General features: G+C 70.7%; 56 protein-coding genes (2 of these 56 only partly in view). 17 read left to right on the forward strand and 39 right to left on the reverse strand.

The window, feature by feature from the left end:
* On the reverse strand, positions 1-667 hold the start of the coding sequence (locus QSK18_RS14805) for a GAF domain-containing SpoIIE family protein phosphatase (RefSeq protein ID WP_285619631.1). The gene continues 947 nt to the left of window position 1, outside the view; only the first 667 of its 1,614 coding nucleotides appear in the window; its start codon is at positions 665-667; its stop codon lies off the left edge, out of view.
* Between the two features lie 109 nt (positions 668-776).
* Between QSK18_RS14805 and QSK18_RS14810 the strand changes: the two genes are divergently transcribed.
* Together QSK18_RS14810 and QSK18_RS14815 are read left to right on the forward strand one after the other, a co-directional pair.
* Entirely contained in the window at positions 777-1,211 is a 435-nt protein-coding gene (locus QSK18_RS14810) for an STAS domain-containing protein (RefSeq protein WP_232811774.1), read from the forward strand.
* Between the two features lie 59 nt (positions 1,212-1,270).
* Positions 1,271-1,858 (forward strand): ATP-binding protein, encoded by a 588-nt coding sequence (locus QSK18_RS14815; protein ID WP_232811773.1) that lies wholly within the window; start codon positions 1,271-1,273, stop codon positions 1,856-1,858.
* Between the two features lie 13 nt (positions 1,859-1,871).
* Here QSK18_RS14815 and QSK18_RS14820 read toward each other — a convergent pair whose 3' ends face one another.
* The 5 genes from QSK18_RS14820 to QSK18_RS14840 all read right to left on the reverse strand — a co-directional run bounded on the left by QSK18_RS14820 (position 1,872) and on the right by QSK18_RS14840 (position 8,254).
* Positions 1,872-2,240, reverse strand: a complete 369-nt coding sequence (locus tag QSK18_RS14820) for a hypothetical protein (protein WP_232811772.1) — start codon at positions 2,238-2,240, stop codon at positions 1,872-1,874.
* 315 nt (positions 2,241-2,555) lie between these two features.
* On the reverse strand, positions 2,556-3,632 hold the full coding sequence (locus QSK18_RS14825; RefSeq protein WP_285619636.1) for an NADH:flavin oxidoreductase/NADH oxidase: 1,077 nt from the start codon (positions 3,630-3,632) through the stop codon (positions 2,556-2,558).
* 80 nt (positions 3,633-3,712) lie between these two features.
* Entirely contained in the window at positions 3,713-5,335 is a 1,623-nt protein-coding gene (locus QSK18_RS14830) for a methyl-accepting chemotaxis protein (protein WP_232811770.1), read from the reverse strand.
* A 168-nt stretch (positions 5,336-5,503) separates the two neighbouring features.
* A complete protein-coding gene (locus QSK18_RS14835; protein WP_285619639.1) occupies positions 5,504-6,553 on the reverse strand; it encodes a YihY/virulence factor BrkB family protein in 1,050 nt (349 codons plus the stop codon).
* Between the two features lie 150 nt (positions 6,554-6,703).
* Entirely contained in the window at positions 6,704-8,254 is a 1,551-nt protein-coding gene (locus tag QSK18_RS14840; protein WP_285619641.1) for an MFS transporter, read from the reverse strand.
* 125 nt (positions 8,255-8,379) lie between these two features.
* Here QSK18_RS14840 and QSK18_RS14845 point away from each other — a divergent pair, with 125 nt between their 5' ends.
* Positions 8,380-9,057 (forward strand): TetR/AcrR family transcriptional regulator, encoded by a 678-nt coding sequence (locus tag QSK18_RS14845; protein ID WP_285619643.1) that lies wholly within the window; start codon positions 8,380-8,382, stop codon positions 9,055-9,057.
* 33 nt (positions 9,058-9,090) lie between these two features.
* Here the strand turns inward: QSK18_RS14845 and QSK18_RS14850 are convergent, their stop codons facing one another.
* Entirely contained in the window at positions 9,091-9,678 is a 588-nt protein-coding gene (locus QSK18_RS14850) for a DUF3618 domain-containing protein (protein ID WP_285619645.1), read from the reverse strand.
* Positions 9,675-10,121, reverse strand: a complete 447-nt coding sequence (locus QSK18_RS14855; RefSeq protein WP_232811765.1) for a phage holin family protein — start codon at positions 10,119-10,121, stop codon at positions 9,675-9,677. Before QSK18_RS14855 ends, QSK18_RS14850 begins: the two co-directional genes overlap by 4 nt.
* 187 nt (positions 10,122-10,308) lie before the next feature.
* Here QSK18_RS14855 and QSK18_RS14860 point away from each other — a divergent pair, with 187 nt between their 5' ends.
* On the forward strand, positions 10,309-10,923 hold the full coding sequence (locus QSK18_RS14860) for a DUF2238 domain-containing protein (RefSeq protein WP_232811764.1): 615 nt from the start codon (positions 10,309-10,311) through the stop codon (positions 10,921-10,923).
* Between the two features lies 1 nt (position 10,924).
* Here QSK18_RS14860 and QSK18_RS14865 read toward each other — a convergent pair whose 3' ends face one another.
* Positions 10,925-11,365, reverse strand: a complete 441-nt coding sequence (locus tag QSK18_RS14865) for an SRPBCC family protein (protein ID WP_285619648.1) — start codon at positions 11,363-11,365, stop codon at positions 10,925-10,927.
* 169 nt (positions 11,366-11,534) lie between these two features.
* Between QSK18_RS14865 and QSK18_RS14870 the strand changes: the two genes are divergently transcribed.
* A complete protein-coding gene (locus tag QSK18_RS14870; protein ID WP_285619649.1) occupies positions 11,535-12,374 on the forward strand; it encodes a glucose 1-dehydrogenase in 840 nt (279 codons plus the stop codon).
* A 45-nt stretch (positions 12,375-12,419) separates the two neighbouring features.
* Here the strand turns inward: QSK18_RS14870 and QSK18_RS14875 are convergent, their stop codons facing one another.
* The 12 genes from QSK18_RS14875 to QSK18_RS14930 form a co-directional block, all read right to left on the reverse strand.
* On the reverse strand, positions 12,420-13,808 hold the full coding sequence (locus QSK18_RS14875; protein WP_285619650.1) for a GAF and ANTAR domain-containing protein: 1,389 nt from the start codon (positions 13,806-13,808) through the stop codon (positions 12,420-12,422).
* A gap of 142 nt (positions 13,809-13,950) precedes the next feature.
* On the reverse strand, positions 13,951-15,861 hold the full coding sequence (locus QSK18_RS14880) for a CheR family methyltransferase (protein ID WP_285619654.1): 1,911 nt from the start codon (positions 15,859-15,861) through the stop codon (positions 13,951-13,953).
* Positions 15,858-16,886: a chemotaxis protein CheB gene (locus QSK18_RS14885; RefSeq protein ID WP_285619656.1), complete on the reverse strand. Its 1,029-nt coding sequence runs from the start codon at positions 16,884-16,886 to the stop codon at positions 15,858-15,860. The genes QSK18_RS14880 and QSK18_RS14885 overlap by 4 nt, the downstream gene beginning before the upstream one ends.
* 64 nt (positions 16,887-16,950) lie before the next feature.
* Positions 16,951-18,273 carry an ANTAR domain-containing protein gene (locus QSK18_RS14890; protein ID WP_285619658.1) on the reverse strand — a complete coding sequence of 441 codons (1,323 nt, stop codon included), beginning with the start codon at positions 18,271-18,273 and terminating at the stop codon, positions 16,951-16,953.
* Positions 18,274-18,389: 116 nt separating this feature from the next.
* A complete protein-coding gene (locus QSK18_RS14895) occupies positions 18,390-18,629 on the reverse strand; it encodes a hypothetical protein (RefSeq protein ID WP_285619660.1) in 240 nt (79 codons plus the stop codon).
* A gap of 141 nt (positions 18,630-18,770) precedes the next feature.
* The gene (locus tag QSK18_RS14900; protein ID WP_285619662.1) at positions 18,771-19,184 is read right to left on the reverse strand and encodes a ChaB family protein; all 414 of its coding nucleotides are present in this window, start codon (positions 19,182-19,184) and stop codon (positions 18,771-18,773) included.
* Between the two features lie 3 nt (positions 19,185-19,187).
* Positions 19,188-20,009, reverse strand: coding sequence for an SDR family NAD(P)-dependent oxidoreductase (locus QSK18_RS14905; protein WP_285619664.1), 822 nt, complete (start codon positions 20,007-20,009; stop codon positions 19,188-19,190).
* Positions 20,010-20,033: 24 nt separating this feature from the next.
* Positions 20,034-20,882 carry an SDR family oxidoreductase gene (locus tag QSK18_RS14910; RefSeq protein ID WP_352396560.1) on the reverse strand — a complete coding sequence of 283 codons (849 nt, stop codon included), beginning with the start codon at positions 20,880-20,882 and terminating at the stop codon, positions 20,034-20,036.
* A 74-nt stretch (positions 20,883-20,956) separates the two neighbouring features.
* Positions 20,957-22,141, reverse strand: a complete 1,185-nt coding sequence (locus tag QSK18_RS14915; RefSeq protein ID WP_285619668.1) for a cytochrome P450 — start codon at positions 22,139-22,141, stop codon at positions 20,957-20,959.
* A gap of 27 nt (positions 22,142-22,168) precedes the next feature.
* Positions 22,169-24,280 (reverse strand): catalase, encoded by a 2,112-nt coding sequence (locus QSK18_RS14920; RefSeq protein ID WP_285619670.1) that lies wholly within the window; start codon positions 24,278-24,280, stop codon positions 22,169-22,171.
* Between the two features lie 47 nt (positions 24,281-24,327).
* Positions 24,328-25,512, reverse strand: coding sequence for a zinc-dependent alcohol dehydrogenase (locus QSK18_RS14925; RefSeq protein ID WP_352396540.1), 1,185 nt, complete (start codon positions 25,510-25,512; stop codon positions 24,328-24,330).
* A gap of 128 nt (positions 25,513-25,640) precedes the next feature.
* Positions 25,641-26,666 carry an NAD-dependent epimerase/dehydratase family protein gene (locus tag QSK18_RS14930; protein WP_285619672.1) on the reverse strand — a complete coding sequence of 342 codons (1,026 nt, stop codon included), beginning with the start codon at positions 26,664-26,666 and terminating at the stop codon, positions 25,641-25,643.
* A 218-nt stretch (positions 26,667-26,884) separates the two neighbouring features.
* Between QSK18_RS14930 and manD the strand changes: the two genes are divergently transcribed.
* The gene (gene manD, locus QSK18_RS14935; protein ID WP_232811753.1) at positions 26,885-28,114 is read left to right on the forward strand and encodes a D-mannonate dehydratase ManD; all 1,230 of its coding nucleotides are present in this window, start codon (positions 26,885-26,887) and stop codon (positions 28,112-28,114) included.
* A gap of 3 nt (positions 28,115-28,117) precedes the next feature.
* Here the strand turns inward: manD and phoU are convergent, their stop codons facing one another.
* Positions 28,118-28,831: a phosphate signaling complex protein PhoU gene (gene phoU, locus QSK18_RS14940; RefSeq protein ID WP_232811752.1), complete on the reverse strand. Its 714-nt coding sequence runs from the start codon at positions 28,829-28,831 to the stop codon at positions 28,118-28,120.
* 231 nt (positions 28,832-29,062) lie between these two features.
* On the opposite strand from phoU, the gene cls reads away from it, so the two are divergent.
* Together cls and QSK18_RS14950 are read left to right on the forward strand one after the other, a co-directional pair.
* Positions 29,063-30,514, forward strand: a complete 1,452-nt coding sequence (cls, locus tag QSK18_RS14945; RefSeq protein ID WP_232811751.1) for a cardiolipin synthase — start codon at positions 29,063-29,065, stop codon at positions 30,512-30,514.
* A 152-nt stretch (positions 30,515-30,666) separates the two neighbouring features.
* On the forward strand, positions 30,667-31,821 hold the full coding sequence (locus QSK18_RS14950; RefSeq protein ID WP_285619675.1) for a GGDEF domain-containing protein: 1,155 nt from the start codon (positions 30,667-30,669) through the stop codon (positions 31,819-31,821).
* On the opposite strand, the gene QSK18_RS14955 is transcribed toward QSK18_RS14950, so the two are convergent.
* From QSK18_RS14955 to QSK18_RS14980, 6 genes are all read right to left on the reverse strand, one after another.
* The gene (locus QSK18_RS14955) at positions 31,801-32,355 is read right to left on the reverse strand and encodes a hypothetical protein (protein WP_232811749.1); all 555 of its coding nucleotides are present in this window, start codon (positions 32,353-32,355) and stop codon (positions 31,801-31,803) included. The genes QSK18_RS14950 and QSK18_RS14955 overlap by 21 nt on opposite strands.
* Positions 32,352-33,473 carry a hypothetical protein gene (locus QSK18_RS14960; protein ID WP_285619680.1) on the reverse strand — a complete coding sequence of 374 codons (1,122 nt, stop codon included), beginning with the start codon at positions 33,471-33,473 and terminating at the stop codon, positions 32,352-32,354. Before QSK18_RS14960 ends, QSK18_RS14955 begins: the two co-directional genes overlap by 4 nt.
* 59 nt (positions 33,474-33,532) lie before the next feature.
* Positions 33,533-33,925, reverse strand: coding sequence for a hypothetical protein (locus QSK18_RS14965; protein WP_232811747.1), 393 nt, complete (start codon positions 33,923-33,925; stop codon positions 33,533-33,535).
* A 168-nt stretch (positions 33,926-34,093) separates the two neighbouring features.
* Complete coding sequence (locus QSK18_RS14970) at positions 34,094-34,441, reverse strand: MmcQ/YjbR family DNA-binding protein (RefSeq protein WP_232811746.1); 348 nt, start codon at positions 34,439-34,441, stop codon at positions 34,094-34,096.
* Positions 34,442-34,801: 360 nt separating this feature from the next.
* The gene (locus QSK18_RS14975) at positions 34,802-35,014 is read right to left on the reverse strand and encodes a DUF397 domain-containing protein (RefSeq protein WP_285619684.1); all 213 of its coding nucleotides are present in this window, start codon (positions 35,012-35,014) and stop codon (positions 34,802-34,804) included.
* A complete protein-coding gene (locus QSK18_RS14980; protein WP_232811744.1) occupies positions 35,011-35,850 on the reverse strand; it encodes a helix-turn-helix domain-containing protein in 840 nt (279 codons plus the stop codon). Before QSK18_RS14980 ends, QSK18_RS14975 begins: the two co-directional genes overlap by 4 nt.
* A gap of 310 nt (positions 35,851-36,160) precedes the next feature.
* Here QSK18_RS14980 and QSK18_RS14985 point away from each other — a divergent pair, with 310 nt between their 5' ends.
* Positions 36,161-36,448: a hypothetical protein gene (locus QSK18_RS14985; RefSeq protein ID WP_232811743.1), complete on the forward strand. Its 288-nt coding sequence runs from the start codon at positions 36,161-36,163 to the stop codon at positions 36,446-36,448.
* A complete protein-coding gene (locus tag QSK18_RS14990; RefSeq protein ID WP_232811742.1) occupies positions 36,445-36,804 on the forward strand; it encodes a hypothetical protein in 360 nt (119 codons plus the stop codon). Before QSK18_RS14985 ends, QSK18_RS14990 begins: the two co-directional genes overlap by 4 nt.
* Before the next feature lie 153 nt (positions 36,805-36,957).
* Here QSK18_RS14990 and QSK18_RS14995 read toward each other — a convergent pair whose 3' ends face one another.
* Positions 36,958-37,260 (reverse strand): hypothetical protein, encoded by a 303-nt coding sequence (locus QSK18_RS14995; protein WP_232811741.1) that lies wholly within the window; start codon positions 37,258-37,260, stop codon positions 36,958-36,960.
* 322 nt (positions 37,261-37,582) lie between these two features.
* Here QSK18_RS14995 and QSK18_RS15000 point away from each other — a divergent pair, with 322 nt between their 5' ends.
* Positions 37,583-38,194 (forward strand): dihydrofolate reductase family protein, encoded by a 612-nt coding sequence (locus QSK18_RS15000; protein ID WP_285619688.1) that lies wholly within the window; start codon positions 37,583-37,585, stop codon positions 38,192-38,194.
* A 5-nt stretch (positions 38,195-38,199) separates the two neighbouring features.
* Here QSK18_RS15000 and mftG read toward each other — a convergent pair whose 3' ends face one another.
* The gene (mftG, locus tag QSK18_RS15005; protein WP_285619689.1) at positions 38,200-39,729 is read right to left on the reverse strand and encodes a mycofactocin dehydrogenase MftG; all 1,530 of its coding nucleotides are present in this window, start codon (positions 39,727-39,729) and stop codon (positions 38,200-38,202) included.
* Between the two features lie 77 nt (positions 39,730-39,806).
* Between mftG and QSK18_RS15010 the strand changes: the two genes are divergently transcribed.
* A complete protein-coding gene (locus QSK18_RS15010) occupies positions 39,807-40,367 on the forward strand; it encodes a dihydrofolate reductase family protein (RefSeq protein ID WP_285619691.1) in 561 nt (186 codons plus the stop codon).
* A gap of 13 nt (positions 40,368-40,380) precedes the next feature.
* Here QSK18_RS15010 and QSK18_RS15015 read toward each other — a convergent pair whose 3' ends face one another.
* Positions 40,381-41,748 (reverse strand): MFS transporter, encoded by a 1,368-nt coding sequence (locus QSK18_RS15015; protein WP_285619693.1) that lies wholly within the window; start codon positions 41,746-41,748, stop codon positions 40,381-40,383.
* 442 nt (positions 41,749-42,190) lie between these two features.
* Between QSK18_RS15015 and QSK18_RS15020 the strand changes: the two genes are divergently transcribed.
* The 3 genes from QSK18_RS15020 to QSK18_RS15030 are packed head-to-tail and all read left to right on the forward strand — an operon-like array spanning position 42,191 to position 44,617.
* Positions 42,191-43,459 (forward strand): GlnX family signal transduction membrane protein, encoded by a 1,269-nt coding sequence (locus QSK18_RS15020; RefSeq protein ID WP_232811736.1) that lies wholly within the window; start codon positions 42,191-42,193, stop codon positions 43,457-43,459.
* 56 nt (positions 43,460-43,515) lie between these two features.
* Positions 43,516-44,109 carry a TIGR03086 family metal-binding protein gene (locus QSK18_RS15025; RefSeq protein WP_285619695.1) on the forward strand — a complete coding sequence of 198 codons (594 nt, stop codon included), beginning with the start codon at positions 43,516-43,518 and terminating at the stop codon, positions 44,107-44,109.
* A 40-nt stretch (positions 44,110-44,149) separates the two neighbouring features.
* Positions 44,150-44,617, forward strand: a complete 468-nt coding sequence (locus tag QSK18_RS15030; protein ID WP_285619701.1) for a group II truncated hemoglobin — start codon at positions 44,150-44,152, stop codon at positions 44,615-44,617.
* A gap of 3 nt (positions 44,618-44,620) precedes the next feature.
* Here the strand turns inward: QSK18_RS15030 and QSK18_RS15035 are convergent, their stop codons facing one another.
* From QSK18_RS15035 to dhaK, 8 genes are all read right to left on the reverse strand, one after another.
* Entirely contained in the window at positions 44,621-45,415 is a 795-nt protein-coding gene (locus QSK18_RS15035) for an MBL fold metallo-hydrolase (protein WP_285619706.1), read from the reverse strand.
* Between the two features lie 60 nt (positions 45,416-45,475).
* The gene (locus QSK18_RS15040) at positions 45,476-46,936 is read right to left on the reverse strand and encodes an aminotransferase class I/II-fold pyridoxal phosphate-dependent enzyme (RefSeq protein WP_285619709.1); all 1,461 of its coding nucleotides are present in this window, start codon (positions 46,934-46,936) and stop codon (positions 45,476-45,478) included.
* 54 nt (positions 46,937-46,990) lie between these two features.
* On the reverse strand, positions 46,991-47,302 hold the full coding sequence (locus QSK18_RS15045; protein ID WP_232811731.1) for a DUF3349 domain-containing protein: 312 nt from the start codon (positions 47,300-47,302) through the stop codon (positions 46,991-46,993).
* Positions 47,303-47,305: 3 nt separating this feature from the next.
* Positions 47,306-47,617 (reverse strand): hypothetical protein, encoded by a 312-nt coding sequence (locus tag QSK18_RS15050; protein ID WP_232811730.1) that lies wholly within the window; start codon positions 47,615-47,617, stop codon positions 47,306-47,308.
* Between the two features lie 13 nt (positions 47,618-47,630).
* Entirely contained in the window at positions 47,631-48,842 is a 1,212-nt protein-coding gene (locus QSK18_RS15055) for an inorganic phosphate transporter (RefSeq protein WP_232811729.1), read from the reverse strand.
* 117 nt (positions 48,843-48,959) lie between these two features.
* Positions 48,960-51,428 carry a phosphoenolpyruvate--protein phosphotransferase gene (gene ptsP, locus QSK18_RS15060; protein ID WP_285619713.1) on the reverse strand — a complete coding sequence of 823 codons (2,469 nt, stop codon included), beginning with the start codon at positions 51,426-51,428 and terminating at the stop codon, positions 48,960-48,962.
* Between the two features lie 4 nt (positions 51,429-51,432).
* Positions 51,433-52,089 (reverse strand): dihydroxyacetone kinase subunit DhaL, encoded by a 657-nt coding sequence (dhaL, locus tag QSK18_RS15065; RefSeq protein WP_232811727.1) that lies wholly within the window; start codon positions 52,087-52,089, stop codon positions 51,433-51,435.
* A complete protein-coding gene (dhaK, locus tag QSK18_RS15070; RefSeq protein WP_232811726.1) occupies positions 52,090-53,100 on the reverse strand; it encodes a dihydroxyacetone kinase subunit DhaK in 1,011 nt (336 codons plus the stop codon). It abuts the gene before it with no gap.
* A gap of 203 nt (positions 53,101-53,303) precedes the next feature.
* Between dhaK and QSK18_RS15075 the strand changes: the two genes are divergently transcribed.
* On the forward strand, positions 53,304-54,122 hold the full coding sequence (locus QSK18_RS15075; RefSeq protein ID WP_285619716.1) for a mycofactocin-coupled SDR family oxidoreductase: 819 nt from the start codon (positions 53,304-53,306) through the stop codon (positions 54,120-54,122).
* 15 nt (positions 54,123-54,137) lie between these two features.
* A protein-coding gene (locus tag QSK18_RS15080; RefSeq protein ID WP_285619717.1) for an MFS transporter crosses the window boundary here: on the forward strand, positions 54,138-55,158 show its 5' portion. Its footprint extends 188 nt past the window's final position; only the first 1,021 of its 1,209 coding nucleotides appear in the window; it begins with the start codon at positions 54,138-54,140; its stop codon lies beyond the right edge, outside the window.

The following is a 55,158-nucleotide window of genomic DNA, read 5'->3' on the forward strand; positions in this document are numbered from 1 at the left end:
GGTCCTCAGCAGGGGCCTCGCCGAGCACGATCTGGGTCGTCTCGACGCCCAGGTTCTCGGCCGCTACCTGCTCCACCACCTTCACCACGCTGGCCACGGTGGTGGTCACGGCGAGTGCCTCGGACAGGGCCAGCAACAGCCGGGCCTGCTGCTCCGACTCCAGGGTGGCCACGGTGACCAGCTCGGACCGGTGCTGGGCCAGGCGGGCCTGTTCGCCGCGCTGCTCGGCGTCCGCCCACGCAGTCTCGGCCCGCTGCTGCTGGGCCGCCGCCTCGGCGTGGGAACGGCGCAGGCTCAGTTCGGCCGAGCAGGCCGCGGCCAGCCCGGTGAGGACGTGGATGTCCCGCTCGGTCCAGGCCCGGGGGGCGGCGTCGAGGGCGCAGAGGGCACCGACTGTGAGCGTGCCGTCCTGCACCGGGACAGCCAGCCCGGCGGCGATGTGGGATCCGTCCGAGAACGCCCGCTGCCGCGTGAGCTCGTGTCGGCCGAGGTCGTTCACCACCACCGGCTCACCCGTCTGGACCGCCCGCCGGGCCAGCCAGACCCCGGCCGTATCGGGCGGGAACTGATCATCGGCGGTCCGGAAGACCAGGGCTGCGGTTACGTCGAGGGTGTCGCGGACCAGGGGGCCGAAGCGGTCGGCGGTGGGGTCCGGGACCTCAACCATGGCACGGCCGGGGTCGACGATGGACGTGGAGTTGCACGCCCACAGTATGGGCGGTAACGGCATTCGGGTCGTAGTGCGACCTCGGCCCTTGCTTCCTAGAGTGAGGTGGATGGACACGGCTGACAACGGCACTTCGGACCGGGAGCCGGCACGACACCTTCGACTTGTGCGGGAGGAGTCCGGAGTGCGGCCCGACCCCCGGCCCGGTGGAGACGTCTCGGTCTACGACGAGGACGGCACCGTGGTCGTGCTCCTGCGCGGGGTGATCGACATCAGCGTGGTCGGTGAGCTCGAGGAGGCCGGCCGGCACGCGGTCGACCAGCAGTCGCCGATCCTGGTCGACGTCCGGCACGTGGAGATGATCGACTCGGTCGGGATCTCGTTCCTGGTGCGGATCGCCGCCTCCGTGCGCTCCCAGGGCGGCACCACCGAGCTGTGCGGCCCGGCGCCGGTGGTCGAGGAGATGCTCGCCGTGGCCGGGGCGGCCCCGCTGTTCCAGTGGGTGGAGGGCCGAGTGAGCCCGGGCGGCCAGGAGACGCCCTGAGCGCTGCCTCCGGCTGGCTCACCGGGCGGTCGGTCGAGCCGTCCCCTAGTGTCGGGAGCATGAGGCCGGACCCCGGGAGGGGCGAGGTCTTCCGCGTCCCGCCCGGCCGAGCCCGACGCCCCTACCAATCAGGGAGCGTCGACATCCCGATCCTGGTGCGCAATCGACCGCCCGACTTGATCCGTCAGCAGCTCGGGGCCTGGCCCCTGAACGGCCTCACCGGTATGGCGGCGGTGCGGGAGTCCCTCCTCGCGCGGTGCCACCGGGAGGTCCCGCTGCCTCTGCCCGCCGGATCCCCGGTGATGGCCGAGGTGGCCCGCCGGGTCGAGCTGGTTTTCAGTGAACTGGCCGGCAACGCGGTCCGGCACGGCCGGCCGCCGATATCCGTGCAACTGGCCTGCACCGCCGACGCCTGGCTGCTCAGCGTGAGTGACGCGGCGCCGGAGCAGGAGCTCCGAGTGGGGAGACTGGCCGGCGACGAGCCCGGGGGGCGTGGGCTGGCGCTGGTGCTGACCATGGCCGCCCAGGCCGGCTGGTACGTGCACGAGGGCCGCAAGACGGTCTGGGCCGAGGTGCCCGACCAGCCTCCCGGCCGCCTGCTCGAGCAGCTACGGGACGTAGGCTCGCGCGCGGCGACCGGGGACTGAGACGAAGCCCGGCTCAGATCTGGATGGTGCGCTCCAGGTTGGCCAGCTTGTGCCGGGCCAGGGCCAGGTTGGCCCGCTGCTTGTCCAGGGCCAGGTAGAGGAACAGGCCGGCCCCGGACTGGCCGGTGATCAGCCGGATCAGGTGGTACTGGGTGGTCAGCGTGATCAGGATGTCCTGGATGCCGTCACGCATCCCCAGCGACTCCATCGTGCGCAGCTCCGAACGCACCACCTCGGTGTTGCCGGCGGCGGCGACCTCGAGGTCCAGCACGGCCCCGCCGGCCTGGCCCAGGGTCATCCCGCTGGTGTAGTCGACCAGGGCGACGCCGATGGCGCCGTCGATCTGCATGGCTTCCTTGAGGACGGTGTCCAGGTTGCTCACGGTGTCTTTCCTTCCGGCCACGAGGGCTGAATCTGTGGAACGAGGAGCGTTGGCGCCGGTGGCGGGGCACTGAGCTTCGGCTCCGCGTCTCAACTTCCTTGTCGGCGCCCGGAGCCCCCGACTGTTGTCGTCCTCAGGACCCTCAGTGGTCCTATCGGGCGACAACTACCCAGAGCAAGCTGATCCCGGCCGCTGTGGCGGACAACACCGTCTATTTCCTGCGTTCCTGCACTACGCAGCGGCATGGTCACGCTCCGCCGGTCTGCGTCGATCACTCCTCGTGATCGCGGATGATCAAGGACTCACCCGTTCGGGCTAGTGCTGCTCTCGGGGGAACCGGCCGCGCTCGTACTGCGGCGGCCAGGTCACGTCGTCACCCAGTTCGTGCGCCGCCCGGTGCGCCCAGCTGGGATCACGCAGCAGCACCCGGCCGAGCAGGACGGCGTCGGCGGAGCCCTCGGCGAGGACCTGCTCGGCCTGCTTCGGCTCGGTGATCAGCCCGACCGCGGCCGTGGGCAGACCGCTGACCTCCTTCACCCGCCGGGCGAAGGGCACCTGGTAGCCGGGGCCGAGGGTGATCTTCTGGTCCGGGTGGTTGCCGCCGCTGGAGACGTCGACGAGGTCGACGCCGTGCTCCTTCAGCGTGGCGGACACCTGGGCCACCTCCTCGACGTCCAGACCGTCGGGCACCCAGTCGGTGGCGCTGACCCGGACCAGCAGCGGGGTGGCGTCGGGGATCACCGCCCGGACGGCGTCGACCACCTCGACCAGCAGCCGCGAGCGCCCGGCGAGGTCGCCGCCGTAGGCGTCGGTGCGCAGGTTGCTCACCGGCGAGAGGAACTGGTGCAGCAGGTACCCGTGGGCGGCGTGCACCTCCAGCACCTGGAAGCCGGCCGCGATCGCCCGCTGCGCCGCCTCGGCCCAGGCCTGCACCAGGCCGGGCAGGTCGGACGCGGGGATCTCGACGGGAACGTCGTAACGGCCGAAGGCGGCGGCGGAGGGGGCGACGGTCTTCCAGCCGCCCTCGTCGGCCGGCACCGAGCCCTTGCCCCGGAAGGGCGCGTAGGTGGACGCCTTACGGCCGGCGTGGGCCAGCTGGATCGCCGTGACCGCGCCCTGGGACCGGACGAAGCGGTTGATCCGCTCGTAGTCCGCGGCCTGCTCGTCGTTCCAGATCCCGGCGTCCTGCGGGGAGATCCGGCCCTCCGGCACCACCGCGGTCGCTTCCTGCATCACCAGCCCGGCGCCACCGCGGGCGAAGCTGCCCAGGTGCACCAGGTGCCAGTCGTTGGGCCGGCCCTGCTCGCTGGAGTACATGCACATCGGTGAGACCCAGGCGCGGTTGCGGACGGTGACGCCGCGCAGGGTGAACGGAGAGAAGAGAAGGCTCATGACGGGAAGAACCCGGTCGCGGGGAAGGGACTTCCCCGCGCCGGGTGTGAACTAGGCCCGCCTCGGACTCAGACTCGGGTTCAGAGCCGGAAGCGCCCGACCAGCTGGTTCAGGCCGTTGGCGACCTGGGCCAGGTCGGAGGCCGCCCGCTCGGCGTCGGCGATGCCGGCGCTGGAGGACTGCGAGGCGTGCGAGACGGCGTTGATGTCCGTGGCGATCCGCGAGGCGGCGGTGGCCGTCTCGTCGATGCTGCGGGCGATCTCCGAGGTGACCGCGGTCTGCTCCTCGACCGCCGAGGCGATCGTGGTCTGGTAGGAGTTCACGTCCTCGATGGTGCGGGTGATCCGCTCGATCGCCTCGACCGCGTCCCGGGTGTCGGCCTGGATCGCCTCGACCCGGCGGCCGATGTCCTCGGTGGCCCGGGCGGTCTCCTGGGCCAGCTGCTTGACCTCTTCGGCGACCACGGCGAAGCCCTTGCCGGCCTCGCCGGCGCGGGCGGCCTCGATGGTGGCGTTCAGGGCCAGCAGGTTGGTCTGCTCGGCGATCGAGGTGATCACCTTGACCACGTTGCCGATCTCCTCGCTGGAGCTGCCCAGCTTGCCCACGGTGGCGGTGGCGGTGGCAGCCTCGGTGGCCGCGCCGGCCGCGACCCGCACGGCCTCGGCTGAGGAGTTGGCGATCTCCCGGATGCTGGCGCTCATCTCCTCGGTGCCGGCCGCGACGGTCTGCACGTTGCCCGAGACCTCCTGCGAGGTCACGCTCAGGCTGTTGGCCTGCGACGTGGTCTCCTGCGCGTTCGCCGCCACCTGGCTGGAGATGGCCGTGAGTTCCTCGGAGCTGCCGGTCAGCGTGCTGGAACTGGTACGGATGTCCTCCATCGCGGCGTGCAGCGAGTCGCTCGCCCGGTTCAGCGCACCGGCCATCTCGCCCACCTCGTCGTTGGCGGTGACCGGCACCCGGCGGGTGAGGTCGCCGTCGGCCAGGGCGACCAGACCGTCGCGGACCCGGCCGACGGTGGAGGAGATCATCCGGGCCAGCCACCAGCCGAACCCGACCATCAGGAGCACGCCGACCGCGACGATCGTCCAGGAGCGCATGATCTCGGAGCGGGCCGAGTCCTTGGCCTCCTGAGCGCTGGCCGCCATGTCGGCCAGCGCGTTGTCGGCCAGTTCGTTCAGGCCGTCGCGCACCTTGTCGGAGACCGTGGCGAACTCGCCGGTGACGATCTGGCCCAGCTGGCGGTACTCCCGGCCGGTCAGGTCGTCGCGCTGGGTCAGCGGGGCGATCTGGGCGGTGTAGATCTGCTCCAGGGCGCTCAGGTTCTCGCGCTCGGTCGCGATCGTGGCCTGGTCGGCCTCGTCCAGGCCGGTGGCCTCGAGCGCGTCGAACTTGGCCGCCACCCCGGCTGCGCCGGTGCTCACGGCCTCGAGCGCGGCCTGGCCGGCGGTGCCGTCGGCCAGACCGCTGAGCAGGATGTCGCGGCGCAGCCCGGCGAACTCGGCGCGGGCCTGCAGGGCGATCTCCACCCGCTTGGCCTGGACCTGCACGATCTCGTCGGTGGCCTGCTCGACCGAGCTCACCGCGCGTTGTCCCAGCACCCCGATCCCGACACTGAGCAGGGCGGCGACGATGATCAGACTGAAGATCTTCTTCAGCAGCGAGAGGTTGCCGAAGAAGGCGGCGGGGGACTTCGCGGCGGGCATGGACATCCTTTTCGGAGGGGCTGTCGCGGTCTGCCGGCGCACTTCTTGCGACGTGCTCACGCAACCAGCGTCTGGCTTCCTCTGCCCATCGTCGAGAAGCCACGCAGGGTTAGCCCGGAGTGACCCGCTCACCCGGACGGTGCAGCCGCCCTCACCCAGCGCTGACCGTCACGCGCTGCCGGAGTCGCCCCCACGGTCGGGACGCAGGTGCCGGCGCGACCCTTCCACCTCGGCCAGTTCGTCCTCGTCCAGCTTGCGGGTGTCCCGCAGCGGCACGTAGGGCTCGGCCCCTTCGGGCAGGCCGTCCTGCTCGGCCCGGGCCCGCTCCAGCTCGGCGTTGAACTCCGCGCCCAGCAGGATGGCCAGGTTCGAGATCCACATCCAGATCAGGAAGATGATGATTCCGGCGAAGGTGCCGTAGGTGGCGTCGTAGCTGGAGAAGTTGGCCACGTAGAAGCCGAACCCGGCCGAGGCGACCAGCCACAGCACCACCGCGAGCATGCCGCCCGGGGTGACCCACTTGAAGCCATGCTTGGCGTTCGGCGAGGCCCAGTACAGGATCGCGAGCACCAGCATCATGATCAGCACCAGTACCGGCCACTTGACGATGCTCCAGGCGGTGACCGCGGCGTCGCCCAGGCCGAGCAGATCGCCGGCCTGCTGGGCGAGCGGGCCGGTGAAGACCACCATCAGGGCCGCGACGATGAGCAGCACCAGCAGCACCAGCGTGGTCAGGATCCGGGTGGGCAGGGTCTTCCAGATCGGCCGGCCCTCGGGGATGTCGTAGACCACGTTGGAGGCGCGCATGAATGCGGCGACGTAGCCGGAGGCCGACCACAGGGCGGTGGCCAGACCCAGGACGAAGGCGAAGCTGGCCGAGGCGGGCTTGTCGCCGACCTGGAGCAGGATGCTGTCGAGGGTTCCGCTGAAACTGCCGGGCAACACCGGCTTGATGTTGTCCCGCATCTCCTTGATGGTGTCGGGACCGGCGAAGCCGAGCAGCGAGATCAGCACCACCAGGGCCGGGAACAGCGCCTGGATGCCGTAGTACGTGAGGGCGGCGGCGGAGTCGGAGAGGTTGTCCTCCGAGAACTCCTTGCCTGCGCCTTTCAGTACTTTCAGCCAGGACTTCTTGGGCAGTTCGGTGGGCGACTCAGCCGGGTTCTCGTCCGGTAGCTGGTCGCTTTCTTCCGGGTTTCGTCGCTTGGTTCCCCACATGGGCTCATGGTGGCGCCCCCGGCGGGGGCCCGCCGGTCGAGAGGGCACCCGGTGAAAACCCCCATAAGTGCTGTTCAGAACCAAAAACGGACGGGTGTGGGCCCCTCTTCGGGGCCCGCACCCGTCCGTTGCCGGTTCAGTTCGGTCCGATCACATGTGCACAGCGACGTTCTCGTTGTCGGCGGCCAGGGCCGCGGTGACGGAACGGCTGGGGTACAGCGCGAAGGCCAGTGCCGCGGTGACGGCGAAGAACACCGCCGACCAGACGAAGACCGCGTCGTACGAGGCCAACTGGGCCTGTGCGGCCAGCGCCGGGGTGACCCCGCCGGCGGCGTTGGTGGTCAGGTAGTCGGTGGCCGCCGAGGCCGCGACGCTGCTCAGCAGCGCCACCCCGATCGAACCGCCCACCTGCTGCGAGGTGTTCACGGTGGCCGAGGCCACGCCCGCCTGGTGGGCCTCCACGCCGATCGTGGAGGAGCCCATCGCGACGGCGAAGATGCAGCCCAGGCCCAGGCCGGTGAGCACCAGGCCGGGCAGCAGCGCGGTGACGTAGCTGCTGTCCAGGCCGAAACCGGTGAACAGGAGCATGCCGGCGGCGGCCAGCAGCGAGCCGACGCCCACCTGCATCTTCGAGCCGATCTTCGTCTGGAAGGCCGGCGTGCCGTTGAACTGGGCGCTGACACCGATCGCGAACACCATCGGCAGGAAGGCGAAACCGGACTGGATCGGCGAGTATCCGAGCACCTGCTGCACGTAGAAGGTGACGAACAGGAACACCGCGAACATGCCGATCGCGGAGGTCAGCATGACCAGGTAGGAGGTGCCGCGGACCCGGTCGAGCAGGATGTGCATGGGCAGCAGCGGGTGCGCGACCAGACGCTCGGCCACCGCGAAGCCGATCACCAGCAGCACGCCGGCGACCAGGCTGACCACGGTCAGGGTGTCGCCCCAGCCCTCGGTCTCGGACCGGGCGAAACCGTAGACCACGAAGAAGATTCCGGCCACGGCCAGGATCGAGCCGGCCCAGTCGAAGGCCGGGCGGCCGCCCTCGCGCTCGTTGGCCGGCAGCAGACGCAGGCCGCCGACCAGGGCGATGACGGCGAAGAGCACGTTCACGTACAGGCACCAGCGCCAGGACAGGTACTCGGTCAGGGCGCCGCCCAGCAGCAGGCCGATGGCTGCGCCGGAACCGGCCACCGCGCCGAAGATGCCGAACGCCTTGCCCCGGTCCGCGGAACCGGCGAAGGTGATGGTGAGCATGGCCAGTGCGGCCGGGGCCAGCAGTGCGCCGAAGGCACCCTGGGCGGCGCGGGCCGCGATCAGGACCTCGATGCTCGGGGCCCAGCCGCCCACGGCCGACGCGGCGGCGAAACCGACCAGCCCGACCAGGAATCCGAGCTTGTTGCCGAACATGTCGTTCAGCCGGCCGCCGATCAGCAGCAGGCTGCCGAAGGCCAGCGAGTAGGCGGTGACCACCCACTGCCGCTGTGCGTCGTCGAAGCTCAGGTCGGTCTGTGCGGCCGGCAGGGCGATGTTCACGATGGTCGCGTCGAGCACGACCATCAGCTGGGCGATGGAGATCAGGCCGAGCACCAGCCACTGGGCGCGGGTGGCGCCGCGGTGGCCGGAACTCGGGGTGGGGGAGTGCTCGCCGTTGAGCGCTGTCGTGTGCGGAGCCGCTGCGGGAGAGCGGTCGGACATGGGGTGGCCTTTCCGGCGGATCGGCCCCGCGCGGAGTCAGGTTGCGCGGGGTTGAGGCGGAATAGATGTTCCGGGGTTGCCACCACTGTAGCGGAATAGTTGTTCCGCGTTGGTACCCTCGTCGGGTGAACAGTTCCTCCGCGGGCGGCAACGACAGCGGAACCCCTGTCGGCGGGGCCGAGGCGAATGAGAGCGTCACCGAGCGCATCCTCGAGGCGGCCTCGGAAGTCTTCGCCGCCGACGGCCTGCACGCCACCCTGGCCGACGTGGCCGCTCGCGCGGGGGTGGGGGTGGCCACCGTGTACCGGCGCTTCCCCAACAAGGACGAGCTGATCCTGGCGCTGTTCCAGCGTCGTTTCGAGGAGGCGCTGGAGCAGGTGCGGCTGGCCGTGGAGGCACCTGACCCGTGGGAGGGGTTCGTCGCGTTCTTCGAGGGCGGCGTGCGCCGGTTCTCCGGCGACCGGGGTTTTCGCGACTTCGTGATCGGCAGCTACTCCGAGAGCGTCGGCTGGTCGCGGGGCACCTCACCCGACCGGGTGGAGGTCATGGTGCACCAGCAGCACGTCCGGATGGGCGAGTACCTCGACCGCATGCTGGCCCGGTGCCAGGAGGCCGGGGTGATCCGCGACGACCTGGTGGCGAGCGACCTGTTCGCCCTGACCATGGCCGCGGTGAGCAGCATCGACTTCGCCGCCCACAAGAGCGGACCGGACATCTACCAGCGGGTGATCGGCGTCATCCTCGACGGGCTGCGCCCGGCCCGGAGCGCGCCGACGCCCCTGCCCGTGATCAGCCGGGGCTGACGGGCAGGGGCGTGATGGTGCCGGGGCGACGGGTCAGCGGTTGCGGCGCCGGAGCCAGACCAGGACGGCGGTGAGCAGACCGGCCAGACCGCCGAGCGCGGGCAGCAGCCAGGGCTTGTCCTGACGCTGCTCCTGGGTCTTCACCTTGGCCTGCTCGGTGACCACCTTGGCCTGGGCCGCGACGTGCTGGGCCTGCTCGGTGGCGACGGTGCGGGCGGTGCCGGTGGCGACCTTGGCCCGTTCGGCCACGTGCTGGGCCTGCTCGGTGGCGACGGTGCGGGCGGTGCCGGTGGCGACCTTGGCCCGTTCGGCCACGTGCTGGGCCTGCTCGGTGGCGACGGTGCGGGCGGTGCCGGTGGCGACCTTGGCCCGCTCGGCCACCTGCTGCGCCTGCTCCGTGGCGGTGCTCTTGGCCGCCATCGCGTGCACCTTGGCGCTCTCCTGGAGGTCACGGGCGCGGGCCTTCGCGGTCTCCTGCACCTCGTGCACCTTCTCGGTCGCCCGGCCCTTGACGTCGGCCTTCGCGGCCAGCGCCTCGACCGTCTCGGCGAGCTCGTCGCGGGTGTGGTCGATCTCGGCGCGCAGCTGCTCGGTGTCCGAGGTGTCCTTCGCGTCGCTCATCGGTGGGCACTCTCCTTGACGGCCTCGACGTCGTGCTTCGTGCTGTTCACGGCCTGGGTCGGGACCGGCGGGGTGGCCTGCTTGATCTGCTTGCGCCCGACCATCGCCATGACCCCGGCGACGAGGAGCAGGACGGCGGCCACGATCAGCGCGGAGGCCCAGGCCGGAAGCACCTCGGCCAGGCCCAGGACGGCCGCGGCGACCAGGACGCCGACCCCGAACAGGGCGACCAGGCCGGCGCCGCCGAAGGCGCCCACGCCGACCCCGGCGTGCTTGGCCTTCTCGGCCAGCTCGGCCTTGGCCAGCTCGACCTCCTGCCGGGCCAGCTGGGGCACCAGCCGGGTGAGGTCCTGCACCAGCTCCGGGGTCGACTTCTCGTGACCCGTGGGTACCGGGCCAGGAGCGGCCGCCGGGCTCGGCGGCCTTTCGTTCGTCACGCTCATGGCTTCTCCAAGGTCGGCCTTGCGGTTCCCCTCGAATCTAGGTCTGACCAGCGCGACCGCATCCCGAGCGGACACCGCTGGAGCAGCACCCGGGCCGGCGGTGCGACGAAAGTGCACGATGTCGGGCCGTGCGGATGCGACCTTGGGCGGAGGCCGGGCCGCCCAAGATCACGGAATACTTCCCGTCATGAGCGAACCCGTGATCACCCGCCCGGCCCGGTCCTGGCCGGTCGCCGCCGTAGCCTGTGTCGTCCTGCTGGTGCTGACGGTGGGGCAGCTGCTGGTGGCCACGTTCTTCGCCTCGGGGCTGGAACAGTTCGAGGGCAAGGGTTTCGGGGCCCGGCTGGTGCTGTACCCGGCGATGATGCTGGCCGTGCCGGTGATCTGGTGGTTCGTGACCACCCGGCGGCAGGACCCGCCGTGGGCGGCCTTCGCCTGGATCATGCTGCCCTACCTGATCGACGTCACCGGCAACACGCTCGACCTGTACGACTCGCTGGTCTGGTGGGACGACGCCAACCACTTCGTCAACTGGATGTTCCTGGGGCTCGGGACCGGGCTGCTGATCACCCGGGGGGAGCGCGGAAGGGCGCGCCCGGGCTGGGAGATCGTGCTGCTGGTGGCCGGGGTGGGCGCGATCATGGCGATCTTCTGGGAGGTCGGCGAGTACTACGCGTTCATCCGGGGCGGTACCGAGCTGGACACCGCCTACACCGACACCCTGGGCGACGAGGTGCTGGGCACCCTGGGGGCGATGACCGCGGGGGCGATCACCGCCTGGCGCACCTCCCGCCGCCTCTGAGTCAGCGCGTCTTGCGTCCCTCACTGATCAGCTGGAGCCGGCGCAGGCTCTCGGTGTTGCGCGGGGCGATGCTGACCTGCCGCACCGGCTTGGGAACCAGCTTGCCCGGACCGGCCGTGGCGTCCTCCTGCATGTGCACCAGGCAGCCGCCGTCGGCCTCCTCCAGTTCGAGGAAGACGGTGGCCTCACCCATCGGCCAGCCGCGGGCCTTGAGCACCAACCGGTGGTCCGGCACGCAGTCCAGGACCGAGGTGCTGTCGTCGATCACGGCCGGCCACACCCCGAAGGAGTGATGGATCCGCGAGCCGACCGCCGGCCAGTTCGCGTCGACCGACCGGATGCGCGAGGCGCCAACCACCCAGCCGGAATAGAGCCACCCGTCGGACAGGACGGAGAAAACGTCTTGCGGGGAAGCTTTCACGAGCCGCTGGACCTCGATCATTGGGCCATTCCACCGGTCGCGGTCGCGGCGGGCAACCGCAGACCACCCCGAGTGGCAGGCCTGTCGGCCTGGGCAAGACTGATGGATGCCCGGCCCGCCTTCTGCGGAGCCGGCCTCGCGGTGAGCAGAACCCGCGCGGCGCACGCCTCATCCGACACCAGGAGGCTCCATGGCCCCCAAGGCCCAGCAACAGGACGTCCCCGGCACCACCGCAGCGATGGATCCGGTGCCCGACCACGGCGAGAAGAGCTACCGCGGCTCCGGCCGCCTGGAAGGCAAGATCGCCGTGATCACCGGTGGCGACAGCGGTATCGGCCGCGCCGTGGCCATCGCCTACGCCCGGGAGGGTGCCGACGTCGTCGTCTCGTACCTCAACGAGCACGAGGACGCCGAGGACACCGCGAAGTGGGTGCGGGAGGCCGGGCGCAAGGTCGTGCTGATTCCCGGTGACGTGTCCGAGCCGGCCCACTGCCGGTCGATCGTCGAGAAGACCGTGGCCGAGTTCGGCCGGATCGACGTGCTCGTGAGCAACGCCGCCTACCAGGCGGTCTACGACACGATCGAGGACGTGAGCGACGAGGAGTGGGACCGCACCATCGCCACCAACCTCAGCGCCTACTTCCACCTGGCCAAGGCTGCAGTGCCGCACATGCCGGCCGGTGGCAGCATCATCGGCTCGTCTTCGGTCAACTCCGACACCCCCAACCCCGGGCTGATGCCCTACGCGGCCACCAAGGGCGCCATCGCCAACATGTCCGCGGGCCTGGCCGGCCTACTCGCCGAGAAGGGCATCCGGGTGAACAGCGTTGCCCCGGGCCCGATCTGGACGCCGCTGATTCCGGCCACCATGCCGCCGGAGAAGGTGGAGAGCTTCGGCAAGGACACGCCGCTGGGCCGACCCGGGCAACCCGCCGAGGTGGCTCCGGTGTACGTGATGCTGGCCTCGGACGAGTCCAGCTACGTCTCGGCAGCCCGCATCGCAGTCACCGGCGGCAAGCCGGTCCTGTAGACGCGATCGGCCTGGTGGCGAGGTCCCGCCACCAGGCCGGCCGGTTCAGAACAGCTGGATGTCTTCCGGGTCCTGCCCGGTGGTGACCACGGCCTCGGCGATCTCACGCACCTTCACGTTGCGGTGCTGAGACGCCTTCACCATACGCTGGAAGGCCTCGTCGGGCAGGATCCGGTGGCGTTCCACCAGGACCCCGACCGCTTCGCCGATGTGCTGGCGCGACTTCATGGCGAACCGCAGGTGCTCTTCGCGTTCCAGCCGGGACAGCGCTATCGCCGCCTGCACCGCGACCAGCGCGGCCAGGTTCCGGGCGGCCGGGCCGAAGGCGCTGCTCTGCCCGGAGTACACGCTGAGCACGCCCAGGGGGTGCTCGCCGTAGGTCAGCGGAACTGCCATGACGCGCCGGATGTCGGCCCGGGCGGCGACGGTGCTCAGCAACGGCCACTGGCTCTGCTGGTCGGTGAGGGTGGCCGCCACCACGTGGTGCCCGGCCTCGGCCTGCACCGCGGGGCCCTGGGCCGGGCGGTGCTCGGCCGACAGTTGGGCCCGCTCGCAGGCGAGGGCCGCATCGTCGCTGCCGGCGGCCACGGTCAGTTCACCGCCGCGTTTCAGCATGACCGCTGCGCGCTGCGCCCCGGGGATGATCGCGATCGCCCCCTCGAGCACACCGGCCAGCACATCGGCCCGCTCGGTGCACCCGGCCAGTTGCCCGGCCATCGCGGCCAGGGACTCGGCCAGGGCGAACGAGACGTGCCCCCGCGGGTCCGCCAATGGGCTGATCGGGTCGGCCCCCTCGCCCTCGGCCGCGAGGTCGTCCCCGTCGAGGGCATTGCTGATCACCCGCAGCCGGGGCTCCGCGGCCGGTGTCGGGTCGCTCAGATCGGTGCGCAGTTCCCACCGCAGAACCGGCGCCCCGGTGCGCATCTCGGTGGCGGTGGTGACCGCGACGATCACCGCGCGCAGCTCGCCTCCGGGTAGACGCAGTACGCCCTGGTCGGCCGCGCTGGTATCCTGCCGGGACCTCACGCTGCGCTGCAGCCTACCGATCATCGTCCGGATGCGGGCCCGGTCGGCGGTCTGGAACCAGGTGGCGATCGGCCGTGCGCCCTGCTCGGGGCGTCGGTGGATCAGGTCGTCGAGACTCGCGTTGGTACGCAGGATCACGCCGTTCAGGTCGGTGATGACACCGGGGTGCGGCGACGAACGGAAGTAGGCGTCGTTCTCCGTCGCCCCGGCCGACAGGCGGCGGCGGGCGTCGCGCATCTCTTCCTGCTGGACCTGGAGCTCCTCGGCAGCCAGGAGCAGCTGCTGGGCGAGGTCGCGGGTCTCGTGCTCCCCCTCGTGGGCCAGGTGTTGGAGGGTCTGCCGACGGTGGTTCAGCTGAACCAGGAAGTTGTCTATCTGGGAAGTGGTGGGGACAGGTGTGGCAGACATCATCGGTCATCCTCCCGATACCGAGAGGGCACCATGTACCGGCCGTGGCTAGACAGGCGACAGCACGCTCATCGCCACGCTATGGCAGACCGGCGGGTCAGTCCAGCGCAGTACGCCGCAACGGCCACATCCGGGACACCGCTCACTCCGGCAGGCTCATCACGATCAGTGCGCCGGCCGTCTGGTCGTTGTGCTGGTGCAACGGGCTCACGGTCACGGTGACCCGGACCCCGCGTCCCCGCCGGTTGACCGCGTCCACCGTGACCGAGGCCTGTTCACCCCCGCCCTCACCGCTACCGTCGCCGGCCAGGACCTGCCTGATCAACGGGCGCAGGCGCTCCATCGGCAGGCCGATGTCGAGGTTCAGCAGGTGCTGCCCGACGGCCTCCTCCTGACGCACCCCCCACAGCTCCTCGGCCCTGGAGTTCCAGACCTGCACCTGCAGGTCGCGGTTCACCACGGTGATGCCGGCCTGCAGGGCGGTCAGCACCATCTCCATGAAGCCGTTCAGCCGGGACACCTCGTCGGTGCGTTCCCGCAGTTCGGTGTTGCTGAACTGGAGTTCGTCGTTCATCGACTGCAGTTCCTCGTTCATCGTCTCGAGCTCTTCGTTGGTCGACTGCAGCTCCTCGTTGGTGGTCTCGAGTTCCTCCACCGTCGACTGCAGCTCCTCGTTGGTGGTCTCGAGCTCCTCGTTGGTCGACTGCAGCTCTTCGTAGGCGGTCTCCAGCTGGCGGTGCGCGTACTCCAGCTCGCCCTGCAGCTGCCGGTACCGCGACACGTCGGTGAAGTAGATGCTGGTGCCCAGGAGCTGGCCGTCGCGATCCAGCAGCGGTGCGATCTGGATGTCGAGCCACAGCGAGGTGGCGCCCCGGGTCCACTCCACGTCGCGCACCCAGACCGGCCGGCGGTCGCTCACCGCCTGGTCGATGTGCGAGCGCAGTTCCACCGGCCGGTAGGACAGCTCGAGATCCTGCAGCGCACGGCCGATCTCGCGCGAGGTCAGGCCGAACATCGTGTTGGCGCGCTGGTTGCTGAGAAGGAGCCGGCCCTCCAGATCGAGCAGGATCTGCGCCACCGGGCTCGAGGTCAGTGCCTCCTGGCGGATCTTTCCCTGGTAGTCGCCGGTCGCGGGCTGGCCGTAGCCGGCCGTGGAGCCGATCAGCAGCCCGCGCTCGGTGCGGGGGTTGTTCGCCACCACCTTGCGGAAGAACCGCCGCTTGAGGTCGATCGGGGCGAACAACGACGAGTGGGTGAGCAGCATCTCGGCCTTGCCGAGGAAGAGCACCCCGGTGTCCTCCAGGGCGAAGTGCAGCCGCCGGACGATGCTCGACTGGGTCTCGGCGTTGAAGTACATCAGGGTGTTGCGGCACAGCAGCAGGTCGATGTGTGAGATCGGGGCGTCCTGCAGCAGGTCGTTGCGGCCGAAGATGACCGAGCGGCGCAGGTCCTTGCTGAAGGTGTAGCGCTGGCCGGAGTTCTCGAAGTACTTCTCCACCAGCTCGCGCGGCACGTTGCGCAGTTGCCGTTCGCTGAAGGTGGCGGTGCGGGCCTCGGCCAGGGCCTCCTCGTCCACGTCGGTGGCGTAGATCTTGACCTGGTCCCGCACCCGTTGCACCCCCAGCTCCTCGGCCAGGCTGATGGCCAGGCTGTAGGCCTCCTCCCCGGTGGCGCAGCCGGCGCTCCAGATCCGGATCGGGGCCCCGCCCTTGTGCTCGATCAGCTGGGGCAGGATCTCGTTGCGCAGCTGGGTCCAGGCCTCGGCGTCCCGGAAGAAGCTGGTGACGTTGATCAGGATGGTGTTGAACAGGTTGGTGAACTCGTCCGGGTTGAGCTCCAGGTAGTCCTGGTAGTCGGCGTAGGTGCTGATCTGGGCGCTCTGCATCTGGTGGTCGACCCGGCGCATCAGGCTGGTGCGCTTGTAACCGGTGAAGTCGAACCGGCGGGCCTCCTTGAGATGCTGCAGCAGCAGCTCGAACTCCGGGTCCACGTTCCTTGCGGCCCTCGTGCTCTCGGGATCGGCGCCGACGGGGCACCCGTCGTCGGTGCTCATGCGCTCTCGGCTGCCTCCGCCGGGGATCCGTCCCCGTCGTCGCTGCGTTCCAGCAGCATCCGCCGGATCAGCCCGGCGGCCGACCGGGACTCGGTGGCCTGATCGTTGAACCGGGCGGCGGCCAGAGGCTGGTCGCGCTGGGTAGCGCGCTCACCCATGTCGGCCGCGAGCGAGGACTTCTCCTCCAGCGTGCGCAACGCCATCCACAAGGCACCCTCCAGCGCCGCGTCGGTCTGGGCCAGGAGACTCTGCACCGACCAGGCGTGACCCACCCGGCAGCGGTAGCGCAGGTAACCGTTCTCGTCGATCTCGAAGAGCGGGCCGTGGCAGTCCGGGCAGGACAGCCCGGCCGCGACGCCCGGTCGCTGGTGTGCGTCGATCGCCTCCGGGTCCATCCGGGAGACGGCGATCTCCTGCTCCAGCAGGTGGTGGTCCGGCCCGGGCACGCTCTGGGGCACCTCCACGCCGATCAGTTCCATCAGCGCTGCGGGCAGGTCGGCGACCGGCAGGACCACGTCCGGTGTCACCGCCGCGATGGCACTACGGGGCATGCTCGGCTGCGAGGCGTCCCGCGGATCCTGCACCACGGCGACACCGCCCTCGTTGCGGACCGAGACCAGGCCGGCGGACCCGTCGTCCAGGGCACCGGACAGCACGACCCCGATCACCCGCGGGCCCAGCGCCCGGGCCGCCGACCGGAACAGCACGTCGACAGCGGGCCGGTGGCCGTTCTCCCGTGGCCCCCGGGTCAGGATCGCCCGGTCGTCCACCACCAGCAGGTGGTGATCGGGGCGGGCCACGATCACCGTGCCCCGGGCCAGGGGCGTCTCGCCCTGAGCGGCCACCACCCGCAGTGCGGTGACCCGGTCCAGGATGGTGGCCAGGGCGTTCACCCCGGAGGGCGGGGTGTGCAGGACCACCAGGACGCAGGCAGGCAGGTCGGCCGGCAGCGGGGACAGCAGTTTCGTGATCGCCTCGACCCCGCCGGCGCTCGCTCCGACGACAACCACGTCTCGCTGAGCCACGTGGCCAACCTCCGTCGGATCGTGATCGGTTCCCGTTGGCTCGAGAGCTGATCAAGTGACCCTATTACACCGGCGGACGGCCCTGGACCGCATCTGCGACCAGCTCGGTGGCCAGCTCCCGGATCTTGCGGTTGCTGTCGTTGCTCATCCGGACCAGCACCGCGAACGCCTCCTCGGCCGAGCACCGGCGGCTCAGCATGATCATGCCCTTGGCCTGGTCGATGACGGCCCGGGAGGCGAGCGCCTGGCGCAGCTGTTCCTGCCCGGACCGCATCTGCTCGATCGTCCGGCTGTCCCGGACCAGGGTGGCGGCGGCCTGGGCGAAGGGCGCCAGCTGTTCGAGGGCCGGTTCGGCGAGGGTGTGCCCCACGTCGCCGTACAGCATCAGGACACCGATGGGCTGCTCCTGAAGGACCAGTGGCAGGGCGAGCCAGGACCCCGAGCTCACCGCCTCACCGACCCCCCGGGCCAGGTCGGGCCAGCGCTGGTCGCCCAGGGCATCGACGGTCGACACCGGTGAGCCGGTGGCGTAGGCCTCGAACATCGGGCCGGTGCTGCTCATGTACTGCAGCCCGTCGCCGGCCTGGGCCAGGGGCGAGGTGGAGACGATGCCGGCCGGATCGGCCGGATCGCCCAGGAGAAGGGACGCGGCTGCGACGGCCGGAGCCGCCTGCACCGCCAGTTCGGCCACCCGGCGCAGCAGCGTGGTCAGATCGGTGTCGCCGACTCCCAGCCGGGCCAGCTCCACCAGCGTCTCCTGATAGGCCGGACCGGCCGGGCCCGGGGTGAGGACCGGCTGGAGGACCCAGCGGACCTGGACCGGCCCGTCCTCGGGCCGGGCGCGGGTGGCGATCACCGCGCAGGGCACCGGGGCGCCCCCACTCGGGAGCAGGCTCAGCGAGGCGTGGGTGGTGTCCGTCTCGTGCGTGACCCGGTGCAGCAGGTCGCGGGCGGCGCGGCGCTCGTCGGGGGCGAAGGAGCTGAAAACCGTTTCGGTATCTCGCAGTTCGTGGACGGTCGCTTGCAGGAGTTCCTCGGCGGCCGGGTTGGCCTCCAGCACCTCACCGGTCGGTGAGGTGGTGAGCACCGCGACCGGCAGACCGTCGATCACCTGCCGGGTGAGGGCCCGGCCCCGGGCCCGGGCCCGGGCCGCGGTGTCCAGTTCGGCGAGCTGGACCGTCAGCTCCTCCTCGGCCACCGCAAGATCGGCGGCGACCTGGTTCAGGGCCTCGGCGGACGGCGGCCAGCTCTGGGTGGCGGCCGGAGTCTGCAGGGTCTGCTGGGCCGAGCGGAGCATGAGCAGAGCCTCGTTCGGCGGCCGGCCCGGCGCGTGGGTGGAGACCACGGCCGGCTGGTCCTTCTCGTCGAGCATCCGGTTCTGCGACATCACTTCGGGCCTCCCGCTTCCGTGCTCGGTCGCCGCCCGGCCGAGGGGAGGGGGGCGGTCCCCGGTCTGGTCTCTGCCGCGATCAAGGATGCCACCGCCCGCGTCGCGGTGCAGGCTCATGGCCCGGCCGGGAGGTCGGCCAGCCGCTGGCTCGCGAGCCGGTAGAGCAGCTCCGGCACGGCTTCCGGAGAGCACGGATCCAGGGAGTGCAGACATGTCGCGCACGTCGCCCGCACCAGGTCGGCGGGGTGGGCGGCGAACTCGACCTCGAGCCGGCGGCAGACCTCGGCGACGCGGACGGTCCGAACGGCGCCGAGACCGGCGCGGCCACCGGCGAGAACGGGGAAGGATGCCATGAAACGGTCCTCAGAGGGCCGGTTCCCGGGTTGGTCGCTGGTTTCGACGCCCAGAACCGCACGTCCTTGTCTACCCGTGACGCGCGCCGGTGTGGATCCGGTCGGCCGAAGATCGTCTGATCGTAGGAGAAGGCTCGCTGGTCAGCTGCGTCGGGCCCGCTCGTTCGCATTCTGGATGGCGTGGACCAGTTCGTCCTTGGACATCTTCGAGCGCCCGGTGACGTCGAGCCGCCGGGCCACCTCGAGCAGGTGCTTCTTGGTGGCGTTGGCGTTCACCCCGCCCGCGGTCGGGCGGTCGCTGTCCCGTCCGCCCTCGGCCCGGGCGTCGGAGGGCCCCTTCTCCTCCTTCGGCTCCCAGCGGTCGCCGACCCTTTCGTGGGTGTGCTTCAGGGCGGCGTAGGCCACCTGGTGGGCACGCCGCTCGTCACCCTCGTACTCCTCGATCGCCGAGTCGTACGTCTTGGTGAAGGTGCGCTGCGCCTTGTCGTCGGAATGCTGCAAGGTGGAGGGCAGCTCGCTCTGCTTCGGGCGGCCGCCCCGGGTGGTCTTGGGCATCGTTCAGCTTCCTTCCTTGTCCGGGTGCCCCGGTGCGGAACCCGGCCGGCTGAGGATCTGGTGGGCCGCGGCCTTCACCCGCTCGGGCAGGAACCGCTCGGCGGTGACCAGCACCTGGTTGACCACCGACCCGGCGACGACCTGGTCCTTCCCGGCCATCAGGGCCTCGTAGGCCTGCCGGGCCACCTCTTGCGGATCGTCCTTGGGGCCCGCGCCCAGCCGGGTGTCGCCCATCTCGGCCCGGTCGAAGAAGCTGGTCGCCACCGGCCCGGGCAGCAGGACGGTGACGCTCACGCCGCTGTCTTTCAGTTCGGTGCGCAGGCCCTGGGCGAAGGAGTGGCCGAACGCCTTGGAGGCGGCGTACACGGCCTCGTAGGGCCCGGGCTGGGTGGCTGCGACCGACGAGGTGATCAGCACCTTCCCGGCGCCCTGCCCGACCAGGTCGGGCAGCACCCGCCGGGCCAGGTGCACCAGCGAGGTGACGTTGACCGCCACCAGGTCGAGCTCCTGGGTCAGGCTCGGTGCGGTGCCCGGGCCGGAGCCCTCGGCGAACGGCCCGCTCGCCCCGACGCCGGCGTTCAGGGCCAGCGCGTCGATCGGCCCGGCCGCCCGGATCCGGGCGTACAGATCCTCGATCTCGTCGTACTGCCGCAGGTCGGCGCGCACCGCGGTGACCCGGGCCCCGAGAGCCTCCAGATCGGCCTGCGCGGGGCCCAGGTCCTCGTTCGCGGTGATCAGCAGGTCGAACTCGTGCAGCGCGAACTGTCGCGCCAGGTGGAACCCGATCCCGGTGGAGGCACCGGTGACGACGGCCAGTCTGCGCATGGTCTCGACCTTCCGCGAAAGGGCTTACGGGGTGGGCATGCCGCCGGTGACGGTGAGCGTCTCGCCGACGGTGTAGCTGGACTCGGCCGACGCCAGGTAGACGTACGCGGGAGCGAGTTCGGCGGGCTGCCCCGGGCGGCCCAGCGGGGTCTGCTGCCCGAACTCCGGCAGCGCCTGCGGCGGCTGCCCTCCAGCTGCCTGCAACGGCGTCCAGATCGGGCCCGGGGCAACCACGTTCACCCGGATACCCCGCGGCGCCAGCTGCTGGGCCAGCGCCTTGCTGAAGGTGTTGATCGCGGCCTTGGTGGTGGCGTAGTCGACCAGGGTGGGCGAGGGGCTGTAGGCCTGCACCGAGCTGGTGTTGATGATCGAGGAACCGGCCGGCAGGTGCGGCAGCGCCTCCTGGATCACCCAGAACATGGCGTGGATGTTCGTCCGCATGGTCTGGTCGAAGCTCTCGGAGGTGATGTCCTCCAGCCGCTCGGCGGTCTGCTGTCGCCCGGCCACGTTGACCACCAGATCCAGCCCGCCCAGCTCCTTCGCCGCGGTGTGCACCAGGGCGCGGGCGTACTTCTCGTCGGCAATGTCTCCCGGCGCCAGCACCGCCTTACGCCCGGCCGCGCGCACCAGTTCGGCCACCTCGTCGGCGTCGGGCTGCTCGTCGGGCAGGTAAGAAAGCACCACGTCGGCACCCTCGCGGGCGTAGGCGATCGCCACCGCCCGGCCGATCCCCGAATCTGCCCCGGTGATCAGCGCCTTACGCCCGCTCAGCCGGCCGGTGCCACGGTAGGACTGCTCCCCGTGGTCGGCCTTCGGGCTCAGCTTCTGGTCCAGCCCGGGACCCTCCTGGTACTGCTCCTCGGGCTGCCGCATCTGGTACTGCTCGGCCGGATTGGCGAAGGTGTACTGATCGTTGCTCAAAGAAATCCCTTTCCCAACAGCGTCTTTCAAGAAAAATTATGGACGGCGAACCCGCTGCTCACCCTGGCCGGCAGCCGGTTCGACCGGATGCCGAGATCCTGGGCAGGCACGTCGTAGGTGCTGGCCGCCAGCCGCATGGCCAGCGCCTCCAGCACGCCCACGACGATGCGCTCCCCAGGGCAGCGGTGACCGGTCTCCGGGGAACCCGCACCCTGCGGTACGAGATCCCAGGCTCCGGGTGGGTTCTCGAGGAAGCGCTCAGGCCGGAAATCCTGAGGCTGCGGCCAGAGCTCCTCGTCGTGGTTCTGCCCGTAGAGGTCGGGAAGCACGGTTGTACCCCGCCGGATCGGGGCGCCTCGCCACTCGGTGTCGGTGGCGGCCCGGCCTCCGACGAACGGGGCGAAGGGGTAGTAGCGGCGCACCTCGTGGCTGAACGCGGTGGCGAAGGCGGTGTCACCAGAGGCGAGGCGTTCTCGGTGCTGCGGCCAGAAGTGCAGGGCGTGGGCCGCGTAGGTGACGAACCAGCAGATCGCCACGGTCGGTCGCAGCACGTTGAGCAGTTCCACCGCGGCGGTGCGCTCGGGCAGTAGCCTGCCGTCGGCGTCGCGGTGTTCCGAGATGATCTGCAGGGCAGATCCTTCCGGCGCTTCGAGGGCACCGCTACGAACGTCACTCACGACGTTGGCCAGCCACTTCTCCCGGCGGTAGCGGGCCGCCCGCGCCCGCCAGTGCCGCCGGCCGGCCGAACCGAACCCGTCCACCAGAGAGACCAGATCGTCTCGGAGACCGTCGATCTCGCTGTCGGGCACGTCCAGCCCGGCCCACCCGGTGACGGCCCGGGTGAGGACCCGGGCCGAGGCGTCGAAGATCACGACCTCCTCGGCCCGGGCCCACCGTGGACGCTCGGCCTCCCACGCCTTCATCACCGCGACCGTCAGCCCGGCCACCGCCTCCGGCGGCATGAGCAGTCCGGTGAACATCGCCTTGCGGTGCCGGTGGGCGTCTCCGTCGAGCGTGTGCACGGCGCCGTGGCCGAATAACGTGGAAAGGATCGGCTCGGGGACGGCGCCGGCGCGGCGGATGTTCTTCTCGTCGTAGAAGAACTGCAGCCCGTCGGTACCCCTGACCCCGGTGAAGCGTAGGCCGGCCAGCCGGCCCCGACCCGGGCGCCAGAGGTAACCGTCGCGCAGAAGGCGCGGGAGAGCGTCCATTGTTCTTACTGACCCTTCATCGAACCCTCATCGAACGGGTGCCACCTCGTCGGCCATCACCGCGGCGGTGCGCTCCCAGACCCGGTGCAGGCCGAGGGTGGCGATCAGTTCGGTGGTGAAGGCCTTGTCGGCCGAGGAGGCCTGCAGCACGCCCGGGCCGTCGGCCGGGATGCCGGAACCGGTGAGCACCTCGACGGCGTCGCCCCAGGCCCCGACCGCCTTGGCGTGCCGGTACATCTCCTGCAGCAGGATCACCGTCTTGATGTCCGGCTCGTGCCCGGTGCCGCCGGCCACCACCACGGCGTCGAACTCGATCGAGCGGGCGGTGAGCACGGTGCGCTGCACCACCTCCTTGTTCCGGCCCTTGCCGATGAACCCGCCGTGCGGAGCGATGACCAGCAGTTCGGCGCCCTGCTTGAGCAGCGCCTTGCGCAGCGAGCGGATACCGGCGATGTCCGAGTCCGAGTCGGCGATCACGCCGATCTTGCGGCCGGCGATCGGCCCGGGCACGGCGACCACCTGCGACAGGGCGGGGGAGAGGACGACCTCGCCGACCGCCTCGACGCCCTTCGGCACGGGCAGGCCCAGCCCCTCGGCCACCTGCTCGCACAGTCCGCCGTCGACCCGGGCCAGGACCAGCAGTTCGCGTTCCTTCACCGACTGCTCATAGCACTTGCCCAGCTCGAAGGTGAAGGCCTCGACGATGTGCTGCTGCTCCAGCGTGGTCAGGCTGCGGTAGAACATCGCCGCCTGGGTGAAGTGGTCGTCGAACGAGACCGGGTTGGCCCGCACCGCGTTGCCCTCGATCCGGCGCGGGGTCTGCACGTAGCCTTGCTCCGGATCGACCTCGGGCAGCCCGCCGTCGAGGCTGTTCGGCCGGTACGGGGCGACCCCGGTGTGGATGGCGGTCTGGTGCATGCCGTCGCGCAGCATGTCGTTGACCGGGACGTGCGGCCGGTTGATCGGCAGCTGGCTGAAGTTCGGCCCGCCCAGCCGGGTGAGCTGGGTGTCCAAGTAGGAGAACATCCGGGCCTGCATCAGCGGGTCGTTGGTGACCTCGATGCCCGGCACCAGGTTGCCGGTGTGGAAGGCGACCTGCTCGGTCTCGGCGAAGTAGTTGGTCGGATTCCGGTTCAGGGTGAGCCGGCCGAGCTTCTGCACCGGGACCAGTTCCTCGGGCACGATCTTGGTGGGGTCGAGCAGGTCGATGCCCTCGAAGGTCTCGGTGCCGTCGTCGGGCATCACCTGCACGCCCAGCTCCCACTCGGGGAAGGCACCGGCCTCGATCGCGTCGGCCAGGTCGCGGCGGTGGAAGTCGGGGTCGACCCCCGCGGCGATCTGCGCCTCCTCCCACACCAGCGAGTGGACGCCGGCCACCGGCTTCCAGTGGAACTTGACCAGGTGGGTGTTGCCCTTGCGGTCGACCAGCCGGAAGGTGTGGACGCCGAAACCCTCCATGGTGCGGTAGGAACGCGGGATGCCCCGGTCGCTCATGTTCCAGAAGGTGTGGTGGGTGGCCTCGGTGTGCAGGGAGACGAAGTCCCAGAACGTGTCGTGGGCCGACTGGGCCTGCGGGATCTCCCGGTCCGGGTGCGGCTTGCCGGCGTGGATGATGTCCGGGAACTTGATCCCGTCCTGGATGAAGAACACCGGCATGTTGTTGCCGACCAGGTCGAAGTTGCCCTCGTCGGTGTAGAACTTGGTGGCGAAACCCCGGGTGTCGCGCACCGTGTCGGCCGAGCCGCGCGAGCCCAGGACGGTGGAGAACCGCACGAAAACCGGAGTCTCGTGACCCTTCTCGGCCAGGAACCGGGCCTTGGTCACGCTCGCGCCGGTGCCGTAGGAGACGAACACGCCGTGCGCGGCCGCCCCGCGGGCGTGGACCACCCGTTCCGGGATCCGCTCGTGGTCGAAGTGCGTGATCTTCTCGCGGAAGTGGAAGTCCTCCATCAGCGTCGGGCCGCGCTCGCCGGCCTTCAGCGAATGGTCGGTGTCGGGCAGCCGCAGCCCCTGGGCGGTGGTGAGGTGGTCACCCGACTGGGCCCGGGGGTCGACCGTGTCCTCGCGCTCGCCGGTGCCGGCCCCGGTCGGCGAGACCGCCTCGGGTGCGCTCTGGTCGGGCTTGCGTCGAGTGGGCATGCGATCTCCTGTGCTGGTTGAAGAGATTCGTTGTTCTCTCGGATCTCTCAGGGCTGGAAGACGACCTTGACCATGCCGTCCTGCTTCTTCTGGAACTGCGCGTAGGCACTGGGGGCCTCGTCCAGCGGCAGCGTGTGGGTGGCGAAACCCTCGACCCCGAACGGGTCGCCGGCCTGCAGCACAGGCAGGATCTCGGGCACCCAGCGCCAGACGTTGGCCTGGCCCATGCGCAGCTGGATCTGCTTGTCGAACATGGTCATCATCGGCAGCGGGTCGGCCTCGCCGCCGTAGACCCCGCTGAGCGAGACCGTGCCGCCGCGGCGTACCAGGTCGATGGCCAGGTGCAGGGCGTGCAGCTTGTCGATCCCGGCGGTCTGCATCAGCTTGCGGGCGATCGGGCTGGGCAGGAAGCCGACGGCCTTGTGGGCCACCCCGGCGCCGGGCGAGCCGTGAGCCTCCATGCCGACCGCGTCGACCACCGAGTCCGGGCCGCGGCCGTTGGTGAGCTCGCGGATCACCTCGGTGACGTCGTTCTCGTGCTGGCGCAGGTCGATGGTCTGCACCCCGCGGGCCGCGCTGCGGGCCAGCCGGTCCGGCTCGAGGTCCACGCCGATCACCTGGCCGGCGCCCTGGTGCATGGCCACCCGGGTGGCCATGTCACCGATCGGCCCCAGGCCCAGGACCACCAGCGAGCCGCCCTGGGGGACGTTCGCGTACTGCACGGCCTGCCAGGCGGTGGGCAGCACGTCGGACAGGAACAGCCAGCGCGTGTCCGGGCCCTCGTCGGGCACCTTGATCGGCAGCGTGTCGCCGAACGGCACCCGCAGGTACTCGGCCTGACCGCCGGGCACCTGGCCGTAGAGCTTGGTGTACCCGAAAAGCGAGGCACCCATGCCCTGTTCACGGTTCTGGGTGGTCTCGCACTGGGACTGCAGACCCTGGCCGCACATGAAACAGGTGCCGCAGGAGATGTTGAACGGGACCACCACGCGGTCGCCCGGCTTCAGTTTCGTCACCTGCGGGCCGACCTCGGCCACCACGCCCATCGGCTCGTGGCCGAGGATGTCGCCCGGGTCGAGGAAGGGCCCGAGCGGGTTGTACAGGTGCAGGTCCGAACCGCACAGGCCGGTCGAGGTGATCTTCACGATCACGTCGGTCGGGTCCTGGATCACCGGGTCGGGGACGGTCTCGACGCGAATGTCTTCTTTACCCTGCCAGGTCACAGCTTTCAACGCAGGCTCCGATCACACTGGTACAAGTCGGATCCGCGGTGTTCTCCACGGACCGGCCGAATCCGGCCGGTGGGGCACTCGCCTGCGACTCTGCCAGATACCGATCCGTATGCCAGTCGAAGCCGTTCTCAGTAGTTCGCCGACCTGTCCGTGCGCCGTGAACCCAGTGGTGGGAAACGGGAATCACCCTTTCGTCCGCGCAGGGCCAGCAGCAGTTCGTCCAGTGCTTCCACGGCCGTGTACCGCGGTCGCCATCCGAGTTCCCGCAGTTTCGCCGTGGACATGACCGGTACGCCGGCGGCCAGGTCGATCCAGCCCGGCTCGGTCGGCTGCAGTCGCAGCCTCCAGGTCAGGTCGGCGAGCCCGCGGAGGACGGCCAGGGGCAGTCCGGTGCGTCGTCCCCCCAGGGCGTGGGCCAGGTCGGCGGGATGCAGCACCGGTTCGGCGGCCACGTTGAAGGCGCCGCCGGCCCGGGTGCGCAGCAGCGTGTGCACCGCAGTGGCCACGTCGTCGGCGTGCACCGCCTGGATCACCAGTTCTCCGGGCAGCGGCACCACCGGCGGGCGCACCCGGCGCACCAGCCCGGTCGGTACCAGCGGGCCCAGGAAGATCCGGGCGATCTCACCGGCGGCCGCGGCCTGGAACACCAGGGCCGGGCGCACCCGGGTGAGCGTGGTGCCCGGATGGTCCCGCTCGAACTGGTCCATCAGCCGCTCGACGGCGGCCTTGTGCCGGCCGTACACCGAGCTGGGCACACCTTCGGTGGGCCACTCCTCGCCGACCTCGCGGTCTTTGGGTCCGGCCGAGTAGGCCCCCACCGAGGAGACCACGACGAGATGGGGCACCTGGGCGGTGGCCGCGGCGGTGAGCACGTGGTCGGCGCCGATCACGTTGGTCAGGCGCTGGGTGGCCTCGTCGTGACCGGGCTGGATCTTCCAGGCCAGGTGCACCACCGCGTCGGCGCCGAGGAAGGTCTGCACCAGGTCCTCGCGGGCGGCCGGGTCGGACAGGTCGAGAGGCTGCCACTGCACACCCGCGGGTGGCCCGGCCGGGGCCCGGCGCGAGACACCGATGATCTCGTGGTCGTTGCCGGTCAGCTCCCGCAGCAGGGCCGAGCCCAGGTTGCCGCTCGCCCCGGTGATGACGATCCGCATGCTCATCCTTCGGTTGTTCTCCGGCGGTCAGGGGCGACGTTGCCTGGGATGCGGCCGCCCCGCCGCTCGAGGTGGCCCTCGGACGGCGATCGAGAACCTGCACCTCGTCGCCCCTTCCGGGTAGGGGGGCGTCCGACCCGGAAGCCCTTGTCAAGATCCGCCGGTCCTGCCTAGCGTCTGTGTCACGCACTCGATGAAGCGTGATCCGAAGGAGAACCGTGCAACTGGTCAAGGCCGATGTCGTCGTCACGAGTCCCGACCGCAATTTCGTCACCCTCCGGCTGGAGACCGCCGACGGGGTGGTGGGTCTGGGCGACGGCACCCTGAACGGCCGGGAACTGGCCGTGGTCGCCTACCTCGAGGAACACGTGGTGCCGCTGCTGATCGGGCGCGATGCCTCGCGGATCGAGGACACCTGGCAGTTCCTGTACCGCAGTGCGTACTGGCGGCGGGGCCCGGTGACGATGGCGGCGATCGCCGCGGTGGACACCGCGTTGTGGGACATCAAGGCCAAGGCGGCCGGGATGCCGTTGTACCAGTTGCTGGGTGGGGCCTCGCGGAACGGGTTGCTGGCCTACGGGCACGCCTCGGGCAAGGAGCTGCCGGAGCTGTTCGACAGCATTCGCGCCCACCAGGAGCAGGGTTACAAGGCGATCCGGGTGCAGACCGGGGTGCCGGGCCTGAAGTCGATCTACGGCATCGCCTCGAACGCCACCTACGACGGTGGTCGTTACGACCACGAACCGGCCCAGCGTGGTGACCTGCCGGCCGAGGAGGACTGGGACACCCGCAGCTACCTGCGGCACGTGCCCACGGTGTTCGAGGCGGTGCGCAACGAGTTCGGGCCGGAACTGCCGCTGCTGCACGACTCGCACCACCGGCTCACCCCGATCCAGGCGGCCAAGCTGGGCAAGTCGCTGGAGCCGTACGACCTGTTCTGGCTGGAGGACGTGACCCCGGCCGAGAACCAGGAGGCGCTGCGGCTGGTGCGTCAGCACACCACCACGCCGCTGGCGATCGGGGAGATCTTCAACTCGGTGTGGGACTACCAGCTGATCATCCGGGAGCAGCTGATCGACTACGTGCGCAGCGCGGTCACCCACACCGGGGGGATCACGCACCTGAAGAAGGTGCTCGACTACGCGAGCCAGTACCAGATCAAGTCGGGTATGCACGGCCCGACCGACATCTCACCGGTCGGGCTGGCGGCGCAGATGCATCTGGGCCTGGCGATCCACAACTTCGGGATCCAGGAGTACATGCAGCACGGCGCGCGCACGAACGAGGTGTTCGAGCAGTCGTTCACGTTCACCGACGGGCTGCTGCACCCGGGGCAGCAGCCCGGCCTGGGGGTGGAGCTCAACCTGGCCGAGGCGGCGAAACACGAGTACCAGCGCGCCTATCTGCCGTTCAACCGGCTGGCCGACGGCACGGTGCACGACTGGTAGGAGTCAGCTGGGCAGGGACAGGGCCGGGCCCCGGGAGCGGATGACCACCCGGGGCCGGGGTTCCCGGTGGACCCCGGTCACGATGAAGTGCACCTGGTGGGCGATCGTGACGGTGTGGTCGCCGTACCGCTCGTAGAACCGGTTCAGCAGGGTCAGGTCGACGGCCGACTCGATCCCGTGCGTGCTCTCCCACTCGGGGGCGACCAGCATGGCCAGCAGGGCGCGGTGCAGCCGGTCCATCTCGTCGTCCACCGCGATGATCTCGTCGACCACCGAGACGTCCCGGTCGACCAGCAGGGTGTGGGTCAGGCCGATGCCCTGGGCGGCCACCCGGCCCATCGCGACCACCTGCTCGTGCGAGGTGCCGGGGGCCACGCACCGGGGGTAGCGGCGCCGGGCCAGCTTGGCCACGTGCCGGGCCAGGGCGGCCATCCGCTCCAGGTCGGCCCCCACCCGCAGGGCGGCCAGCATCCGGCGCAGGTCGGTGGCGACCGGGTTGCGCCGGGCCATCGAGTACAGCAGCCGGTGCTCCAGTTCCAGGTGCAGGGCGGTGATCTCCTGGTCGGCGTCGATCGCCTGCTGGGCCACGGCCACGTCGCAGCGGGTGAGGGCCTCGGTGGCGCGGCGCATGGCCAGGTCGGCGTGCTCGCACAACTGCAGGAGCAGTTCGTCGACACGTCGCAGGTCGGTCTCGATGGTGTTGCGTTCGCCGGTCATGTTCCAGGGCTCCCCGGGTGTGCGGTCAGGTCACCTTGGCCGGCGTTTCGACCCATGACCCGCTCCGGGCAGGTCATGATGATCGCAACCATCCGAGCTGCCATCGGCTCATTGTCGCAGATCATGGCGAAACGATAATCATCGATCGGCAGGCGGAATCGACCGTCGCCGACCGTGAATCTCCTGGCCACCGCGAGTTCACGACCGGTCCGGGGCCTACGCTCTGCCCTCATGGCATGGGAACAGGTGGTGACCACGGCGTTCCTGGTGGGCGAGTACGCGATCAAGTTCGTCGCCGTCGGGACCGTGCCGGAGAACCGCCGTCCGGCGTCGTCGTCGGCCTGGCTCCTGCTGATCCTCTTCCTGCCGCTGGTCGGCTTCCCGCTGTACTGGCTGATCGGCAGCCCGTACGTGAGCGGCCGCCGCTACAAGATCCAGGCCCAGGCCAACCACATCCTGGCCGAGCGCACCGCGCACCTCCCGCTGCACCCGCCCGGCGTGCCGCCCTCACCGGCCCTGGCCGGTCTGCTGCACCAGAACCGGGTTCTCACCGGTCTGCCCTGCGTCGAGGGCCGGCCCGAGGCGTTGCACGACGACCCGCGCGCCACCTTCACCGCGATGGCCGAGGCGGTGGACCGGGCCCAGCACTACGTGAACGTCGAGTTCTACATCATGAGCTGGGACGAGGAGACCGACCGTTTCTTCGGCGCCCTGGCCCGGGCGGTCGGGCGGGGTGTACCGGTGCGCCTGCTGCTGGACCACCTCGGTTCGCGAAGGTACCCGCACTGGAAGGAGTTCCGGCAGCGGCTGACCGCCGCCGGGATCGACTGGCACCTGATGATGCCGATCAACCCGCTGCAGCGCCGCTGGCGCCGCCCGGACCTGCGCAATCACCGCAAGCTGCTGGTCGTCGACGGTGAGGTGGCGTTCGTCGGCTCGCACAACCTGATCGCCCCGCACTACGGCAGCGACCACAACCGCCAGATCGGCCGGGCCTGGCGCGACCTGTCGCTGGAGGTGCGCGGCGACGTGGTGCTGGCGGTCGAGGCGGTGTTCGCCACCGACTGGTACATCGAGACCGGCCACATCGTCGAACCCCGGCGCCCGGTGCTGCTCGGGGAGGAGAACGCCGAGAGCGCGATGCAGATCGTGCCCTCCGGCCCGGGTTTCCCGACCGAGCCCAACCTGCGGCTGTTCGTCAGCCTGATCCACCTGGCGGCCGAGCGGGTGGCGATCACCAGCCCGTACTTCGTGCCCGACGAGTCGCTGCTGGCGGCCATCACCACCGCCGCCTACCGCGGGGTGCGGGTGGAGCTGTTCGTGGGTGAGCAGGCCGACCAGTTCCTGGTCGGGCACGCCCAGCGCTCCTACTACCGGGCGCTGCTGGAGGCCGGGGTGCACATCCACCTCTACCCGGCGCCGGCCGTGCTGCACGCCAAGTACCTGACGGTGGACGACGAGGTGGCGGTGATCGGCTCGTCCAACATGGACTTCCGCTCGTTCGCGCTCACCTACGAGGTGATGCTGCTGGGCTACGGCGGTGACCTGGTCAAGCGCCTGCAGGCCAACGACGAGCTCTACCGCTCGGTCTCGCGCGAGCTGACTCTGGAGGAGTGGCTGCGCGAGCCGTGGCGCCGGCGGTACCTGGACAACGTGTGCCGGCTGACCGCGGCCCTGATGTAGGCCGCCCGGTACGTCCACCCCACGATCAGTGACACGGGCCACAAGTTCTGTCCGTTCCGGCCGTTTGGGTTGGGCCAATTGGGTGATTACGCCCGGGACGCTGGGTGACTGCGCCGATACTTAGGAGTTAACACCCAGCCCTGGAAAGGCTTATGCCGCTCAACCAGCCGATCCTGCGCCCGGCCCCCGCGCCGGCGTCAGCCCGGAGCCTGCCGGCGGCCGCCCTCGTGGTGGCGGCGGAGCTCGCCGTGACCGCCGCCACCTGGCTGGTGCTGTGGCGGCTGGACCTGGGCCACGGGTCGCTGCCGACGGTGCTGCTGGCCTGGGGCACCTGCTTCGTCCTCTACACCGCCCCGGTGCAGGACCGGCTGGCACGCCGGCTCGGAGGCGGCGGGCACTCGGTCAACCTGGTGCTGATCGCCGTCGCCGTGTGGTTCGCGCTGACCACCACCGAGCTGCCGAGCATCTACCCGGTGGTGATCGGGGCCCTGGCGATGGAGACCGCCCAGCGGGACTCCTCCACCCGGACCGCACTGGTCGGCCTGGCGCTGATGTTCGGCGGCGCCGGCGCCACCCAGTTCGCCGTGCACCAGGGCTGGATCGGCAGCCTGATCGCCCCGGTCGCCTCCGACCACCTGGCCGTGGTGATGCTGGCGGTGGGCGGCGTGGTGGCGGTGCGCGGGGTGGTCAACGCCCGCAACTCGGCCTCCACCCGCCTCGCCCTGGCCCAGGAACAGCGACTGCGGCACGCCGAACTGCACTACGCCGCCACCCACGACGCGCTGACCGGGCTGCTCAGCCGCCGGGGCCTGGAGCCGCAGTTGTCGGCGGCCGGGGCCCAGGCACGGCCCGGGGCCGGGGTGGCCCTGCTGTTCCTCGACCTCGACGGGTTCAAGGCGATCAACGACTCGCACGGTCACGCGGTGGGCGACGAGCTGCTGGCCGGCGCGGCCGTCCGGTTCGCCCAGGCGCTCGGCGACGGGGCGGCGCTGGCCCGGATGGGCGGCGACGAGTTCGTGGCCGTCGTGCCCGGGGTGCCCTCGCCCGCCGCCGCGGCCCAGTGGGCCCGGGCGGTGCAGGAGTCGCTGGACGAGCCGTTCCGCCTCGGTGACCAGGACGGTGCCCGGGACGACGTCGAGGTCGTCGTACGGGTGGGCGTCAGCGTGGGCCTGGCCTACACCGACACCCCTTCCGGCCTGGGCCCGCTGATGCGTGACGCCGACCGGGCGATGTACCGCCAGAAACGCCGGCGCCGCGAGATCCGGCTTCCGGAGCCGGGTCTGGCCTCAGTCGCCGGGCGCCCCTGAGGCCGGGTGCGGCTGGGCCAGGGCGTTGATGATCTGCTGCAGCAGGCGCCGCCGGGGTTCGCCGGGCCAGCGGTTGTCGGCGGCCTCCTCGTCCACCCGGTGCAGGAGCCGCCGGGCCTCCATGATCCGCCGGGCCCGGGAGGTGGACTCGTCCTGGGTGAGCGAGAGCAGCAGCTCGTCCAGGTCGATCAGGGCGGGCAGGGCCCGCCGGGGCGCTGAGCCGGATGAGCCGGCCCGCTGCTCCGGGATCCCGTCACCGGCCCGGACCTCGAGCACCTGGTCGGCCCGCGCGTCTTCCAGCAGGTTGCGCACCTGGCGCAGCAGCCCCGGAGGCTGACCGTCGCCGCAGACACTGCGGTAGAGCAGTTGCTCGGCCAGTTCCAGCCGCGGGTCGAAGTGCACCTCCAGACCCGGGTCGGCGAGGCGCCCCCGACGGCTGCCCCGCGGGCGCCGGGCCGGTGCGGCCTCCGGCTCGTCGGCGGCCGGCGGTCCGCCGACCAGGCCGAGTTCCTTGTGGTGCTGAGTCGGTCTCATGCATTCCCCCTGTCGCGAGAACTGCTGCCCGGGCCGACTCCGGCGGCCCGCAGCAGTGGTTCCAGCGCGATGGTCGGATCGGTGAGGTACTGCTTCAGCGCCCGTTCCATGGCCGGCCGGCGGGGGGAGAGGGCGGTGACGAACTCGTCCTTGTCGTTCATGCTCAGACCCCCGTCGTGCACGTTGAGCCGGGCCGCCAGACCGGCCAGGCACAGCCGGATCCCGTCGATGTCGAGGTCCGGATTGCGCAGCGCCCACCAGGTGACCACGTCCTCGGCGTACTGGTGCCCGGTACGCCGGGCCGGCACCAGGACGTCGCCCTCGCCAGTCTGACCGAGTCGCTGGAACTTCGGGTGACCTTTCTGCAGATCGCTGAGCCGCCGGCCGTGCTGCAGAACCAGGTTCTGGGCCCCGCGCAGCAGGTGCTGACAGCTCGCCTCGAAGAAGACCAGGGCCGCCCAGTCCATGAATCCCTCGGTGAACACGCTCGGGTCGTGGTTCTGGCGGGGCCGGGCGGGGACGTGCGCGAACACCTCATGGGTGAGGATCGCCGGCAGCGAGAGGTAGGCCTCGGGCCCGAAATGCTGCTCGTGCACGCAGATGCTGATCGAGGCCTCCTGCTCGCCGAGCACCACGAAGGCGGCCGCGGTGTACGGGTCGAGGGCGACGTCGCCCGCCTCGTACGGATGCAGCCGGGTGGGGGCCACCTGCCAGGTGACCCCCGGCCACCGCGGGCCGAGCGGGGCTCCGAGCACCTGCTCGTAGAACTCGTGCACCTGCGCACAGACCCGTTCCAGCAGCAGGCCGACCGGGTCCTCGAGCGCGTGCCGGTCGAGACCGGCCAGGTCGCGCTGCAGCGAGCGGTAGAAGTCGGCGCCGTCCGGGTCGAGCCGGCCGTACTCGACGATCAGGTCGATCTGCCGGCTCAGCGCCTCACCCAGGCGGACCAGCAGGCCGGTGGGTGAGCCGGTCCGGGCGCGCGGGGGCCGGGCGCCGAACTGCAGGGTGTGCAGCAGGGCCCGCGACTCCGGGTCGTTCCCGCGCAGTTCGGTCAGTTCGCCCAGGCTCTCGTGCCACAGCATCAGGACCGTGCCCCGGGCCCGGATGCTCTCGGCCACCCAATCGGGCTCACCCCCCTCCGGCGGCCGCGGCCGCAGCCGGTGCGCCGGGAACGCCGTCACTGCCGGCGGTGCTGGGCACCCCGGCGCGGGCCGATCGCGTCGGCGGCCTTCCGGGTGAGCCGGGGCCAGATCCGGGTGGTCCACAGGTCCCAGGCGAACTTGACCGCCAGGCCCTGGCCGATCTCGATGACGATCTGGGTGGCGTCCGGCACGTTGCCCTGGCCGCTGGGCCGCACCTGCATGGTGCGCCGCAGGTCGAGCGCGCGCTCCTCGAGGGCGGTGAGGTCGAGGACCTCCTGCCCGGAGGCCGTACTCTCGGCCCCGGGCGCGGACAGCGCCTCGGCCAGCACCTCGTCGACGACCCCCTGGATCTCCTGCGCGGACATGCTGCCCCGCGCGAAGACCCACGTACGACTCTCGTCGACCTCGGACATCTCGAGCTCAGACATGGCGTCACAACCCCCGTATGCAGGCGCCTCAGGAGTGAAGTCTAGGCCGAGGAGCACCAGCCGGGGGAAGCCGCGCCGCAAACGGCCGACGTCCGAACGGGATTCAGCACACTGACCGGTAAGTAGCCACCGGGGCAAATCATTCGCAACCACGCACCGGGGATCGCCTCAGGCGCTGGCGTTCTGGCTCTCCCACTCGGCCACCAGCTTCTTCGGCGCCTTCTGCCGCCAGGCCGTGACCAGCAGTTCGCCGACCACGGCGGGCTCGCTGCCGGCCAGCTTCACCCGGACGCCGTCGAGTTTCTGCCCCCACCACAGCTCTTCACAGCTGTCCGGGTGCTCGGCCACGGCGTCGTGCACGTCCTCTTCCGGGACGAACACGTGCAGGCTGTCGCGTTCCGCGGGCATCGTGGCGAAGATGCTGCCGCGCACGCGGAATGACGTCATGGCGAAGTGCGGCTGCTCGCGGGTCTCGGGCAGGCCGAGCGCGATCGCGCGAACCTCGATCTCGTCCATGGTCGTTCCCTCTCGAGGAGGTGGATCCAGATGGTTCCGGAGCTTGACGGACTTGCCGGACGGGTCACCGCCCGCCCTTCGCGGGCCAGCGTACTCCGCCTCCGGTACTGACGGGTGAGTAGAGCCGGATGGGACGGAGAAGGCCGTGAAACGGCGAAGTGCCCGGCCGGTGAACACGGCCGGGCACCTGAGCGTGTGCTGGGAGCGCGCGCCTACGGCGGGCTACTTCCCGGTTACGGCAACGACTCCCAGCACACACCGGGATTCAGCTCCTCGACCCGGAGCTGACTTCTGAGCGATGAAACAGTTTCGGCGTTCCGTCGGCGGTCTCGATCTGTTCCGCCTGGTACCACTGAGTGATCAGTGGGTCAGGTGGTCCAGTTCACCCGACTTGGCGCGGGCGATCCAGGAGGCGAACCCGGCCGGGGCCAGGCGCAGGGTCGGGCCCTGGCCGTGCTGCTTGGTGTCCCGCACCTCGACTGCGGCCGCGTGCTGCCGCATTTCGACGCACGAGCCGTTGGCGCTGGAGAGTTCCGACTTGATCCACTGGGTCGGGTCGGGGGTGGTGCTCATCTCACGAACTCCTTCACTGGGATGGAAGTGCCGTACAGTTCGCCGAAAATCTTCCTGTACTCGGCCAGTTCGCGCGCTGTCTCCATGTAGCGCGAGTCCAAGTGGCTCTCCGTGTAGACGACGGCGGGATCCGCCGGGTCGGGAAAGTCCAGCATGGTGAACACGCCGCCCGCGATCCATGGATGAGGTCCGGCGGAGAACGGGCGGATTCGAATGTCGATCTCGTTGCTCAGGTCCACGAGGTGGTCGATCTGATCCCGCATCACGTCGTCCGAACCGACGACGTAGCGGAGGGCAGCCTCCCCGAGGACAATCCTGATGTCGCAGGCAGGATCGTTGGACATTAGCACGCGCTGACGCTCTAACCGGAAATTGAGTCTCTTCCGCCGAACCTCGTCACTCTGGTCCCGCAGGGTGGCAAGAATAGCCAATGCATAGGCCGGGGTCTGGAGAAGTCCGTGAACCAGATCGCCGTCCCAGGCGCGCATTTTGCTGCACGCCGCCTCCAGGTCGGCGAGAAGTCCGAGATCTCCCGAAACCACATCTCGATAACTGTCCACAATGCCCGGTTTGAGGGCACTGCGACTCAGATGAATCAGCTCTTCGGTCTGGGTCTCAGGAATGCTGTAGATCCGGGACAGTTCCCTGATGTCTCCCGGTTTCGCCAGGGTTCTCCCGGATTCGATCCGATAGATCTTCGTGTGGTGCACCAAGAGTGCAGCAGCAGCGTCTTCCTGGGTCTTGCGCGCCCGTTCGCGCCACCCTTTTAACCGCTGTCCCACCCTTCTCTGAGCCAGAGAAGGTGGTCGTTCGTGCTTCCCCGCTTCGGTGGCCATACCGCGCATCCCCTCGTGGTCAGCCTGTCTTTAAACCCATCCCCGTGGCCTCTGCATTGCATTGCCTGCATTCAAAACCCTGCATTCAGTGGCCTGTGAGATGCAGGGTTGCACAGAACATGCCCTGTTCGCCACCTTGGGTGACATGTCCGATACGCGCAGTCGCCATGTGGCAGTGCCTCGACGCCGCCGCCCTACGCTTCGGGTCGAGCCGGCCGTCGCTCTCCACCGTGATGACGGTGGGATATGTGAGGCGTGCGGGGCGATCTGGCCCTGCTCCGGGATCATTTCGACGCTCCGGACCGGGCGGGTGGAACTACCCCTGGTCAACGGGCGGGGTTACAACACCGGGGTCGCCATCACCGCGGCGATCATGGACGACCTGGTCATCTTCTGGGCCGGTGACCGCACCCTGGCGGTGCTGCACCGGGGACCGCTGGCGGACTGGCTGTGGCGTCCTGAGGGCCGGCGGCTGATCCAGGACGACATCGTGCTCTACGACCATGACGGTCGGCTGGGGCTGACCATCGACGAGGAGGCGGCGTACTTCGTGGACGAGCAGGCGGTCGAGACGCTCCGATCGGTGATCATGAGATGAGCGTGATCCCGAGGCAGGAAGGATCCTCCGCGGCCGAGCTGATGGCCCAGTTGCGCACCGAACTGTCCGAGCTGGAGCGCACTCTCGTGGGCCCGGCCGGTCAGGTGCGCTCGGAGGGCGACCAGGTGCGGGCGGTGGCCCGGCGGCGGATGCGGCACACCGTGGAGGCGCTGACCTTCGTGCTGGACGCCCATCCGGTGGACGGGCAGGGCCGCTGCCACACCTGTGGGCGGCTGCGCCGGTGCCCGGCCTCGGAACTGTTGCGGGCGTGGGTGTCCGGGTGGCTCAACACCGGGGGACTGGCCGACCGTCGGGAAGGGGATCCGGAGCTCGTGTCGAGCCGGAGGCTCGACTAGGCCGTTCCGGCGGGCGCAGCAGGGGGTTTCACGGGGGCTGAGGCGGCGGTCGAGGGTGCCGCCGCCTGGGTTTCGGCACAACGACAGGAATCAGTGACCCTGCAGAAACTTCCCGGCCGGTCACGGGGTCCCGGCCGGGGAGTTCCTGGAAGGTCACATGGACGAGTGCACGAGACGGAGGTGATCGCCGGCATCGGCCGGTTCGGGCAAGGGTTCGCGAAGTGGCTCGTCGAAGACCACGACCGTGCGACCGAGACCTCCCCGGAGGTCGACATCCCCCAGCACGGTGGGGTCGGGCAGCGAGTACTCGCCCGGAGGCAGTTCGATCGTGCCGCCACCGGCGTCGCGGGCCTCGCGCGCGACCTGGCGCAGAACGAGCGAGGGATCGTCTCCGGGTAGCAGGTAACGAGCCAGGTGATAGGTGCCGGACTCGTCCGGGGCGATGTCCTTGTCCATCACAAAATCATTACGGTGAGTCACGGGCTTCGCCACTTGAGTCGCATGCGGACCATCCCCCCGCGCGCATCCCTCCCTCAGGTGCGCGGACCCGTGACCCACCCGGCCTGATCGTGGACAAGGCTTCCGGCGGTCTCCGGGCGCTGCGGGGTGAGCCGGCCGCCGGGAGCTCTGTGCACGATCACGGCGAATTCTGGACCGGGTGGAGGTGGGCGTGGCGCGCGCCCACCTCCACCTGACATTTCCGGTGCACCGATGAGAACCGCCGGGCACCCGGGTCCTACTGCTGAAGATCCAGTGCAGCAGATGAGAGGACCCGACGATGCGCAAGCTCACCGTGATGACGTTCCTGAGCCTGGACGGCGTGATGCAGGCCCCCGGCGGCCCGGACGAGGACCAGGACGGCGGCTTCCCGCACGGCGGCTGGTCGTTCGACTACTTCGACGAGATGCTCGGCCGGACCATGGACCAGGAGATGTCCGAGCCGTTCGACCTGCTCCTGGGCCGCCGCACCTACGACATCTTCGCCGCGCACTGGCCGCAGGCCACGCCCGAAGAGGGCGGCGAGGGCATCAACGCCGCGGTGAAGTACGTGGCCTCACGCAGCCCGCAGACCTTCAGCTGGGAGAAGTCGGTCCAGCTGGAGGGCGACGTGGCCGAGGCCGTCGCGGCGCTGAAGCAGACCGAGGGGCCCGGGCTGCAGGTGCACGGCAGCAGCGACCTGCTGCAGACTCTGCTGCGGGCCGGTCTGGTCGACGAGTTCCGGCTCAAGATCTTCCCGGTCGTGCTGGGCCGCGGCAAGCGGCTTTTCGGTGACGGCGCCCTGCCCTCCGCGTTCCGGCTCACGCACAGCCAGACCTCTTCGAGCGGCGTGATCGTGGCCTACTACCAGCCCGCCGGGCCGGTCACCACCGGGTCCTTCGCCCACGAGTGAGGCCCTCAGCCCGGTAGGGCCCGGACGAAGTCGGCGACCCGTTCGCCGATCAGCACCGCGGTCGCGGCCGGTCCGCGTGTGGGGGTGGTGGGCAGGATCGAGGTGTCCGCCACCCAGACCCCGCGCAGGCCGTGCACCCGTCCGTACTGGTCCACCACTGCATCCGGATCGCTCTGCGGCCCCATCGCACAACTCCCGCAGGCATGGATCGCCGTGCCCAGGTGGGCGCGGATCCAGGAGTTCAGCAATGTGTCGTCGGCCAGGATCGACGGGTCCATCTCGGCCAGGCCGCCGAAATGCTCGGCGAAGGCCCGGGTGTGCAGGAGAGCGGCCGCCACACGCACCACCTCGCGCAGGCGGCTCCGATCGGCCTCGATGCTCAGATAGTTGTAGTCGATTGCCGGTTGCACGTGCGGGTCGGCCGAGGTGGTGGTGACGGTGCCGCGTGAGTGGGCCTGCTGCAGGGCGACTGTGAAAGACCGGCCGGGGCGGCCGGAGGGCAGGCCGAGCGCCTCGTCGAGAGGGCGCAGCATGGGCAGGATCTCGAGGTCGCCCTCGGGGGAAGAGCCGAAATTGAGGACGCTCTGGAACAGCTCGCGCTGGTCGGGGAACGTCGGGTAGGGGGTCGGGTTCCAGAGCAGGGAAAGATTCGGGTGGTCGGAGAAGTTCTTGCCCACGCCGGGGGAGTGGTGCACCAGATCGATCCCGGCCGCCTTCAGCTCCGGCGCCGGTCCGACACCGGAAAGGGCCAGCAGGTGCGGAGTCTTGACGGCCCCGGCGCTGAGCACGACCTGCTGGGTGGGGATCACCTCTGTCCGGCCCCGGGTCTCGACCTCGATGCCGGTCGCCCGCGTGCCGGAGAACACGATGCGGCGGGCCGAGGTGTCGCCGCGCACGGTCAGGTTCGCGCGCTGGCGGGCCGGGTTGATGTACGCGGCGCCGGTGTTGATCCGCACCCCGTTCTGCGAGTTCACCGGTAAGGGGCCGTAACCGCCTGCACCCTGGGCATTCTTGTCTGCCTCGAAGCGGAACCCGAGTTCGGCGCAGGCCTCGGTGAAGGCGTGGGTGAGAGGGTGCTGGTCCTGCCGGGCCCGGCGCACCGGCATCGGCCCCTCGGGGCCGTGCAGTTCCCGGTCGTCTGCGAAGTCGTGGTCGTGCTCGAGCCGGCGGTAGTAGGGCAGGCACTTCGCGTACGTCCACTCGTGGTTGCCCGCCGCCGCCCAGGCGTCGAAGTCGGCCTTGCGGGCCCGGACGAAGTAGGTGCCGTTGATCGTGGTGGACCCGCCGAGGATCCTGCCCCGGGCCACCTGGTAGCTGCGTTCCGCGGTCAGCCGGGCCAGGAAGGCCCAGTTGTTCGGGTGCCCGGGCATGGCCGCCGCGAGCTGGGAGGCGTCCAGGAGTTCGGCCGGGAAGGCCGGGCCGGCCGGGCCGGCCTCGAGCAGCAGCACCCGGCACCCCGGATCCTCGCTGAGCCGGGCGGCCAGCGGTGCTCCGGACGCACCCGCGCCCACCACCACCACGTCGTACCCGCGCACCCGTCCACGGTAACCGGTCGGCGATGAGTTCCGGCCGGCCCGGGGGTCACATGAGCAGACGACTCAGGAGGAGACCCGTGGCCAAGCTGATCTACTCGATGATCACCTCGCTCGACGGCTACGCCGAGGCCGCGGAGGGCGACCTCGGGTCCGGGGTGGCCGAGGACGCGGAGGTGCACACGTTCGTCAACGACCTGTTCCGCCCGGTCGGCACCTACCTGTACGGCCGGCGGATCTACGAGACCATGGTCTTCTGGGAAACCGCCCTCGAGAAGCCCGGTCTGGAGCCCCAGCACGAGCAGTACGCCCGCGACTGGCAGGCCGCCGAGAAGGTGGTCTACTCCACCACGCTCACGTCGGTCTCCAGTGCCCGCACCCGGATCGAGCGCAGCTTCGACCCGGAGGCCGTGCGCCAGCTGAAGGCCGACTCGCCCCACGACCTCACCGTCGACGGGCCGAACCTCGCCGGCCAGGCCGTCCGGGCCGGCCTGGTCGACGAGTACCACCTGTTCATCACCACCACCGCGGTGGGCGGGGGCAAGCGGTTCTTCCCCGACGGCGTGCGGCTTGAACTGGATCTGGTCGACCAGCGACGCTTCGCCTCCGGCCTGCTCTACGCGCGGTACCACACCCGGTGACGACTCGACCGGGTCAGGCCGATTCGGTCGCCTCGCGGGAGACCGCGCCCATGGTGTGCGCGGTGTTGCTCAGGCGGGTGCGCAGACCGGCCAGTTCGGCGCCCTGACCGGCCAGGGCGGCGCGGGCCCGGGCGCAGCGGGCGCGCAGGGCAGCGGCGACGCTGATCGCCGAGGGCACCTGGTCGGCCACGGCGAGGGCCAGACCGGTGGCCACCAGCACCATCAGGCTCACCCCGGTCAGGGCGGTGCGCAGACCCACCTGGTCGGCGACCAGGCCGATCACCGGTGGGCCGGCGAGCGGGCCGAGGTAGGCGACGGTCGAGGCCAGGCCCACGCCCCTGGCCCCGTTGAGCAGCCCGGCCCGGCCGATGGCGAGCGGGAAGACGTTGGCCAGGCCGAGGCCGACCAGCAGGAAACCGGTCAGGGCGACCGGCAGCGAGGGGCCCAGCGCGGTGGCGAGGGCACCGGCCGCGGCCAGCAGGGTGCCGCCCAGCAAAACTCGGGTGTCGCCGAGGCGGGTGATCAGGCGGGGCCCGGCGATCCGGCCGGTGGCCATGGCCAGGCTGAACAGGGCGTAGCCGACGGCGGCGATGCCGGGATGCGCCTCGAGGTTCTCGCGCAGGTGCAGGGCGCCCCAGTCGCCGAGCGCGCCCTCGGCCAACGATGAACAGGCGGCGATCGCTCCCAGGGCCACGATCACCCGCAGGCGTGAGGTGAACCGGCCGGGCAGCACCCGGATCGCGTCCGGGGGCAGCAGATTCACCGAGATGAGCGGACGGGCAACGGCTTCGCCGGCATGGGCGTGACGGCCTCGGTGGCGGTGGACCGGTCGTTCGCGCGGTGGCTCGACCACCTTGTCGATCACCCCGGCCAGCCAGGCGCACACCACCAGGCTCAGCCCGGTGATACTTGAAAGATGAAGTGTGGCGGGGGTAATCCCGGCCAGCAGACCGCCGGCGGCGGAGCCGGCCAGACCGCCCAGGCTGAAGACGGCGTGCAGCGAGGACATCACCGGTCGTTTCGCCCGGGCCTCCACCTCGACGCCCAGGCTGTTCGCGGCGACGTTGGCGGCGCCGCTGGCCATCCCGAAAAAGAAGAGCGCAAGGCACAGTTCGGTCAGGTTACCGGCAAGTGCGGGCAGGGGGAGGACCACCGCGAAGGTGGCCACCGCCACGATGCCGACGTGTTTCGAGCCCAGCCGGGCGCACAGGTGGCCGGTGGGCTGCATGCTGGCCAGCGCCCCGAGCGAGATGCAGAAGAGGGCGGCGCCCAGCGTGCTCGGGGTCAGGGCGAGGTTGCGGGCGACGTCCGGGACGCGGGCGGCCCAGCTTCCGAAGGTGAGGCCGTTCAGGGCAAAGAAGATCGCAGCGGCGATAAACACGGGGGTGTCCTCAGTGTGCGTGGGCAAGCCTGTGGTCGGTGCGGGCGGCTGCGCGCCGCAGGGATCACCCGGACGACGAGGAGAGGTCCTCGCGTCGTTCCGCGCCGACAGGCTTCGACGGGCCCGGCCTGACCGGGCACCTTCAGCCTGCGGGCAGGCCCGGGCAGGGTCAACCGGAACGAAGGTGATCACCGGTTCCGGATCTGACCTGCGGTTTCGTAGGCTACGGAAGCGTAGGGGCATCGTTGTCGTGCGGGAGCGGTGTTACAGCCGGGCCGGATGTTCCCCGGAATGGCCGAACGGCGGCCGGATCCGGGCGGCGAGATCGGTGCAGTCGTCCAGGGTTGGTGTGCCGTCGGCGGTTCGGCCCCCTGAACGTCACCTCGCGTTTCCTTGTCACAGATTGGGTGGCTGTGATGTCTACGCGGCGAGGGCGAACCTGATGCACCAGCAGTCGAAGGGCCGGCCCGGCCGGTCCCGGAGCCGGCGCTCGACGCCGAACCTTCTTCTTGCCGCCGGGGTCACCGTGCTGGTGATGGCACTCCTGGCCGGGGTCCTGGGTTGGCAGGGGTTGCTGCGGCGGGCCGACGCGCTGGAGCGGGCCCGGGCCGACACGGCCCAGCAGGTGAAGATCCAGACCGCACGCACCGCGCTGATGATCGCCGACACCAACGCCGGCACCGACGTCCTCACCGGGGCCGACCCCACCCAGTTCCGGTACAAGCTGTTCGCCTTCGAGGCTCAGCCGGCCCTGCTCGGCCTGGTCACGGCGGCCCGCACCGACGCCGACGCGGCCCGGCTGGCAACCGCCAACAAGTACCTCACGCTGTACGCGATGCAGGTCGAGAGTGCGCGCACCCTGGCTCAGGAGGGGCAGGACGAGGACGCCGCGCAGACCCTGACGGCGGCCTCGCAGATGCTGCGCGAGGAGGTGCTCTCGCGGCTGAACGAGGTGCAGCAGGCCAGCCGTGACCGGCTGGACGACGACCGGTCGGCCGCCGACCTGGCCCCGGTGATCGCGCTGCTGGCCGGGATCGTGGCCGTGCTGGTGATCGTCGGCGTGCACCTGTGGCTCACCCGGCGCACCCGGCGGCTGCTGAACCTGGGCCTGCTCGGGTGTGTGGTGGTGCTGATCGTGGCCACGGTGGCCGGTGCCGTGGTGGTGGCGGACAGTCGCGAGAAGGTGGTCGACGCCGAGGAGAACGCCCTCCAGGTGGTCGACTTCGTGGTCGAGACCCGCTTCTCCGCCTTCTCGGCCCGCTCGGGCGAGGCCCTGGCGGCGCTGAACGGCACCACCGTGAAGGAGGAGCCCGCCTGGGCCGAGTCGATGGAGAACGCCGACTGGTACCTGGGGAAGGCGGCGGAGGGGCAGCCGGCCCGGATCGGTCAGGACGTGGACCGGATCGCGAAGGGGCTGGCCCAGTACCGCTGGGTGCACGGGCGGCTGCTGGAAGAGGCGGAGAAGGGCAATCCCCGCGGCGTCCGGCGGATCACCTCCAACCCGGCCGAGAACGGTTCGGTCGGCTCGTTCGAGGCGTTCGACGCCTACAGCGGGGCGTTGCTGGCCCGCCAGGTGCAGGCCGCCGACGACGCCTGGGCGGCGGCCGGGCAGAACCTGCGGCTGGTCGGCTGGCTCACCCTGGTGGTCGGGCTGCTGGGGGCGGTGCTGGCCTGGGCCGGGATCGCGGCCCGGCGTCGTGAGTACCGATGAGAAGAGGACGCCGGGGCGGTCCTACTCCCGACTGAGCCGTCTCGGGAAGGATCGTCATGTTCGACTTCACTCCGGCCACCGAGGAAGCCACCCGCCTGCTGAGCGGGGTGCGGGACGAGCAGCTGGGCGCTGCCACCCCCTGTGAGAAGTGGCCGGTGGTCCAGGTTCTCGACCACCTGATGGGGCTGAGCCTGGCCTTCGCGGCAGGTGCCCGGAAGACTCCGCTGCCGATGCCGGACGGGCCGGCGGAACCGTCGGCGCACCTGCCGCCGAACTGGCGCGAGGAGGCGCCCCGGCGGTTGGCCGACCTGGCCGCGGCCTGGGCCGATCCGGCCGCCTGGCAGGGCGCGGCCGAAGTCGGTGGGGTGGAGATGCCGGCCGAGGTCTGTGCCCTGGTCGCCCTCGACGAGGTGGTGGTCCACAGCTGGGACCTGGCGGTGGCCACCGGCCAGGCGATCAGCGTGCACCCGGAGCTCGCTGCCCGGCTGCACGAGTTCTGGTCGTCGCAGGAAGGGGACGAGGGCGACCTGCCCCTGCGGCAGGTCATCTTCGGGCCGGTGGTCGAGATGCCAGGTGAGGCAAGCGTTCTCGAACGTACGCTGGCGCTCACCGGACGCGACCCGCAGTGGCGGCCGGGACTCCGTCCGTAAAACGCACATAGCCGGGGCCGGTCGATGTAATCATGATTACATGACGACGGATGAGCCCAGTCTGTACGACTGGGCGGGTGGGGCGGCGGCCTTCGAGTCGCTGATCAACGCGTTCTACGACCGGGTGGAGCAGGACGACCTGCTCTCACCCCTCTTCCCGGGCGGGGTGAGCAGGGCTCACCGCGAGCACGTGACGATCTGGTGGCGGGAGGTGTTCGGCGGGCCGGCCGACTACAGCGCAACCCTGGGCGGCTATCCGGCCATGCTGCGCCACCACATCGGGCTGGGGATCACGCCGGAGATGCGATTCCGGTTCGCCTCGTTGATGAGCCGGGCCGCCGACGATGCCGGGCTGCCGGACGACCCGGAGTTCCGGGCCGCCTTCGTGGGTTACGTGGAGTGGGGCACCCGGCTGGCACTGGGTAACTCGCAGCCCGGGGCCCAGGTGGTCGAGCAGGCCCCGGTGCCGCGCTGGGGGTGGGGGGTGGCGCCGCCCTACCGGCCCTGAGGCTCAGGGCAGCAGGTCCACGGTCTGGCCGCGGGCCGCCTTGGTCAGCGTCATGCCGGTCTCCCGGGGGGACGAGCGGTCGAACAGTGCCTCGAAATCGGCCAGCGGTGAACGGAAGACGCGGTAGTCGTCGTAGTGCACCGGGATCACCTGGCCGGGCCGGGCCCGCTGCAGGTAGTCGACGCCCTGCACGGCGTCCATCGTGACCGTGTGCATGAGCACCCGGGTGCCACCCAGGTGCACGATCGCGGTGTCGAAATGGCCGAAGCGCTCGCGGATCTCGTCCACGTGGTCTCCGGTGAGGGTGTCGCCGGAGATCAGGATCCGCCGGGTCTGCCCGTCGGCCGTGCGGTGTTCCAGCACGCTTCCCATCACCGGGGGCAGCACCATGCCCAGCAGTCCCCGGGCGTGGAAACCGGGCACCGCGTGCACCGTCAGCTGCTCGGCCCCGAGCTCCAGCCGGTGCTCGGTCCAGGGCTCCAGACCCTTGGTGCGAAAACCGTAGCGCTGCAGCCGCTGGGCCGCGGCGGGTGTGGTGATCAGCGGTGGCTCCCGGTCGAGCTCGGCGCGGGCGACCCGGTCGAAGTGGTCGCCGTGCAGGTGCGAGAGCACGATCGCGTCCAGCGGGGGCAGGTCGGCGATGCTGCAGGCGGGATCGGTCAGGCGCCGTGTCCACAGGCCCTTGCCCAGGTAGGCCCGCTGGCCGCGGTGCAGGAAGTTCGGGTCGGTCAGGAGGGTGAAGGCCCCCAACCGGATGATCGTGGTGGCATTGCCGATGAAGGTCAGACTGTCGGGCACGCACTACTCCGGCGGTGTGTCGGGGAATTCGGGGGATTCGGGGGAAGGAGGCTCAGGGAGTCAGCGGGCGACGACACGCAGGGTTTCCAGCGTGGCATCGGCCGCGTCCGGGATCAGCGTGCCCGCGGCCACGCTGCTGCGCAGGTAGTCGACCACCTCGTCGGTGATCACCTCTCCGGGGCAGAGCACCGGCACCCCCGGGGGATAGGGGGTGACCAGTTCGGCGCTGACTCGGCCGGCCCCCTTGTCGGCCGGAACCGTCTCGGCGGCGGCGAAGAACGCGTCGCGCGGCAGCATGGCCGTCTCCAGTTCCAGCGCCCCGGGCCTGGGGAGCCGGACCGTCGGCGCTCCGGGCATCTGTGGGGCGTCGGCGATCAGTCGGCCGAGGGCGTCCATCAGCCGGGCCTCGGTGTCGTCGTCGTCCGCGTGCGTGATCCGGGCGTTGAACCGGCACACGTCGGCCGAACCCACGTCGACCCGGTGGTGCTCGCGCAGCCACTCGGCGGCCTGCATGCCGGTGATCCCCAGCTCACGCACCTCGACCGTGATGGCCAGCGGATCGAGGTCGAAAGCGCCTGATGGGCCGAGCACCTCGCGGCCCATCAGGCCGAGCCCGTCCAGCTCGGCGACCCGGCCCCGGATCCGGCCCGCCCGGGTGAGCGCGCGGGCCATCAGCTCCGGGCCGTGCTCGCTCATCTGCCGGCGCCAGCCGTCCAGCGAGGCGTAGACCAGGCTGGAGGCGCTGGTGGTGCCGAGCAGGTCCTCGCGCTGCTTCAGCACCGTGGGGTCGATCCGGTCGTACTGCAGGTGGAACACCGAGCTCTGCTCGACCGCCGCGCCCATCTTGTGCACGCTGGTCACCACCAGGTCGGCGTCGGCGTGCATGCCCCAGGCCGGAAGCCGGTCGTGGAAGGGCAGATGCGCGCCCCAGGCCTCGTCCACGATCAGCGGCACGTCGTAGCGGTGGCAGACCTCGGCCACCGCCCGGACGTCGGCGCAGGTGCCCCAGTCGGTGGGGGTGATCAGCAGCATGCCCTTGGCGTCGGGGTTGGCCCGCAGCTGTTCTTCGACGTCCTGCGGCTGCGGCGGGTGGGCCAGGTGCAGGCGCTCGTCGAACTGCGGGTGCACCCAGACCGGCATGGTGCCGTTGACGATGACCGCCGAGATCACCGACTTGTGCGCGTTGCGCGAGATCAGCAGCTTCTCGCCGGGACCGGCCACGGCCAGCATGGCCGTCTTCACCGACAGCGAGCTGCCGCAGGTGGAGAAGAACGCCTGCTCGGCGCCGACCGCGTCGGCCATGAGTTCCTGTGCCTGCTGCAGGATCCCGCCGGACTCGCGCCGGTCGTCGAGGCCGTTCAGCAGCAGGACGTCGGACTCGAACACCCCGGGGCCGAGGATCTCCAGCACCCGGGGATCGACCCCCCGGCCCTGCTTGTGGCCGGGAGGGCCGTACACGATGTCACCCCGGCGACGGAAGTCGGCGAGGGCTTCGAGAACGGGTGCCCGGGAGTGGTCCATGCCGCCTATGCAAGTACCGGCCCGGGCATCCGCCAGTCGATCAGTCCCCTCCGGCTACGGCTTGTCGATCTCGGCCAGGGGCCAGCCGCCCGCCGCCAGGCGGCCGGAGACCCGGGTGATGTCCTCGGGCGAGGCGGTGTCCAGCGTGGCCTCACCGATCATCCGTTCCACGTCGGCGGTGGTGATCTCGGCCCCGAGCTCGGCCTGCATGGCCAGGTCGGAGGCGATCTGGTGGACCTCGGTGTCGGTGAGCTTGCGGCGCAGCAGGCCGAGCAGGACCACGTAGTCCTGCTGCGGCACGCCGCTGGGGTATCCGGCCCGCAGCCAGGACACCACCCGGTTGACCATGCTGAGTTCGTCGGACATGAGTCAGCCCTTGTCCTGGATGGTGGGGTAGATGTTGTCGAAGTTCAGTTCCTTGCCGAAACCGGTGGCCACGATCAGGGTTATGCCCAGCACCACCACCAGCAGCACCACCGCGAAGCACAGGTAGGCGCCGAGCCGGCCGACCGGGTGCGGCGCGGGCAGGTTCCCGGCGGTGTGCTCCTCGGCGTCACCACCGGTGCCGTAGGCCAGTGAGCGGATGCCGACGGCGAACAGCGCCGGCAGGCCCGCGCCCAGGATCAGGCTGGCCACCAGGATCTTCCAGATGTCTTCCCACATCAGTTCGAGCGTGTGCATTCCGGAACTCCTTTCAGGCCGTGGTGGGCTGGCGGTCGGAAGGTGCTTCCCACTCGTCGTTGACGTTGCCCGAGTGCACCGGGGTCTTGCGCGAGTGCAGCCACATGAAGGTGGCGGCGGCGACCAGGAACGCGGTGATCGCCAGGGCGCCGAACAGCCCGCCGCCCAGCAGGTCGGCGACGAACCAGGTGACGGCTCCGACCAGGCCGGCTGCGGGCAGGGTGATCACCCAGGCGGCGACCATCCGGCCGGCCACCCGCCAGCGCACCTGCGCCCCCGGCCGGCCCACGCCGGAGCCGAGGATCGAGCCGGTGGCGACGTGCGTGGTGGACAGGGCGAAGCCGAGGTGGCTGGAGATCAGGATGACCGCGCCGGAGGCGCCCTCGGCGGCCATGCCCTGCGGTGAGGAGATCTCGACCAGGCCCTTGCCCAGCGTGCGGATGATCCGCCAGCCGCCCAGGTAGGTGCCGGCCGCGATGGCGAGGGCGCAGCTGGCCTTGACCCAGAACGGGATGTTCTCGGTGTCGGTCCAGTGGCCGGAGGCGATCAGGCCCAGCGTGATCACGCCCATCGTCTTCTGCGCGTCGTTGGTGCCGTGGGCCAGCGAGACCAGCGAGGCGGAGCCGATCTGGCCCCAGCGGAAGCCCTGCTCGGTGAAGCGCTCGGCCACCCCGGCGGTGATCCGGAAGATCAGCCAGGTGCCCACCGCGGCCACCAGCCCGGCGATCAGCGGTGAGACCAGGGCGGGCAGGACCACCTTGCCGATCACGCCGTCCAGCTTGGAGCCGTCCCCGTTCCAGTTCACCCCGCTGGTGCCCAGGCCGGCCATGGTGGCTCCGACCAGGCCGCCGAACAGGGCGTGCGAGGAACTCGAGGGCAGGCCGAGCAGCCAGGTCAGCAGGTTCCAGGTGATCCCGCCGACCAGGCCGGCCAGGACGATCAGGAGCAGGTCGGCCCCACCGCCGGTGAGGAGTTCGGGTCTGGGGGCGCCGTCGGAGTTCTGGATCTTCACCACGGCGTTGGTCACCGTGAGAGCCACTTCGACGGACAGGAAGGCGCCGACCAGATTGAGGGCGCCGGACAGCGCGACGGCGACCTTGGGGGTCAGGGCGCCGGTTGCGATGGACGTGGCCATGGCGTTGGCAGTGTCGTGGAAGCCGTTCGTGAAGTCGAACGCCAGAGCGACCACGACAACAAGGATGAGAATCACCGTTGCGGTCGTCACGCCGTCAGGGTTCACCCCGAACCGGGTTCGGTTAAAGGGGTTCGGGCGAGGCGTTCAGCACTATTTGCCGGTCGTTTGCTTAGTGTGATGAGGCAACTACTGAAGGGCGCACGACGACTAGGACCTGCGGCGGAGCGACTCGCGAACCTCCTGCGCCGACGCCGAGAGCAGCGCCTGCGCGGCCGATTCGCGGACCTCGCCGAGGTCCTGCTGGCGGATCGTCTGCTTGATCTGCGGCACCGAGCGCGGGTTCACGCTCAGCTCCGTGACCCCTAGTCCAGCAAGAAGTGCGCCGGCCCGCACGTCGGCGGCGAACTCGCCGCACACGGCCACCTCGGCCTGCCCGGCGGCGCCGTTGACGGTGGCCCGGACCAGGTGCAGCACGGCCGGGTCGAACGGGTCGCCGAGTGCGGCCACCGCCTCGTTGCCGCGTTCGGCGGCCAGCGTGTACTGGGTGAGGTCGTTCGTGCCGATGCTGAAGAAGTCCACGTACGGGGCCAGGGCGGCGGACTTCAGGGCGGCCGCCGGCACCTCGACCATGATCCCGACCTGCAGGCCGAGCGGGGTGCCCTCGCCCGCCATCACGTCGTTCAGCAGGCGGCGGGCGGTGAGGAGCTCGTCCAGGGTGCTGACCATCGGGAACATCACGCTGACCGGGGTCTGCCGGGCGGTACGCACGATCGCGCGCAGCTGGTCGGTGAGCAGGTCGGTGCGCCGCAGGCCGAGTCGCAGGCCACGGGTGCCCAGGAACGGGTTGGCCTCGGCGGGCAGCGGGACGTACGACAGCGGCTTGTCCCCACCGACGTCGAGGGTGCGCAACGTGATCCGCTCACCTCCGAAGGCGTCGGCCAGGTCGAGGTAGGCGGACTCCTGCTCGTCCACGCCCGGGGCGGTCTCCCGGCCGAGGAAGAGGAACTCGGTGCGCACCAGGCCGATCAGGTCGGCGCCCATCGCCCGGGCGGCGGTGGCCTCGGCCGGCGTGGAGGCGTTGGCGCCGACCAGGATCCGGAAGCCGTCGCGGGTCAGGGCCGGCTGGTGGGCCGAGCGCAGGGCGCTCTCGCCCGCCACCCGGGCGGTCTCGGCGCGGGCCGTGAAGTCGGCCACGACCTCGGGGGACGGGCTGATCACGAGTTCGCCGGTGGTGCCGTCGAGGGCGACGGTGGTGCCGTCGGGCAGATCGAGGACGTCGGTGCCGGCGGCGACGATCGCGGCGATCCCGCGCGCCCGGGTCAGGATGGCCGCGTGTCCGCTCGGGCTGCCGTAGGCGGTGATCACGGCCGGCGTGACGTCGGGGTCGAGCGCGGCGGCCTGCCCGGGGGTGAGGTCCTCGACCACCAGAATGCCCGGGGCGCTGTGGTTCTGGGTGGCTGCAGAAGGTGGGAGCAGTTCGGCCAGCACCTGGTCGCCGACCGCGCGTACGTCGGCGCCGCGCGCCGCCAGGTACTCGTCGTCGAGGCGTTCGAGCTGCTCGGCGGCCTGGAGCGCGGCGCTCACCCAGGCCTGCGCGGCGAGCTGCCCGGCCTCGATCCCGGTGAGCGTCGTGCCGAGCAGGGCCGGATCGTCGAGCAGGGCCAGATGGGCGTCGAAGATGGCCGCCTCGTCGGCCGGAACCTGGTGCGCCAGGCGCTCTCTCAGTTCGACGATCTGGATGCGGGTGGCGGCCAGGGCGGCTTCGAGGGCCTGCTTCTGCAGTTGGGGAGAATGCTTTTGGACGTTTTCGGGCGGCGACGGTGTGTAGCTCGCCAGAGTGGGGCCCGGGTTCGCGTGCCGGACCGGGCCGACGGCGATCCCGGGGGCGGCGGGCAGGGGAGTGCCGACGGTGCTGACAGTGTTGACCGGTTCCGGTCGAACTGCCGCAGAGGACGTTTCGTCGAAGTTACGCCCGGCCAGAGCGGTCAGCCGGGCCAGGGCGGACCGGGCCTGCTCGCCCGTGGCCCTGGCCTCCATGTCGTGCCCGGACCGCAGCCCGAGGGTGGTGATGCCGGAGAGGCTGGCCGCACTGACCCAGGCCGAATCGGTGGTGGCGTTGCGCAGTTCCACCGTGGCGGCCACAGCGCGCAGTTCGGCCACCAGCCGGGCTGCGGGCCGGGCGTGCAGGCCGTGGGCCGGGGTGACCCTCACGCGAGCGGTGCTCCACTGCGCAGCCGGTTCAGAGACCACCGGGAGCGGGTCAGCCACGGTGTCGTCCAGCTGAGACTGCTTGCCAGCGAGCCCGTTCCGGGCTTCAGCGGCCACCTCGGCCCGCCCGGCGCCCCCGGCCGCGGTGACCACGGCCGCCACCAGACCCTCCACCAACGGAGCCGAGCACAACAGCACCCGCCCGCGCGCCTCGTCCTCAAGGAACTCCAGCGCCATCTCGGCCGACAGCACGGCGCTGCCCAGATCCATCAGCACCACGACGCCCGCGTCGCCGTCCACCTCGCCGATCGCGCCGGCGATGGCGACCGCGTCGGTGCCCAGGGTGTTCTCGTCGAGCCCGGCGGCCACCGCGACCGGCACCGGCCGGCCCGGCGTCATCTCCTGCGCCAGCTCGACGGCGGCCCGGGCCAGGGCCCGGCTGTGCGAGACGACGACGATGCCGACCATCGCCCTACTTGCCGTCCTGACCGTCGATCATCGTGGTGGCGGCCGCCCGGAACAGCAGGGCCAGGCTGGTCGCTCCCGGGTCCTGGTGGCCCACGCTGCGCTCGCCCAGGTAGCTGGCCCGCCCCTTGCGGGCGAGCATCGCAACGGTGGCGTCCCGCCCGGCCTCGGCCGCGTCGGCGGCCCGGCGGATCGCCTCCTCGAAGGGCTGCCCCTCGGCCAGGGCCGAGTCCAGCGCCTCGACCGCCGGGATCAGCGCGTCGAGCAGCGTCTTGTCGCCCGCGGCGGCCTTGCCCCGGGCCATCACGCCCTCCAGCCCGGCGTGGAAGGCCTTGGACAGCGAGGCCGGGCCGATCGCGTCGCAGTCACCGGTCGAGGCGGCCATCCGCAGGAACAACGTGCCGTAGAGCGGCCCGCTGGCCCCGCCCACCGTGCTGACCAGGGTCATGCCCGACTGCTTGAGGATCGGCCCGATGCTGGCCGGGGTCGCGTCGTCGAGCAGCGCGGTGACCACCGCCTTCATGCCCCGGGTCAGGTTCGAGCCGTGGTCGGCGTCCCCGATGGCCGAGTCCAGCTCGGTCAGCTCGGCCGAGTGCTCCTCCACGTCCCCGGCGAACCGGATCAGCCACGACCGCAGCGTGCCGACATCGACGATCTCGCTCAATCAGACTCCCCACCTCAGCCCCGGTGTGCGCACCGGGGCGTCCCACAGGCCGGTCAGTTCGTCGTCCACCTTCAGCAGGGTGACCGAGCAGCCGGCCATGTCCAGACTCGTCACGTAGGGCCCGACCAGCGAGCGCACCACGTTCACCCCGGCCTTCTGCAGCGCCGCGGCGACCTCTCCGTACATCAGGTACAGCTCCAGCAGCGGGGTGGCGCCCATCCCGTTGACGAAGGCGATCACCCCGGTCGAGCCGTCGCCGCCGGTGAAGTCGAGATCGGCGAGGATCGGCTCGAGCAGCATCTCGGCGATCTCCTTGGCCGGGGCCACCGGCACCCGGCGCCGGCCCGGCTCGCCGTGGATCCCGATCCCGATCTCCATCTCGTTCTCCGGCAGGTCGAACGTGGGCCGGCCGGCGGCGGGCACGGTGCACGAGGTGAGCGCCATGCCCATGCTGCGGCCGTTCTCGTTGACCCGCCGCACGATGTCGGCCACGCCGTTCAGGTCGCGCCCGGCCTCGGCGGCCGCGCCGGCCAGCTTCTCGGCGAGGACCGTGACCCCGACCCCGCGCCGGCCCGCGGTGTACAGCGAGTCCTGCACCGCCACGTCGTCGTCGAGCACCACCGCGACCACCTCGGTACCGGTGTCGGCGGCGGCGATCTCGGCGGCCATCTCGAAGTTCATCACGTCGCCGGTGTAGTTCTTCACGATGTGCACGACCCCGGCGCCGGAGTCGACCGCGCGGGTGGCCTCGACGATCTGGTCGGGCACGGGGGAGGTGAACACCTCACCGGCGATCGCCGCGTCGAGCATGCCCGGGCCGACGAAACCACCGTGCAGCGGCTCGTGCCCGGAACCTCCGCCGGAGACCAGGCCGACCTTGCCGGGGACCGGGGCGTCGGCCCGGTAGACGATCCGATGGGTGAGGTCGACCCGCAGCTCCGGGTGCGCGGCGGCCAGACCCCGCAGGGAGTCGGTCACCACGTCGGAGGGGGCGTTAAGCAGCTTCTTCATCGGAGTGCTCCTGCTCCTCGGGCGGTTCTTGATCCACCGGTCGGTGCCAACCTACGCCAGCCGCCCGGGCCCCACCAGAGCCTCTTCCCAGGGTCCGTCCCCGGACCCCGCTTCCTCGTCGACACCTGACGAACTAGCCTGCACCGGGAGGGTCCACTCGGGGTGACACCGCAACGACGCCGTGTTTGAGGGGAGTGTTCGACGTGGGGAAGCTGGACAGGAAGGTCGCCTTCATCACCGGGGCGGCCCGGGGGCAGGGACGCAGTCACGCGGTGCGGCTGGCGCAGGAGGGGGCCGACATCGTCGCGGTCGACATCTGCGCCCAGATCGACACCGTGCAGTACCCGATGGCGACGCCGGACGACCTGGCCGAGACCGCCCGGCTGGTCGAGGCGCTCGACCGGCGGATCGTCACGCGGATCGCCGACGTGCGCGATCCGGAGGGCCTGCAGGCCGCCTTCGACGCCGGGGTGGCGGAACTCGGGCCGGTCGAGATCGTGCTGGCCAACGCCGGGATCGCGCCCATCTCGCTGGCTCCGCGGCCGGGGGAGTGGCAGGACGTCGTCGACGTGAACCTGACCGGGGTCTACAACACCGTGGAGGTGGCCCGGCCCTCGATGGTCGCGCGCGGGGTGGGCGGGGCGATCGTGCTGACCAGTTCCACCGCCGGGCTCGTCGGCATCGGCAGCGCCACTCCCGGCGGGCTGGGCTACACCGCGGCCAAGCACGGGGTGGTCGGCCTGATGCGGCTGTACGCCAACAAACTCGCGCCCTACTCGATCCGGGTGAACACGGTGCACCCCACCGGGGTGGACACTCCGATGGTCATGAACGAGGCCATGCAGACGTTCCTGAACCAGGCCGCGGCCGAGGGGTCCAGCCCGCTGCAGAACGCCCTGCCGGTACCGATCCTCAAGGCCGAGGACATCTCCGCCGCGGTCGCCTGGCTGGTCAGCGACGAGGCCCGGTACATCACCGGGGTCGCGCTGCCGGTGGACGCAGGATTCACCAACAAGAAGTAGAAGGAGCACCACTTCGTGACCGCCGCAGCGCAGTCCGCCGAGCGCGCCCGCACCCTGGCGGGGGTGCGGGCCACCTACGCCGCCTTCATCGCCACCGGTTTCGTCTTCGCCAGCTGGGCCTCCCGGATCCCGCACTTCCAGGACCAGCTCGGCCTCAGCCCGGGGCGGCTGGGGCTGCTCCTGCTGGCGATCGCGGTCGGGTCGCTGATCTCGCTGCCGATGGCCGGGGCGATCGTCGACCGGTTCGGATCACGCCGCACGGTGGCGGTGATGGCGGTGCTCGACGGGCTGGCCGTGGTGCTGGTCGCGATCGGCTACGAAGTGGGCGTGCCGCTGGTCGCGCTCGGACTGGTCTTCTTCGGGTTCGCCCAGGGCGGCTGGGACGTGGCGATGAACGTGCAGGGGGCGGTGGCGGAAAGGCGCCTGGGACAGGCGATCATGCCCCGCTTCCACGCCGGGTTCAGTCTCGGCACGGTGGCCGGGGCCCTGCTCGGGGCGCTGCTGGTGGGGCTGGGCGTGGCACCGTCCGTACACCTGCTCGTCGTCGGACTGGTGATTGCCGCCGCGGTGCCCACCGCCGTCCGTAATTTCTTGCCGGACACCGAGACCGAGGCCGAACCCGGTGCCCCGGCCGCCCCGCGGACGTCTGCTCTGGTGGCCTGGACCGAACCGCGAACCCTGCTGATCGGGCTGTTCGTGCTGACTTTCGCCTTCGCCGAGGGATCGGGCAACGACTGGGCCGGGGTGGCCCTGATCGACGGTTACGGAACCTCCGACTCGGTGGGCACTCTCGGGTTCGCCCTGTTCCTGACCGCGATGACGGTCGGGCGCTGGTTCGGCCCGCACCTGCTGGCCCGCTTCGGCCGGGTGGTGCTGCTGCAGGCGATGGCGGCTGCCGCGGCGCTCGGGGTGCTGCTGTTCGTTCTCGCTCCGAATGCCCCGCTGGCCTTCGCCGGGGCGCTGCTGTGGGGGCTGGGAACGGCGCTCGGCTTCCCGGTCGGGATGAGCGCCGCCGCCGACGAACCGGCCCGCGCCC

It is taken from the genome of Kineosporia sp. NBRC 101677, from assembly GCF_030269265.1.
In the GTDB taxonomy this organism is placed as follows: Bacteria; Actinomycetota; Actinomycetes; order Actinomycetales; family Kineosporiaceae; genus Kineosporia; species Kineosporia rhizophila.

What these genes read in the sequence shown, in the direction of transcription:
- QSK18_RS14810 (WP_232811774.1), top strand. Translation starts at nt 777, where the DNA reads ATGGACACGGCTGACAACGGCACTTCGGACCGGGAGCCGGCACGACAC.
- QSK18_RS14815 (WP_232811773.1), top strand. Translation starts at nt 1,271, where the DNA reads ATGAGGCCGGACCCCGGGAGGGGCGAGGTCTTCCGCGTCCCGCCCGGC.
- QSK18_RS14825 (WP_285619636.1), bottom strand. Translation starts at nt 3,632, where the DNA reads ATGAGCCTTCTCTTCTCTCCGTTCACCCTGCGCGGCGTCACCGTCCGC.
- QSK18_RS14830 (WP_232811770.1), bottom strand. Translation starts at nt 5,335, where the DNA reads ATGCCCGCCGCGAAGTCCCCCGCCGCCTTCTTCGGCAACCTCTCGCTG.
- QSK18_RS14835 (WP_285619639.1), bottom strand. Translation starts at nt 6,553, where the DNA reads ATGTGGGGAACCAAGCGACGAAACCCGGAAGAAAGCGACCAGCTACCG.
- QSK18_RS14840 (WP_285619641.1), bottom strand. Translation starts at nt 8,254, where the DNA reads ATGTCCGACCGCTCTCCCGCAGCGGCTCCGCACACGACAGCGCTCAAC.
- QSK18_RS14850 (WP_285619645.1), bottom strand. Translation starts at nt 9,678, where the DNA reads ATGAGCGACGCGAAGGACACCTCGGACACCGAGCAGCTGCGCGCCGAG.
- QSK18_RS14855 (WP_232811765.1), bottom strand. Translation starts at nt 10,121, where the DNA reads ATGAGCGTGACGAACGAAAGGCCGCCGAGCCCGGCGGCCGCTCCTGGC.
- QSK18_RS14860 (WP_232811764.1), top strand. Translation starts at nt 10,309, where the DNA reads ATGAGCGAACCCGTGATCACCCGCCCGGCCCGGTCCTGGCCGGTCGCC.
- QSK18_RS14865 (WP_285619648.1), bottom strand. Translation starts at nt 11,365, where the DNA reads ATGATCGAGGTCCAGCGGCTCGTGAAAGCTTCCCCGCAAGACGTTTTC.
- QSK18_RS14870 (WP_285619649.1), top strand. Translation starts at nt 11,535, where the DNA reads ATGGCCCCCAAGGCCCAGCAACAGGACGTCCCCGGCACCACCGCAGCG.
- QSK18_RS14875 (WP_285619650.1), bottom strand. Translation starts at nt 13,808, where the DNA reads ATGTCTGCCACACCTGTCCCCACCACTTCCCAGATAGACAACTTCCTG.
- QSK18_RS14880 (WP_285619654.1), bottom strand. Translation starts at nt 15,861, where the DNA reads ATGAGCACCGACGACGGGTGCCCCGTCGGCGCCGATCCCGAGAGCACG.
- QSK18_RS14890 (WP_285619658.1), bottom strand. Translation starts at nt 18,273, where the DNA reads ATGTCGCAGAACCGGATGCTCGACGAGAAGGACCAGCCGGCCGTGGTC.
- QSK18_RS14895 (WP_285619660.1), bottom strand. Translation starts at nt 18,629, where the DNA reads ATGGCATCCTTCCCCGTTCTCGCCGGTGGCCGCGCCGGTCTCGGCGCC.
- QSK18_RS14900 (WP_285619662.1), bottom strand. Translation starts at nt 19,184, where the DNA reads ATGCCCAAGACCACCCGGGGCGGCCGCCCGAAGCAGAGCGAGCTGCCC.
- QSK18_RS14905 (WP_285619664.1), bottom strand. Translation starts at nt 20,009, where the DNA reads ATGCGCAGACTGGCCGTCGTCACCGGTGCCTCCACCGGGATCGGGTTC.
- QSK18_RS14910 (WP_352396560.1), bottom strand. Translation starts at nt 20,882, where the DNA reads ATGCGGCAGCCCGAGGAGCAGTACCAGGAGGGTCCCGGGCTGGACCAG.
- QSK18_RS14915 (WP_285619668.1), bottom strand. Translation starts at nt 22,141, where the DNA reads ATGGACGCTCTCCCGCGCCTTCTGCGCGACGGTTACCTCTGGCGCCCG.
- QSK18_RS14920 (WP_285619670.1), bottom strand. Translation starts at nt 24,280, where the DNA reads ATGCCCACTCGACGCAAGCCCGACCAGAGCGCACCCGAGGCGGTCTCG.
- QSK18_RS14930 (WP_285619672.1), bottom strand. Translation starts at nt 26,666, where the DNA reads ATGCGGATCGTCATCACCGGGGCGAGCGGCAACCTGGGCTCGGCCCTG.
- phoU (WP_232811752.1), bottom strand. Translation starts at nt 28,831, where the DNA reads ATGACCGGCGAACGCAACACCATCGAGACCGACCTGCGACGTGTCGAC.
- cls (WP_232811751.1), top strand. Translation starts at nt 29,063, where the DNA reads ATGGCATGGGAACAGGTGGTGACCACGGCGTTCCTGGTGGGCGAGTAC.
- QSK18_RS14950 (WP_285619675.1), top strand. Translation starts at nt 30,667, where the DNA reads ATGCCGCTCAACCAGCCGATCCTGCGCCCGGCCCCCGCGCCGGCGTCA.
- QSK18_RS14955 (WP_232811749.1), bottom strand. Translation starts at nt 32,355, where the DNA reads ATGAGACCGACTCAGCACCACAAGGAACTCGGCCTGGTCGGCGGACCG.
- QSK18_RS14965 (WP_232811747.1), bottom strand. Translation starts at nt 33,925, where the DNA reads ATGTCTGAGCTCGAGATGTCCGAGGTCGACGAGAGTCGTACGTGGGTC.
- QSK18_RS14970 (WP_232811746.1), bottom strand. Translation starts at nt 34,441, where the DNA reads ATGGACGAGATCGAGGTTCGCGCGATCGCGCTCGGCCTGCCCGAGACC.
- QSK18_RS14975 (WP_285619684.1), bottom strand. Translation starts at nt 35,014, where the DNA reads ATGAGCACCACCCCCGACCCGACCCAGTGGATCAAGTCGGAACTCTCC.
- QSK18_RS14980 (WP_232811744.1), bottom strand. Translation starts at nt 35,850, where the DNA reads ATGGCCACCGAAGCGGGGAAGCACGAACGACCACCTTCTCTGGCTCAG.
- QSK18_RS14990 (WP_232811742.1), top strand. Translation starts at nt 36,445, where the DNA reads ATGAGCGTGATCCCGAGGCAGGAAGGATCCTCCGCGGCCGAGCTGATG.
- QSK18_RS14995 (WP_232811741.1), bottom strand. Translation starts at nt 37,260, where the DNA reads ATGGACAAGGACATCGCCCCGGACGAGTCCGGCACCTATCACCTGGCT.
- QSK18_RS15000 (WP_285619688.1), top strand. Translation starts at nt 37,583, where the DNA reads ATGCGCAAGCTCACCGTGATGACGTTCCTGAGCCTGGACGGCGTGATG.
- QSK18_RS15020 (WP_232811736.1), top strand. Translation starts at nt 42,191, where the DNA reads ATGCACCAGCAGTCGAAGGGCCGGCCCGGCCGGTCCCGGAGCCGGCGC.
- QSK18_RS15025 (WP_285619695.1), top strand. Translation starts at nt 43,516, where the DNA reads ATGTTCGACTTCACTCCGGCCACCGAGGAAGCCACCCGCCTGCTGAGC.
- QSK18_RS15030 (WP_285619701.1), top strand. Translation starts at nt 44,150, where the DNA reads ATGACGACGGATGAGCCCAGTCTGTACGACTGGGCGGGTGGGGCGGCG.
- QSK18_RS15040 (WP_285619709.1), bottom strand. Translation starts at nt 46,936, where the DNA reads ATGGACCACTCCCGGGCACCCGTTCTCGAAGCCCTCGCCGACTTCCGT.
- QSK18_RS15045 (WP_232811731.1), bottom strand. Translation starts at nt 47,302, where the DNA reads ATGTCCGACGAACTCAGCATGGTCAACCGGGTGGTGTCCTGGCTGCGG.
- QSK18_RS15050 (WP_232811730.1), bottom strand. Translation starts at nt 47,617, where the DNA reads ATGCACACGCTCGAACTGATGTGGGAAGACATCTGGAAGATCCTGGTG.
- ptsP (WP_285619713.1), bottom strand. Translation starts at nt 51,428, where the DNA reads ATGGTCGGCATCGTCGTCGTCTCGCACAGCCGGGCCCTGGCCCGGGCC.
- dhaK (WP_232811726.1), bottom strand. Translation starts at nt 53,100, where the DNA reads ATGAAGAAGCTGCTTAACGCCCCCTCCGACGTGGTGACCGACTCCCTG.